Below are 57198 nucleotides of genomic sequence, written 5' to 3' on the forward strand. Positions count from 1 at the left end.
GGACGGGAGGCCGTCGAGTGGCTGCGCCGGAGCTGGGCCGAGGTGCACCCGTGGGGCACCGGCGGCGCCTACGCCAACTTCCCCGACCCCGCGCTCGCCGACTGGTTCGCCGCCTACTACGCGGACAACACCGGCCGGCTGCGCGAGGTCAAGGCCGCCTACGACCCGGAGGGCTTCTTCCGGTTCGCCCAGTCCGTGCCGGTGGCCTGACCGGCCTGGGTGAACAGGACCAGCGCGGCGCACACCAGCACCAGGTTCTTCAGCACGAACTCGCCGTTCCCGTTGAGCAGCAACGGGTTGCCGTCGCTGAGCACCATCGACGGCGCCTGCACGAACACGAGGAACGTGCCCACCAGGTGCGCCGCCACCGCGATCAGCGCCAGCTTCGCCGGACGCCCGACGAGCACCGCCACCCCGAGCACGATCTCGACCCAGCCGAGCGCGGGCACCAGGAAACCCTGGTCCACCCACGGCAGCGTGGCCTTGATCAGCTCGGCGACCGGCGAGTCGCCGACCACCTTCAGCACGCCGAACCACACGAACACCACGCCGAGGGAGATCCTCAGCGCGGGCCCCGTGGCGCGGCCCAGCAGCCGCTCGGCCCGGACCCGCAGGTCGGACCGCTCCGCCGTCGCCACCTCACTCGCCCAACGGGTTGAGCAGGTCGGCCTTGCCCTCGAAGGCGAACAGCAGCAGGTCGGTCATCCGGAACGTCGTCGAGTCCGGCCCCAGCGTCGGCCGCCACGACGGCGTGCGCACGATCGACGTGCGGCTGCCCTCCATGGCGCGGTGGAACACCTCGGCGGTGATCCGCCCGCCGACCGGTCCCAGCAGACCGCCGTTGAGCTCCGCCTCGCGCAGCACGTAGAACCACAGCGGCGTGGTGGTGGCGACCTCCTGCCGCTGCTCCTCGGTGAGCGAGTCGAGCGACGCGCCGCCGTCACCGACCAGGATCTGGTCGGTGGTCAGGGGTTCGACGCCCAGCAGGTCCGCCATCTGCTGGCCGCTGGCCAGCCGGACCATGCTCGCCCTGGTGAGGTTGCGGAACGCGAGGTTGCGCTGGATGTCCGGGAACGTGGTGCCCCGGCCGCCGAACGTGCCCGCGGGCAGCTGCTTCAACGGGTCGACGAGCAGCGAGTCGATCCGCTTGGTCACGTTGCCGCCGCCCGCCGGTGGCACGAGGTCCGGCCGGTCCGCCTCGGTGAAGTCGTACAGGCGGCGGAAGTCCGCGATCCAGTTGGTCGGCAGCGTGTCGACCGTGCCGGAGTTCGGGTCGTCCAGGTCCGGGATCTGCGACCCCGGCTGGAAGTTGCCCGACACACCGGTGAAGGTGAACAACGCCAGCAGGGTCGCGATCCCGCCCGGACCGCCGTTGGAGTTGAACACCCGGTTCCACTGGTACGCGCCCCGGATCATGCTGTGCCCCAACCGGTACGTCGCCACCGAGAACTCGATCGGCATCGTCGGGTGGTTGCCGTGGTGCGCGTGCCCGCGGCCAGGGGCCTCGAAGAACCTGCGCCCGTTGGTGAAGACGTCCTCCACGATCGCCGGGTCGACGACCCGCGGCAGGAAGTCCGTGCGCAGCAGCCACTGGTAGTGCCGCACCACGGTCTCGCGCGCCGCGGCGAACAGCCGCCGCCCGGTGAGCCCGGTGAGCGCCAGCTCCTCGACCACGCGGTTGTGGAAGCGGATGAACGCCAGGTGCGTCTGCGCCACCACGAGGTTCTCGTCGTTGCGCGCGTCCGGGATGAGCGGCAGCCGCCGGTCCGCGGCGGTGCCGCCGACGCCGCCCCGGCGCGGCAGGTCGAAGCCGTCCAGTTCGACGTTGACCCGCTCGTCCGGGAAGCTCGTCGGCGACGTCTTGCCCACCTTGAGCCTCACGCCGTCCTCGGCGTAGAAGTCCCGGTCGTGCTTGTCGTCCGGACCCCGCCCGTAGACGGAGTCCAGGTCCAGCGCCGGGGACCTGCCCTGGAGCAGCTCCCCGAGGGTGACGTCGTCGCCCAGCAGGGCGTCGGTGCGGTCCATCGTCAGGTCGTGGTCCACGAACTGGCCGAGGTAGGTGAAACCGGCCGGTACGGCCGAATCGGCCTGCGGGACCTCCGCCGTCACGGCCTCGGCCAGCGCGGTCCGGAGCGCCTCGTCCGTCCGCGTCCCCTTCGGCCCGAGGCGGGAGAAGCGGAACCGCCGCAACTCCTCGACCGTGGACGGCTGTCGTGTGGTCGGATCCCCGTGACCGTCGAACTCGAGCACCCCTTCGCCGACCACGAAGAAGCTGTCACGTGCGTGTTTCTTCATCTGGAAGACCCCCCGGTCCGTGCCGGACGTGAGACTCCGGCAGTGGCGGGCGCACCCCCTGTGCGCCGCCTACACCTGTCAGGAGGGGCGTGGGGTCCGAGTGGATACGCCGAACGTCGTAGTTTCGCCGATGGTGAAACTCCTCCGGGCGTGGGCGAGGAGTTCCCGCAGGGCCGGAGCGGCGCCGCCGCGCCACACCAGGCACAGCAGGGCGGGCTCGGCGACGTCGTGCAGCGGCACGGCGGTGAGGCGGTCGCGGTAGTGGGCGGCCATCGACTCGCTGAGGACGCCCACGCCGAGGCCGCGGGCGGCGAGGTCCGCGATGGCGTCCGCGGCGCTGGCCTGGAAGCCGATGGTCGGCCGGACGTCCCGCGCGGCGCAGGCCTGGTCGAACACCGTGCGCAGACCGGTGCCGGGTGGCATGCACACCAGCGGGTGGGCGCACAGGTCGCGCAGGCCGACGCGGCGGGGGACCGTCAACGGGTGGCCGGGCGGGACGACGGCCACCAGCGGCTCGCTGACGATCGTCCACGCCTCCAGCCCGTCCGGCACCGCCGCCGCGCCGATCAGCGCCAGGTCGGTGGTCCCGTCGCGCACCCCCTCGACGAGCCGGTCGGAGTTGTCCTCCAGCAGGGCGACCTCCACGCCGGGGTGCGCGCGGTGGAACGAGGCGAGCGCGTCGAACAGCGGCGTGACGGTGCAGCCGATCACCATGCCGACGGCGAGCCTGCCGCGGATCAGGTCGGTCACCTCGCCGACCGCCTGGCCCACGGCGGCCGCGGCCGCCAGCGCGGCGCGAGCGTGGTCGAGGGCGGCCTTGCCCGCGACCGTCAGCGTGGCGACGCGGGTCGAGCGGTCGAACAGCTCCGCGCCGAGTTCCCGTTCGAGCTGCCGGATCTGCGCGCTCACCCCGGACTGGCTGATGTGCACGCGCTCGGCCGCCCTGGTGAAGTTCTTCTCCTCGGCGACCGCGACGAAGTACTCCAGCTGCCTCAGGTCCATGACCGGAGATTCTAGCTTCCAGAAGAACCAGCTGTTGGACTTCTGATCCAGGCGGGACCAGGCTGGGGGCATGACCGAGAAAGCGCTGACACCCGAGGACATCACCAGGCTGTTCGTCGAACGGTCCAACGCGGGCGACGCGGCGGGCGTCGCCGCCCTCTACGAGGAGGACGCCGTCCTGGCCTACCCGGCCGGCAGCACGACCGTCGGCCGCGAGGCGATCCGCGAGCTGTGGGAGAAGGTGCTGGCCAACCGTCCGCACTTCGAGCACGAGGAACCGCTGCCCACGCTCGTGAGCGGCGACCTCGCGCTCACGTCGACCCCGCCCAAGGACGGGTCCGGCGCCCGCGCGCAGGTCGTCCGCCGTCAGCCCGACGGCAGTTGGCTGCGGGTGCTGGACCAGCCGGAGTTCAGGCCTCCGACGAAGTAGGGACCTTGTCGGCGGGCGCGCGCAGTTCGAGCCGCCACGCGCCGAACACGGCCGTCATCACCAGGACCCACGCCGCGCCGAGCGCGTACCCGGCGAGCACGTCGGACACGTAGTGCACCGACAGGGCCACCCGTGACAGGCCGATGCCCAGCACCAGGACGAACGACGCCGCCGCGGCGACCCACCGCCACACCGGGGCGAGCGCGGTCCAGAACAGCAGGAGCAGCACCGAGTACGACACCACGGCGGCCTGCGAGTGGCCGCTGGGGAAGCTGAGCCCGGAGGCGTGCGCGATCGGGTCGGCGACGACCGGGCGGGTGCGGTCCACGAGCGTCTTGACCAGCTCGTTCAGGACCGCCCCGCCGAGTTCGGTGACCGCGACGAACGCGGCCAGCCGACGTGACCCGGCGCGCGCCAGCCAGAGCGTGATCGCGGTGAACGCCACGACGTACACCGGCGCGGACCCGACGAAGCTCAACACCTTCATCGTCGCGGCGAACCCGCCGTGGTGGAGCGCGACGCGGTGCAGGGCGTCGCGAGCGCCGTCGTCCAGGCGTTGCAGGGGCGGCCACTGGTCCTGCACGAAGAACAGCAGCAGGCCGAACGGCACGGCCAGCAGCGCCAGCGCCACCAGGGCCAGCACCGACCGGACGCCGAACCTGGTGTCGGGGGGAGCGGGGTGCGTCACCGGCCCTGGATAGCCCGATCGGCCGTTCGGCACACCTGGTGGTCACCCGAACGGGGGTTATCGGAGAGGGAGGTCCGGTTCGCCCTCGGCTCGCGGGCCGAAGATGCGCCGCTCGGACTCCGCGATCACCACGTCGTTGATGCTCGCCTCGCGCCGAGTCATCAGGCCGTGCTCGTCGAACTCCCAGTTCTCGTTGCCGTAGCTGCGGTACCAGGTGCCCGCCGCGTCGCGGGACTCGTACTGGAAGCGCACGGCGATCCGGTTGCCCGCGAACGTCCACAGCGACTTGCGCAGCGCGTAGTCCAGTTCGCGCTCCCACTTCGCGGTCAGCAGCGCCACGATCTCCGCCCGGCCGCGCACGAACGTGTCGCGGTTGCGCCACACCGAGTCCTCGCTGTAGGCGAGCGAGACCTTCTCCGGGTCGCGGGTGTTCCACGCGTCCTCGGCGGCCCGCACCTTGCGCAGTGCGGTCTCCAGCGTGAACGGGGGCAGGGGTGGGCGGTCGCTCATGGCCGGCCTCTCGATTCGGAGAACGTGCGTTCTCCGGGTAGCGTAGAGAACGCACGTTCTCCGCCGCAACCCCTTGGACGTCCCATGCCACTCGACGCCGACACGGCTCGCACCCGGCTGCTCGACGCGGCCGAGGACCTCTTCTACGCCCGCGGCATCCAGGCCGTCGGGATGGACGACCTGCGCGGCGGCTCCGGCCTCTCGCTCAAGCGGCTCTACGCGCTGTACCCGGCGAAGGAGCAGCTCGTCGAGGCGTACCTGCGCAGGCGGGACGTCCGGTGGCGCGGCGCGCTCGCGGCGTTCGTGGAGGAGGTCGACGACCCGCGCGCCCGGCTCCTCGCGGTGTTCGACTGGCTCGGGGCCTGGTTCCGCGAACCGGGTTTCCGCGGCTGCGCGTGGATCAACGGCCACGGCGAGCTGGGAGCGACGTCGGAGGCCGTCGCACGGGCCGCGCGCGACCACAAGCAGGCGTTCGCGGCCTACCTCGCGGACCTGGTGGCGGCCGCCGGACTGCCGGAAACCCTGGCGCCGCAGCTGTTCCTGCTCGCCGAGGGCGCGATGGTCAGCGCCGGGATCCTCGGCGACCCGGCGCAGGCCGACCACGCCCGCGCGGCCGCCGCGGCGCTGGTGCACGGGGTGTGAAGCGTCCCGCCCCGAAATGTAGTATCCCTTCATTGTGAAGCACGTACATAAATCCGCGGAGAGCACGGTCAGCGATGACCAGGGCTTTCTCTACGATCCGGGCGTCAGGGCGGCGATGGGCGCGTTCGCGCTGGGCGGCGACACCCTGGCGCTGGAGACGGCGGCGGCCGTGCGCTCGGCCGCGCAGGCCGTGGACCGGCTGCGGGGGCACGGGGCGGGCGGCCGGGGTCTCAGCGCGGGCGCGCTCGACGTCCTCGTCCGGCTGAACACCGGCCCCGAGGAGGGCGTGAGCATCGGCGACCTCGCCCGCGCGGCGGGGGTGAGTTCCCGCAACGTCACCGGCCTCGTGGACACGCTGGCCCAGGACGAGCTGGTGGAGCGCGTCCAGGACCGGCGCGACCGCCGGTCGGTCCGGGTCTGCCTCACCGCCGCGGGCCGCGAGTGGCTGACCGCCTTCCGCGTGCCGACGAACCGCGCCATGGACGCGCTGTTCGCCGGGTTCACCCCGGACGACCTGTCCCGGTTCCGGCACCTGTGCCTGCGCCTCGCGGAGAACCAGCGCCGGATCGACCTCACCCAGGAGACGACATGACCACCAAGACCACGGTCAGGGCCTACCACGAAGCCCGATTCCGGGGCGACGTCGCGACGGCCGCCGCCCAGATCGGCGACGGGTTCCGGTTCCGCAGCCCGTTCATCACCTCCGACAGCGCGACCGGCCACCTCGACGGCCTGGACGGGCTGCTCTCCCTCGTCACCGGCGTCGACCTGATCAGCGAGCTGTACGGCGAGGAGGAGGCGACCCTGGTCTACGACGTGCGCACCGCCTCGCCCGTCGGCGTCCAGCGCACGGCCGAGCACTTCCGGTTGGAGGACGGCCGGATCACGTCGATCCTGCTCATCTTCGACGGCACGCCCTGGCAGAGCCTCATGGCCGCGGCGGGCCCTCCCGGCGCGGGAGCCCAGCCGTCCACTGTGGACTAGTCGCCGAGTTCCGCGCGCACCGCGGGAAGAACCTCGGTGCCCAGCAGTTCGATCGCCGTCATGATCGTGGCGTGCGGCACGCCCGCCCAGTCCATCTGCATCGCGTAGCGGTCCGCCCCGACGAGCCTGCCGACGGAGATCAGCCGCTCGGCGATCTCGTCCGGGCTGCCGGTGAACAGCGCCCGCGCGCCGCGGGTGTACTCGTCGTACTCGCCGCGGGTCGGCACGGCCCAGCCGCGGGCCTTCGCACCGTACTTCATCGTCTCCAGCCAGTACGGGTAGAAGGACTCCTTGGCGTCCTGGGAGTTCTTCGCCACGAGCCCGATGGCGCTCATCGTCACGTGCAGGTCCTCGGGCTTGTGCTCGCCCGCCGCGCCCGCACGGCGGTACAGGTCCACCAGCGGCGCGAACCGCTCCGGCTCGCCGCCGATGATCGCGTAGACCACCGGCAGGCCGAGCACGCCCGCGCGCGCCGACGACTGGGGGTTGCCGCCCGTGCCGACGGAGATCCGCAGCCGGTCGCCGTACGGCCGGGGCAGGACGTGCGCGTTCTCCAGCGGCGCGCGGAACCGGCCGGACCAGGTGATCGGGTCCTCGCGGTCCAGGCGCAGCAGCAGTTCCAGCTTCTCCTCGTACAGCTCGTCGTAGTCGCCGAGGTCCGCGCCGAACAGCGGGAACGACTCGGTGAACGACCCGCGCCCGGCCAGCAGCTCCGCGCGGCCCTCGCTGAGCTGGTCGAGCGTCGTGAACTGCTGGTACAGGCGGACCGGGTCCTCGGTGCTGAGCACGGTCACCGCGCTGCTCAACGTGATCCGCTCGGTCACGCTCGCCGCCGCCGCGAGCACGGTGCCGGGGTTGGAGCTGGCGTAGTTGTCCAGGTGGTGCTCGCCCACGCCGTAGAAGCCGATGCCCAACTCGTCCGCGAGCTTGATCCGCTCGACGGTGTTCCTCAGCGCACGGGACACGGAGATCTGCTCGCCGGTCACCGGGTCCGGGTGCCGGTCCGCGAAGCTGTAGATCCCGAGTTCCATGGTTCCTCCGTGCTCGTGCCGACTCGCCGCCGACCGTACGCCTCGAAGGTTGAAGCATCAACTCAACTGTGTCGAGCGTCGCGGCGGCCCCGCGCGGGGGCCGCCGCCGTGACCCCTACCGGGCCGCGAGCCACTCCGCGAACGTGGTCTCGGCCGTGAGCCCGCCGTCGCCCGTCACCAGGCTGCGCTCGGCCAGCTCGGTGCCGAAGTAGCGGGCGTGCGGGTCCGTGACGACCTCGCGGGCGTCGCCGCGCGCCGCCAGGCTGCGGCGGATCAGGTCGTCCATGCCGATCAGCTCGGGACCGCCGACCTCGACCACGCCGTTGACCGGCGCGCCGACCGCGACGCGGCCGACCGCCGAGGCGACGTCCTCGGCGGCGATGGGCTCCATCAGCGCCGACGGCGCGTGGACGACGCCGTCCACCGTGGCGGCGTCGCCGATGGCCTTGGCGAACTCGAAGAACTGCGTGGCCCGCACGATCGAGTACGGCAGGCCGGACTTCGTGATCAGCTGCTCCTGCGCCACCTTCGCGCGCAGGTACCCGCTGTCGGGCAGGCGGTCCGCGCCGACCACCGACAGCGCCACGTAGTGGCCCACGCCCGCCTCGGCCGCCGCCGCGAGCAGGGTCGTGGTGGCCGTCTCGAAGAACTCCAGCACGTCCGCGTCCGCGAACGACGGGGAGTTCGACACGTCCACGACCACGTCGGCCCCGGTCAGCACCTCCGCCACCCCCTCGCCGGTGAGGGTGTTCACGCCCGACGCGGGCGACGCGGGCACCGCCTCGTGGCCGTGGTCGCCGAGCTTCGCCACGAGCTTCGACCCGATGAGCCCGCTGCCCCCGATAACGACGATCTTCATGCCGCACCTTCCCCTGGTCCGCTTGCCGGTCACCAGTCATGACCGGGCGGCCCGCGGATCTGTGACAGGTCAGGTCGAGGAGATCCCGACGAGCTTCTCGGGGTTCATCACCCACAGCACCTGGTCGATGGTCTCCTCGCTCGCGCTCACCGCGACCAGCACGAACGGCACGCCGTCCCGCGAGGCGAGCACGGCGGGACGGCCGTTGGCCTCGACCCAGGTGACCGTGGCGCCGGTCCAGAAGCGGGACGCGAACGCCGCGACGTACTTCGCGACGGTCGCCCGGCCGAACACCGGGATCCGCGACGCGCGCACGACACCGCCGCCGTCGGAGTAGCTGACGACGTCCGCGGCGAGCAGCCCCTCCAGCGCGCCGAGGTCACCCGTCTGCGCGGCCAGCAGGAACGCGGCCAGCAGCCGCCGCTGCTCGGTCCGGTCCACCGGCGCGCGGCGCTCGTCGGCCACGTGCTTGCGGGCCCGGCTGACGAGTTGGCGGACGTTGGACCCCGTCGTGTCGAGGATCTCCGCGATCTGCGCGTACGGGTAGTCGAACGCCTCCCGCAGCACGTAGGCGGCGCGCTCGGTCGGCGTGAGCTTCTCCAGCAGCAGCAGGACCGCCATCTCCAACGCCTCGCCGCGTTCGGCTCCCAGCGCGGGATCGGCGCTGGTGTCGACGGGTTCGGGCAGCCAGGGGCCGACGTAGGTCTCGTGCCGCGAGCGGGCCGACTGCGCGGAGTTGATGGCGAGCCGGGTCGTCACGGTCGTGAGGAACGCCGCGGCGTCGCGGACCGTCTCGCGGTCGTAGGCCTGCCAGCGCAGCCAGGCGTCCTGGACGACGTCCTCGGCCTCCGCCGCGCTGCCGAGCATCCGGTACGCGATGCCGAACAGCCGGGAGCGCTGGTCGTCGAAGACCGATGCGGCGAGATCGAGGTCGGCGGACACGGAAGCACGGTATCGTCGTGGTGTTGTCAGGCGCTGCCTGACGGAAAGGTGGGGACCATGTGCTCCTTCTGCGGCAAGGCGGCCGTCGACGTGCGCAAGCTGATCGCGGGACCGGGGGTCTACATCTGCGACGGGTGCGTCGACCTGTGCGTTGGCATCCTGGCGACCGACGGCCCGGTGGAGGCGCGGGTGCCGGAGTGGTCGGGCATGACCGACGAGCAACTCCTGGACCACCTGCCGCGCGTGGCGTCGACGGCGGCGCAGGTGGAGACCGGGCTGCGCGAGCGCGTGCTCGACCTGCGCGCCCGCGACGTCACGTGGGTGCGGATCGGTGAGGCGCTGGGGATGACCCGGCAGTCCGCGTGGGAGAGGTTCCACGACTGAGCTCCCGGTCCGCCGTGGACGGACGCGCGGTCAGCCGAGCAGGGTCGAGCGGTCCACGTGCAGCGCCCCGTCCACCCACCGCAGCCCGCTGAGGTCGCGCACCACCAGGTCCGCCCCCGCGGTCACCGCCCGCTCGCCGACCCCGACCACCACGGCGACCCCGGCCGCCCGCCCCGCCGCGATGCCCGCGGCGCTGTCCTCCAGCACGACCGCCCGCCTGGGTTCGACCCCGAGTGCGGTCGCCGCGGCCAGGTACCCGTCCGGCGCGGGCTTCCCGTGCTCCACGTCGTCGGCGGCGACCAGCACCGGCGGCGTCGGCAACCCGGCCGCGGCCAGGCGTGCCGACGCCAGCGTCGTCACCCCGGACGTCACCACGGCCCACACCTCACGCGGCAACGACTCCACCAACGCCCGCGCCCCACCGATCGCCGTGGTGCCCGCGGCCTCCTCGACCTCCCACCGGGTGATGTCGGCCAACGCCCCCACCCGCCCCGACTCGGGCACCAGCAGCGCCACGGTGTCCACCGCCCGCCGCCCGTGCACCGCCTCGGTCACCTCGTCCACCGGCAACCCGAACGCCACGGCCCACCGGCTCCACGCCGCGTGCACCCCCGCGTCCGAATCCACCAGCACGCCGTCGTTGTCGAACAGCACGGCGTCGCACTCGGCAACCAGCACAGGTCTCCTCCAGGGGGTCTCGGTTCCCCAAGTCGAGCACACGCCCACCCCGCCGACCTGCCGAAAGTGGCCAACGCCTCGCTCGGACGAGCGCCGTGACCCGGTCGAAGGATGCTCGATCGGGGCCGTGCGTGACCCCCTACGGTCCGTCACGCCCGTGCCCGACCTCGGAGGTCTGCCGTCGTGACCGACACCCCGTCCGTGCTCACCCATCGGGCTCTCGCGGTGCGCGGCGCCGATCCCGCCGCCGCTCGCGCGCTGCTCGGGCGGGCCCTCGCGCTGAAGATCGACTACGAGCCCGCGTGGCGGTGGCTGGCCGAGGTGGTGGCCGACGACGCGGAGCGGCGGTTCTGCCTGGACCGGGCGTTCGCGATCGAGGCGGATCCGGCCACGGGGCAGGCGCGCAAGGCGCTCGACGTGGAGCCGCGGCCGCCCGCGGAGGTGGCGGACCTGGTGGAGCCACCCCGGCCGGAGGTGCCCGCCACAGCCCGGCGGCGGGGAGCGCGGACCTGGATCGCGGTCGGGGTGGTGGCGGTCGCGCTGCTGGCGGTGCTCGGCGTGTACACCGCGTCGGGCGGGCAGAGCGGTGAGCCGGTCTTCGTGGCGCTGGTCGCGGGGATGGACGGGGCGGGCGGGAAGGCGATGGAACGCGGGGTGCGGATGCACCTCGACACCGTGAACGCGGCTGGCGGGGTCGGCGGGCACCCGGTCGAGCTGCTCGTCTACGACGACGAGGATCGGGCCGACCGGGCGCGGGAGGTCGCCGAGCGGATCGTCCGGGAGGACAAGGTGCTGTTCGTCGTGGGCCACGGGTCCAGTGACGCGGCGCTCGCGGCCGCGCCGGTCTACCTGCGGGCGCACATCCCCGCGATCACGCCGTCGGCCGGGTCCTCGCGGATCACCGACGGCAGCGACTGGTACTTCCGCAGCATGTTCGGCAACCGCACGCAGTCGGACTTCCTCGCGGTCTACCTCGCCGACGTGCTCAAGGCGACGAAGGCCGTCGTCGTGCACGACGCCGACGAGGCCGGGCGGTCGGTGCGCGACGCGTTCGCCGAGTCGTTCCACGAGTTCGGCACGGTCGAGCGCGTGGTGGAGCTGGGCCCGGAAGCCCCGGACGACCTGGACCCCGCCACACCGATCGTGCTGGCCACCGAACGCGGTGTCGACGTGATCCGGAAGCTCCGCACCTCGGGCGTCACGGCTCCCATCCTCGGCACGGCTTCTCTGAGCACGCAACCGTTCCACGACGCCCTCCTCGCGGCCGAGCGCGAGCTGGACCGGCCGGGCCTGCTCACCTCGAACCTCTACGTCGGCACGCCGCTGGCCAACGACTCGCTGTCCGGTCCGGCGCTGGCGTGGGCGCGGGAGTTCGAGCAGCGCTACGGCGAGCGGCCGCTGTGGCAGGCGGCCACGGCGCGGCAGGCGGTCAACGTCGGCCTGCACGTGATGAAGGGCCTGAGCCTCGCCGACACCGACCGGGCGGCGGACCGGCGACGGCTGCGCGACGGCTGGGCGGCGTTGAAGGACCGGAAGAACTCGTTCCCGGCCCTGCTGGGCCCGCTCTACTTCTCGCCGACGGGGTCCGCGCAGATGTCGGTGTCCGTGGTGACCAGCGACGGGACCCGGTTCGTGTCGGCACCGGTGCAGCTGACGATCTTCGATCCGCCTACGCCGGAAGCCCTGCGCGAGGGGTTGGCGACCGGGTCGGTGATCGCGATCGGCGACCGGTACCTGACCCGCCGCCAGGTCGTGGCGACCGGCGTCAACCTCAACGAGGTGCGCGACCTCGACACCAGGGACGGCACGTACTTCGTCGACTTCTTCCTGTGGCTCAAGTACACCGGCGACCCGGTGGCGGCCGACGTGCAGTTCGTCAACGCCGTCAAGCCCGACATGAAGCTCGGAACGCCGCTGCGGGACGTCACCGAGAACGGCGCCACCTACCGGCTCTACCGGGTGGGGGAGCGGTTCAAGAGCGGCTTCGAGTTCCGCGGGTTCCCGTTCGACCACCAACGGCTGACCGTGACTCTCCAGAACCGGACGCGCACCGCCGACCAGGTGGTGTACGTGACGGACAAGGAGATCCTGGACCAGGACCCGAGGGCCTACCTGCGCAGCGGGGCCGACGCGAACGCCGACATCAACCAGATCCCCAACTGGGTGGCCACGTCCGCGCGGTTCTTCCAGCGCACGGTCGGCAGCAGCGACGCGCTGGGCGACAGCGAGGGCGCGGGGTCGGGCATCTACTACAGCCAGTACGCCGCCGAGGTGGAGATCGCCCGCGACACGGCCCCGTTCCTGGTGAAGAACCTGCTGCCGCTGATCCTGCTGATCTGCGTGACCTACCTGTCGCTGTTCTTCTCGGCGTCCGACGGCGGCGCGCCGGTGTCGATGGGCGTCACGGCGATCCTCAGCACCGCCGTGCTGCTGAACAACGTCACCTCGCAGCTCCCGTCGGTCAGCTACACGGTGGCGCTGGAGTGGGGCTACTACGCGTTCATCCTGCTCGCCGCGACGTGCGTGCTGATCGCCATGCTGCGCAAGCGCTTGGTGTCCACCCGGCGCGAGGGCGCGGAGCGGGTGCTGACCAGGGCGGCCCGCGTCGGCTACCCGCTGTACCTGCTGGGTGTGGTGCTGACGTACGTCGTGCTGTTCGGCTGACGCCCTCCACTGCCCGAAAAGGCGGAAAGCCTTGCGCCGCATGCGAAAAGTTGGCCCACCACAGCCTCGGTGCGCGCTGCCAGGATGAGGTGGTGCTGGTGACGGTCCTGGCTTTCGACGGTGTGACGGCGATCGACGTCGCCGGGCCCGTGGACGTGCTCCGCCACGCCAACCGCTTCGGCGCGGACTACCGGGTGCACGTCGTCTCGTCCGACGGCGTGGACGTCCGCACGGCCACCGGTGTCCGCGTGCGTGCCGACGGCGCCGCGCGCCACGCCCAGCCGGGCGGCACCCTGCTCGTCCCCGGCACGTACGGCGAGGTCGACGCGCACCTCGACCACGACCTGCTGGAGGCCGCCGGGCTGCTGGCCGTGGGGGCGGATCGGGTCACGTCGGTGTGCACGGGGTCGTTCCTGCTGGCCGAACTCGGGCTGCTCGACGGGCGCGCGGCCACCACGCACTGGCGCCAAGTGGCGTCGTTCGCCCAGCGCTACCCCCGCGTCGCCCTGCGGCCGGACGACCTCTGCGTGCGCGACGGCGAGTTCGTCACGGCGGCGGGCGTCAGTTCCGGCATCGACCTGGCGCTCGCGCTGGTGGAGGAGGACCACGGCCCCGAGGTCGCGGCCGAGGCGGCGCGGGCGATGGTCGTGTTCCTGAACCGTCCCGCCCGCCAGTCGCAGTTCGCCGTGCCGTCGCGGGCCCAGGTGCCGCGGCACAGCCCGTTGCGCGCGGTGCTCGACGCGGTCGCGGCCGATCCGGCGGCCGACCACGGCGTCGCCTCGCTGGCGGCGCGGGCGTCGGTGAGCGGCAGGCAGCTGTCCCGGCTGTTCCACGACGAGATCGGCACGACCCCGGCCCGGTACGTCGAACTGGTGCGGCTGGAGCACGCGCGGGAGCTCCTCCAACTGGGGCACACGGTCGCCGTGGCGGCGGCGCGCAGCGGGTTCGGCAGCGACGAGGGGCTGCGGCGGGTGTTCACCAGCAGACTGGGCCTGTCGCCGACCGCGTACCGCGAGCGGCACCGGAACTGAGGAAGGCCCGCCCATGTCGAACTACCCGCCGTCGATCGTGCCCGTGGACCACGTGGCGCCCGTCCCGCGGCACGTTCGCGGCGTGCTGGCGGGCGAGGTCGTCGTCGACAGCACCCGCGCCCTCTACGTGTGGGAGCACTCGCACTACCCGCAGTACTACTTCCCGCGCGCCGACGTGCGGGACGGGCTCCTGGTGGACGAGCACTCCACCCGCGAGACCAGCCGGGGCGTCGCGCGGCTCCAGCGGGTCGGGGACCGGCCGTCGAGCGCCCTGCACTACCCCGACTTCCACGACACCGTGCGGTTCGACTGGGCCGCCGTGGACCTGTGGTTCGAGGAGGACGAGCAGGTCTTCGTGCACCCGCGCGACCCGTACACGCGGGTGGACGCGCTGCGGTCGTCGCGCACGGTCCGGATCGAGCTCGACGGTGTGGTGGCCGCCGAGTCGTCGTCCCCGGTGCTGGTGTTCGAGACCGGCCTGCCGACCCGCCACTACCTGAGCCGGACCGACGTCGACTTCTCCGTGCTGACCCGCACCGCCACCGTGTCCTCCTGCCCGTACAAGGGGACGACCACCGACTACTGGTCGATCACCACCCCGCGCGGCGTCTTCCCGGACCTGGCGTGGAGCTATTCGTTCCCCACCAAGGACCTGCTGCCGATCGCGGGCCTGGTCGCGTTCTACGACGAGAAGGTCGACGTCTTCCTCGACGGCGTGCGGCAGGACCGGCCGGTGACCCACTTCTAGGGCAGCAGGCGCGGCAGGGCGGTGTTCAGGCGCAGCAGCAGGTGCAGGTCCAGCGCCCGGTCCGACTCCCGCCAGTTCTCGCCGAGCAGCCGGTCGATCACGGCGAGCCGCTGGTAGAGCGTGTTCACGTGGACGCCGAGTTCGGTCGCGGTCGCCGCGGGTCGCCTGCCGTGGTCCAGGAACGCGTGCAGGGTCCGCACCAGCGGCACCGACCGCTGCCGCTCCTCCGCCAGCACCGCGCCGAGTTCGCGCTCCACCATGCCGCGCACGTCCTGCCGCCCCTGCGTGCTGAGCAGGACCTGGTACACGCCAAGGCCTTCGGCGGTCGTGACCTGCCCGGTCCGGTCGAGCGCGACCAGCGTGTCCAACGCCCGTTCGGCGTCCCGGCGGCAGCGGACCAGGTCGCCCGCCCCGGCGGCGGGACCGGCCGCGCCCGCCGTGAGGTCGTCCGGCCAGTCGACGCCCAGCGCGTTCGGGTCGTCCACCGGCACGACCGCGAGCAGCCGTCCGCCCTCGGTGGCCAGCGCCGACCCGTCCGGCAATGCCGCGGTCAACCGGGTTCGCGCGGCAGGCGTGCTCGGCCGGGCCACCAGCACGCTGTACGTCCGCGCCGGGTCGAGCCCGGCCCCGCGCAACTGCCGCGCGGCGTCCACGACCGGCCGGGACAGCAGGTCGAGCAGGTGCGCGTCGCGGGTCAGCCGGGCCGCCCGCTCGACGGCCTCCTGCCCCACCAGGATCAGCGCCAGCGGGGGAGCCGCGCGTTCCAGCAGCAGCCGGTCGTCGGCGCTCGGCTCGGCGGGACCGGCCAGCACCAGCGCGCCCAGCACCCGTCCCCCCGCGATCACCGGCTGCACGAGCAGGCGGCCGTCCGGGCAGGTCAGGTCGGTCGCCGCGCCGGTCGCGTCGAGCGATTCGAGCACCGGGTCGAGCACGTCGGGGTGCAGGGGAGCGGGTTCGCCCGCGTAGGCGAACACGACCCGGTCGCCCGCCGCCGCCACGACCTCGCCGAGCAGGTCGTCCACCCCGCCGCCGTCGAGCACCACACGGGTGAGCCGCCGGTCCCAGTGCAACGTCCGTTCGAGCCGGTCCACGGTCGCGCGCGACTCCTGCGCCGACCGGGCGTTGTCGATCGCCACGGCCGCGTGCGCGGCGAGCGCCGACAGCAGCGCGATCTCGTCCTCGCCGAAGCTCCGCTCCTGCCGCTTGCCCGCCAGCAGCGCGCCGAGCACCCGCCCGTGCACGCTCAGCGGCACGCCCAGCAGCCCGCGCATGTTCTCCGCGGCGGCCGCCCGGTCCGCCTCGGCGTCGTGCCGCACGCCCGGCTCGGTGCGGTAGTCGGCCGTCCACACCGGCTCGCCGCGCGTGACCACGGCCGCCGCGATGCCGGTGTCGAGCGGGATGCTCAGCCCCAGCAGGTGCGGGGTCAGCGCGCCGTCGGCGACGTCGATGCGCAGGTGGTCGTCCTCGACCAGCGCCAGGTAGGTCAGGTCGACGCCCAGCAGCCGCCTTGCCTGGCCGACGACCTCGCGGACCAGGTCGTCCGGGTCGTGCAGCGTGGACAGGCCGCGGGCGATGTCGTTGAGCGCGGACAGCTCGGTGGCCCGCTGCCGCCGTTGCGCCAGCAGGGAGCTGAGCCGCAGCGCCGAGTGCGCGTCGCGGTCGACGTCCGGTCCGCCACCGGTCGCCCGCAGGGCGTCGTGGTGCCGGGCGAGCGCGTCGGCCGACGCGTCGTCGAGCAGCAGGTCCAGCCACGAGGTCACAGCGCCTCCTCGTCGATGGACGAAGGGTCCACTCGATCGGGTCAAGCATGGAGAGTACACACATTGCCGCCCTGGGAACCCGTGACTAGCGTCGAGGAATGGACCTGAGCGCGCTCCTCCCGCCCGGTCGGGTGCTCGACGACCCGGACGTGCTGCGGTCGTACAGCCACGACGAGGCGGAGTGGGCCCCGTGGGAGCTGCCCGCCGCCGTCGTCCGCCCGCGGACCGCCGCCGAGGTCCAGGCCGTCGTGCGGCACTGCGTGGAGCACCGGATCCCGGTGGTCGCGCGCGGCGCGGGCACCGGCCTGTCCGGCGGCGCCAACGCGACCGCGGGCTGCGTGGTGATCGCCCTCGACGGGATGCGGGCGATCAAGGAGATCAACCCCCTGGAGAAGCTCGCGGTGGTCGAGCCGGGCGTCGTCAACGACGACCTGCGGGCGGCGTGCGCCGAGCACGGCCTCTGGTACCCGCCGGATCCGGCGAGTTCGCCGTGGTCGACCATCGGCGGCAACGTGGCCACCAACGCGGGCGGCGTGTGCTGCGTGAAGTACGGCGTGACCGGCGACTACGTCCTCGGCCTCCAGGTCGTGACCGGCACCGGCGAGCTGGTCCGCCTCGGCCGCCGCACCGCGAAGGGCGTGGCGGGCTACGACCTGACGTCGCTGCTGGTCGGCTCCGAGGGCACGCTCGGCGTCATCACCGAGGTCACCGTCCGCTTGCGCCCCCGCCGTCCCGTCGAGCACACCGTCGCGGGCTACTTCTCCTCCGTCGTGGCGGCGGGCGTGGCCGTGGAGCGGATCGCGGCGGCAGGCCTGACTCCGTCGGCGCTGGAACTGGTCGACCGCCAGTGCCTCATCGCGGTCGACGAGTGGAAGAACATGGGCCTGTCCGCCGACGCGGACACCGTGCTGCTGGGCCGCACCGACGCTCCCGGCCAGGCGGGCGAGGCCGAGGCCGACGCCCTGCTCGCGTGCTTCGACGACGCGGGGGCGACGTGGAGCGCCCGTTCGACCAGCGCTCAGGAGGCCGACGCGCTGTTCGACGCCCGCAGGCTCGCCTACCCGGCCCTGGAACGCCTCGGGCCGGTGCTCACCGAGGACATCTGCGTGCCCGTCGGCCGGGTCGCGGAGATGCTGGGCCGCATCCAGGCCATCGGCCTGCGCCACGACACCCGCATCGCCAACATCGCCCACGCGGGCGACGGCAACCTGCACCCGCTGCTGCTCACAGCCGTGGGTGACGAGGACGGCAAGGTGCGCGCGCAGGCCGCGTTCGCCGACATCATCACCGAGGCGCTCGACCTCGGCGGCACGGTCACCGGCGAGCACGGCGTGGGCCTGCTCAAGCGCGACGGCCTGCGTCGCGAACTCGACCCGGCCGTCCTCGCCCTGCACCGCGCGGTGCGCTCGGCCCTCGACCCGCACCACGTCCTCAACCCCGGCAAGGTGTTCGAACAGGAGACGTCATGACCACGGAACCACTGGTGCGCCTGGGCGACGCCACCTTGCTCGGCACCCACGCCGACGGCGTGTTCTCGTTCAAGAACATCACGTACGCCCGCGCGGAGCGCTTCGGCCTGCCGGAACGCGTTGTGCTGCACGGAGAACGCGACGCCCGCTCGTCCGGCCCTACCGCCCCGCAGGCGAGCGCCCGGTTCCCCGGCGTCGACATGGAGGGCCTCGTCGGACCGGGGTGGATTCGCGGTGACGACTACCTGACGGCCAACGTGTGGACCCCGACGCTCGCCGACGAAGGCCTGCCGGTGATGGTGTTCGTGCACGGCGGCTCGTTCACCGCGGGCACCGGCAGCACCCTCGGCTACGACGGGACCGCGTTCGCCCGCGACGGCGTGGTGCTGGTGACGGTGAACTACCGCCTGGGCGTCCTCGGGTTCGGCTCGGTGCCGGGGAAGCCGGAGAACCGGGGCCTGCGCGACCAGATCGCGGCACTGGAGTGGGTGCGGGACAACGCCTCCGCGTTCGGCGGCGACCCCGGCGACATCACCGTGTTCGGCCAGTCCGCCGGGGCGATCAGCGTCTGCGACCTGCTGGCGGTGGCGCCGAAGGGGCTGGTCCGCCGGGCGATCAGCCAGAGCGGGGGAGGGTCGCACCTGCTGACCCCCGCGCAAGCCGCCGTGACCACCCACGCGGTGACCGAGGCGCTCGGCGGGCCGATCCTCGAAGCCGACGACCAAGCGTTGGTGGACGCGCTGACCCTGGTGGCCTCGCAGCGGCCCGATCTGGCGGTCGACGGCCTGCGGGACCCGTTGATGGGCCTGTCGCCCATCGGCCCCGTGCTCGACGGCGACCTGCTCCACGAGCAGCCGGTCGACGCCGTCGCGGCGGGGGCGAGCGCCGCCGTGGACCTGCTGGTGGGGCACAACTCCGACGAGATGAACCTCTACCTCGTCGGCCTCGGCGACGCCATGCCGCCGGTCACGCCGGAGGCGCTGGAGTTCGCCGTGGCCCGTCTGCACCCGGACCCCGCGCGGGTGGTCGACGCGTACCGCGCGGCCGGGAAGGGTGACACGCCAGGGGAACTGCTGGCGGCCATCGGCACCGACTACATGTTCGGCGTCCCCTCGGCACGGCTGGCAGACGCCCACGCCCCGCACGCCGCCGGGACGTGGCGCTACGAGTTCACCTGGCGCTCGCCCGCGTTCGACGGCCGCCTGGGCGCCTGCCACGGCGTCGAGCTGCCCTTCGTGTTCGAGACCCTCGACCGAGTCGACTTCGGCATCCTCGGCGTCACCGCCACGGACGAGACGCTCGCCTTCGCCCGCGAGGTCCACGACGTCTGGGTCCGCTTCGCGCGTGACGGCGACCCCGGTTGGCCCCGGCACACCCCGGAACGGCAGTCCCTGCGCCGCATCGGCGTGGAGTCGACCACCACCGACGAGCCCGACGGCGAGGAACGCGCAGTGTGGGAGGGTGTTCGCTGACCTCAGGCGCGGTGGCTCGGCGCGCGACCGTCCACAGTGGCCTCCCGCGCGCTGAGGCTGCCCAGCAGGGCCAAGGCGTCCGCCGTCGCCGCGGTCGCGGGGTGGAACACCTTGAGCGTCACCCCGGCGTCCGCGTTGACGGTGAAGGACTCGTAGTGCAGGGCCAGTTCGCCGACTTCGGGGTGCTGGATGGACATCGACCCGCGGGTCTTGATCCGCACCTGGGCCTTGCCCCACAGCCTGCGGAACTCGTCGTTGCGGAGTGACAGCTCCCCGACCAGCGCGATCAGCCGGGGGTCGTCCGGGTCCGCGCCACCCGCGGCGCGCAGCGACGCCACGGTGAGGGCGGCGACCTCGTCCCAGTCGCCGTAGAAGGACTTGGCCCCCTCGTTGAGGAAGATCAGCCGCGCCAGGCACGAGTTGTGCTCCTGCCCGGCGTACAGGGCCCGGCCCAGCTGGTTGGCCCCGACCACGGTCGTGAGGCTGTCCAGCGCGATCGCGGGCGTGGACGGCCACAGCTCCACCAGCGCCGACAGCCGCGGGTCCAGCCGGGACCGCGCGGGTTCGCGCTTGCGCTTGCGCGGGGCGTGGTCGGCGACCGACCGCAGGTACCGCAACGCCATGTCGTCGAACAACATCGCCGCGGCCAGCGCGTCCAGCACCGACCGGGACGGGTGCCGTTCCCGGCCCTGCTCCAGCCGCGTGTAGTAGTCGGTCGACAGGCCCGCGAGATCCGCCACCTCCTCGCGGCGCAGCCCGCTCACCCGCCGCCTGCCCTCGTCCGGCAGCCCCACGGCCGCCGGGCTCAGCTGGGTCCGCCGCGCCCGCAGGAACTCGCCGAGGTGGTTGTTCGCTCTCACCCCGCGAAGATAACCCGGCCGCGGCACGGTCGTCGTGGGTGCGCCGCACCCCCTCACGTCTATTCCGCCGGTGCGTGGGTGCGTCACACCCTTCTTGACCTTCCCCGGCTCGCCTAGCTTTTCGACCAGCGGCAGAGATTCGCCGCTGTCCCAACGAAAAGCGATGGAGAACCATGTCCAAGCGCGGCGCGCTCGCCACGGTGCTGGCACTGTCGGCCACCCTGGTGGCGACCCTCCCGGCGTCGGCCACCCACGACCCGTCCCTGTCCTCGCCGAAGGTCCTCGCCCGACTGGACCTCGCCGGTCGGCAGCAGGCGGAGAACATCACGCTCGAACCGGACGGGTCCGCGGACGTCACGTTCGCGAACATCCGCCAAGTCGCCCGGATCTCGCCGCGCGGCGAGATCCGGGTCCTCGCGACCCTCCCGGCGCCGCCCGAGGGCTCGAAGACCCCGGCGTTCACCGGGGAGCCGTTCCTCGGCGGCATCGTCCGCGACCACGACGGCACGCTGTACTTCAACTACGTGACGGGCACGGCGGAGCTGACGGGCATCTGGAAGCTCCGACCGGGCGGGACCCCGACCCGTGTCGTGGCGCTCCCGCCGACCGGCTTCGCCAACGGCCTCGACCTGGACGGCGGCTACCTCTACGCCGCCGACTCGATCCTCGGCACGATCTGGCGGGCGTCGGTCCACGGCGGCCGCGCGGTCGCCTGGAGCACCGCGCCCGAGCTGGCGATGACCTCGCTGGCGGGCGTGAACGGCCTGGCCGTGCACAACGGCGCGGTGTGGACGACCAACACCGACGCGGGCTCCGTCGTCCGCGTCCCGATCCGGTACGACCGGTCCGCCGGTCCGGCTCGGGTCGTGGCCTCCGGGCTCGGCCTGATCGACGACCTCGAGTTCACCGGGAACGGCGACAGCGTGCTCGTCGCCGGGTTCGCCGCGAACGAGGTGGTCCTGGTGCGCCCGGACGGCTCGCACACCGTCGTCCTGGCCAACACCGACGGCCTGCTCCAGAACCCGACCTCCCTGGCCCGCCGGGGCGACACGGTCTACGTCGCCAACGCGGCCTACTTCACCGGGGTCGACCCCGTGGTGTTCACGGCGCGCCTGCGCCGCTAGCCCCCTCGGACCTCACCACCCGCAGCAGCCGGTCGGCGTTGCGGGTGGTGAGGTCGCGCCACTGCGGCCCGGCCGCGTCGATCGACGCCAGCTGCCGTCCCACGGCCTCCGGCGGGGTGAAGCAGAAGTCGCTGCCGTAGAGCAGCCGCCCGGTGCCGACGACGCTCGCCAGCGCCGGGACCTGGGTCGGGAACGGCGTCCCGGCCAGGTCGAACCACAGACCCGCGAGCTGGTCGCGGGTCGACGCGCCCGAGCCGGGGGTGAACGTCGTGCGGAACAGCTCCACCCGGTCGGCCAGCAGCGCCAGCGCGCCACCGCAGTGCGGGATGACGAACCGGATGCCGTCGAAGCGCTCCAGCGCCCCGCTGAACAGCAGGTCCGCGACGGTCCTGGTGGTGTCGAACGGGAACTCCAGCATCGGCCGCGGCCGGTCCGGCGACACGGCCGCCCAGTTCGGGGGCGACGTCGGGTGCACGAACACCACGGCCTCCCTGCGGTGCAGCTCCTCCAGCAGCGGGAGGAACAGCGGGTCGCCGAGGTAGCGGCCGTCCACGTTGGACTCCAGTGCGACGCCCGAGGCCCCCAACTCGTCCAACGCCCGCGCCAGTTCCGCCAAGGCCGCGTCGACGTCCGGCAGCGGCAGCGACGCGAAGCCGCCGAACCGGTCGGGGTGCCGGTCGCGGACCGCGGCGGCGTGGTCGTTGACGTGCCGCGCCAGCGCGGCCGCCTCGGTGTCGGAGCCGAAGTGCACGCCGGGCGACGACACGGACAGCACCGACCGCGCGATGCCGTGCTCGTCCATCAGCCGCAGGTGCCGGTCCTCGCTCCACGACGGCCACGCGGGCATCCCGTCCGGCCGCACGTGCCCGGCGCGGGTGGCCTCGGCGACGTACCGGTCGGTGAGGAAGTGCGCGTGCACGTCCACCAGCCCCGCGGGGTTCTCGGTCACGCGATCATCCTGCCGCGCCTCCCGACGACCCGCGGGGCCGCCGGGAGGCGCGAGCGGGGTTACTTGGCCGAGGCCTCGTCGCGCTTGGACTTCACCAGGCTGGCGACCGTCGTGACCACGAGGATGCCGATGATCACCGGCAGGGAGACCTCGATGCCGATCGTCGGCACCGACAGCGGCTCACCGCTGTTGAGGAACGGCAGCGAGTTGGTGTGCAGCGCCTCGAGGATCAGCTTCACGCCGATGAACGCGAGGATCAGCGAGAGGCCGATCGACAGGTAGACCAGCTTGTTCAGCAGGCCGCCGAGCAGGAAGTACAGCTGCCGCAGGCCCATCAGGGCGAACGCGTTGGCCGTGAAGACGAGGAACGGCTCCTTGGTGAGGCCGAAGATCGCCGGGATCGAGTCGAGGGCGAACAGCAGGTCCGTCGTGCCGATCGCGACCATGACGATGAACATCGGGGTGACGAACCGCTTGCCGTCGATCCGGATGAACGACTTGGCGTCGTGGTAGCTGTCCGCCACCGGGAAGATCCGGCGGACGAACTTCAGCAGCGCGTTCTCCTTGAACTCCTCGTCCTCGTCGTGGCTCGTCCGCGCCAGCTTGTAGCCGGTGTAGATCAGGAACGCGCCGAAGAGGTAGAAGACCCAGCTGAACTGGGCGATCACCGCCGCGCCGACGGCGATGAAGATGCCGCGCATGACCAGCGCGATCAGGATGCCGATGAGCAGCACCCGGCCCTGGTGGATGGCGGGCACCTTGAACGTGTTCATGATGATCAGGAAGATGAACAGGTTGTCGATGCTCAGCGAGTACTCGGTGATGTACCCCGCGAAGAACTCGCCCGCGTGGACACCGCCCGAGAAGTACCAGATGCCGATCCCGAACAGGACGGCGACGCTGACGTAGAACGTCACCCACCGGCCCGCTTCGCCGAGCGAGACCTCGTGCGGCTTGCGGCCCACGAGTACCAGGTCCACGGCCAGCAGGAGCAGCAGACCCGCGATCGTCGCGAGCCACAACCACAGTGGAACAGACATCAGGACACCCTCCGGTTTTCGGCGCGCACACCTATGACCGGAGGTCTCCTCCGCCGGCTGCGACCGACCGGCGACACCGGGAGCCAAACGGAACTCCGTGCTGACGGCGTCGCCGCGTTGGGAGTACTCCCCTCCGCGAACCAGGACAGTGTCCCTTATGTCCCGTCCCCAGCGCCACACGGGGGCTCGGGCGCTCCCTGATCGTGTACTTCTCGCCCCGCGCATTTCGTGAGCTTCACGAAGAGTATTCGCCGGCGTGACGGACTAATCGGCGTGTCCGTCGGGTGTCCACGTCAACCGGCTTTGACGTGCGGCCTTGTCGACGTGGCCGCCGAGTGCCCGGCGAAAACGGCGGACGGGAAAGCAATTCGGGGATAACCGCGTTACCGCTGTTCCGGCCCTTGCGCGGAGTGCTCGGCTCGATACCGTCCGATATTAGGCCATTCGTGGTCAAGGTGAGTGATCGTCGGAAATCGTGCTACTCAGAGTTGATCGAAGGCTGCGGGAATCGACGGTTCTAGGGGTGCTCGGTGAATCGGTTCCGTTGCCCGTTCACCGTCGCTCGGTGCCCTGTCGGCTACCTGGGGTAGTCGAAATTGCCGGGATTATCTCGAATGGATTACGGCACCAGATGTTCGCTGGTGAATCGTCCGATAGGGGGTTACGAATTGAGACCTCGCCGCCGAGTGCCCGCCGATCGCGCGTCTCCCGCGCCGCGCACGCCGTCGGCGACTTCAGCCCGCCCCCAGTCCAAGGACCGGTGTTCTTTGTGAGCCACGATTCGATGCAGCACTTCTCCTCGGGGCTGTGGACCCCGCTGCTGGCGTACGCCATCTCGGTGATCGGGTCGTTGATCGGCCTGTCCTGCATGTCCAGGGCCAGGGCCGAGGTCGAACGCCGGTCCAAGCTCCTGTGGACGCTGTTCGGCGCGCTCGCCATCGGCGGCGTGGCGATCTGGCTGATGCACTTCATCGCCATGCTCGGCTTCGACGTCACCTCCGGCGTCGTCAAGTACTCCGCGCCGCTCACGGCCCTGTCCGCGCTGATCGCGGTGGTCGTGGTGGGCATCGGCCTCTCGATCGTGACCCTGTTCCGGGTGACCCCCGTGCGCCTCGTCGGCGCGGGCGTGCTCGCGGGCCTCGGCGTCGCGGGCATGCACTACATGGGCATGTCGGCGATCCGGTTCCAGGGCCAGTTGACCTACGACCTGGCGCTCGTCGGGGTGTCGTGCCTGATCGCCGTCGTCGCCGCCATCGCGGCCTTCTGGTTCACCCTCGTCGTCAAGACGACCCTCGCCCGCGTCGCCGCGGGCCTGGTGATGGGCGTCGCCGTGACCGGCATGCACTACACCGGCATGGCCGCCGTGAGCGTCGAGATGGACGCGACGATCCCCTCGCCGGTCGGCACCGACGTGTTCGACCTCGTGTTCCCGGTATTCGTGATCGGCGGACTCATCGTCGCGGTCCTGCTGTGGACGTTGTTCACCTCCGAGAACGACCCGCTCGGGGAAACCGCGGACAACGTCGGCTGAATCAGGATTCGAAACACCGGCGCGATTGCTCAATAGGCCAATCGCGCCGGGAACGACGTCAGACGAATTCGATTTCCTTCGTCCGGCGCGGCATCAGCAGAACGGCGAGAGTGCTGCACGCGGCGACCGCGACCATGGCGAGGAACACGTTGTGGGTCGCGTCGTCCAGCGCGCTCCGGACGAACGCCACGACCGGTGAGGCCGGATCGGCGTGGCCGCCCAGCACGATGCTCGTGGCGTCGACGCTGGGCGGCAGGTGGCCCGCCACGGCGGCGGGCGGCTCGGCGAACCGGTTCGCGAGGGTCGCGTTCGCGATCGCCCCGAACACCGCCACCCCGACGGCGCTGCCCAGCGAGCGGCTGAACATGTTCGTGGCGGTCACCACACCCCGCCGGTCCCAGCCGACGGTCGACTGCACGGCGATGACCGTGGGGCTCGACACGAGCCCGAGGCCGACGCCCATCACGAACGACCCGGCCGCGGCCTCCCACACGGCCGACTCCTGCGAGAGCAGGGCGATCAGGACCGCGCCGACGACCACGAAGCCGCTGCCGATCAGCGAGGTGTCCCGGAACCCGATCCGCATGTAGACCCGCCCGGACATCGCCGCCGAGATCGGCCACCCGAACGTCAGCGCGGCCAGCGCGAACCCCGCGACCAGCGCCCCCGTGCCGAGCACGCCCTCGACGAACGTCGGCAGGTACGAGGTCAGGCCCATCAGCAGCGCGCCGACCACCAGCGACGTCAGGTTGCCGCCGTTGAGCGTCCGGTGCGCGAACACCCACATCGGCAGGATCGGCTCGGCCACCCGGCGCTCCACCAGCACGAAAACCACCAGCACCGCGCCGCCCGCGCCGAACACCAGCAGGCTCTGCCACGACCCCCACGCCCACGCGACCCCGCCCTCGAGCAGACCGAGCAGCACCAGCGGCAGGCCGACGGTGAGCAGCGTGGCGCCGAGGTAGTCGACCTTGTGCACCTGCTTGACGACGTTCTCCTTGAACCGCAGCGCCAGGAACACCACCGCGATCGCGCCCAGCGGCACGTTGACGAAGAAGATCCACCGCCACGACAGGTAGTCGGAGAACACGCCGCCCAGCGCGGGCCCGATCAGCGACGCCACAGCCCACACGCTGGTCACGTAGCCCTGGACCTTCGCCCGCTCCTCCACGGTGTACAGGTCGCCGAGCATCGTGATGCTCATCGGCTGCACCGCGCCCGCGCCGATGCCCTGGAGGGCTCGGGCGGCGATCAGCACCGGCATGCTCCACGCCGCGCCGGACAGCACCGAGCCCAGGATGAACACGCCGATGCCGAAGAACATCACCGGCTTGCGGCCCACGATGTCCGCGAACTTCCCGTACAGCGGCACCGTGACGGCCTGGGTGAGCAGGTAGATCGAGAACAGCCACGGGAACTGCGAGAACCCGCCGAGGTCCTCCACGATGGACGGCACCGCCGTGGCGATGATCGTGCTGTCCAGCGCGACCAGCCCGGTGGTCAGCATCACCGCCAGCAGGACGGGACCGCGGTCCGAGCGGAGGCCCAGCTGCCTCCGGGTGAGCGGTGCCGTCATGCGCGTGTGCTCCCAACGTCCGGTGGGGGTGGCGGAAGCCACCCGGTAACTCCCAACACCGCCCTTCCCCCCGCCCATTCCGCCTCGGGGCGAACGTGGCGGAGGTCGCCGTGGTGCGCCGGACCGTCATTTGGCGATGTGATCGATAACATGAGCACGTGGACAAGGTGACGCGCGAGCCGGCGATGACCGACGTGGCACGCCTGGCGGGCGTGTCGCACCAGACCGTGTCGAGGGTGCTCAACGGGCACCCGAACGTGCGGGAGCAGACGCGCAACCGGGTGCGCGCGGCCATCTCCGAGCTGGGCTACCGGCCGAACCGGGCGGCGAAAGCCCTGGTCACAGGCCGGACGCAGGTGCTCGGCGTGGTGGCGCAGAACTCGACGCTCTACGGGCCCGCGTCGTTGCTGGTGGCGTTCGAGCACGCCGCCGCGGAGGCCGGGTTCACCGTGAGCGTGGGCAACGTCAGCGTGCTGGACCGGCACTCGATCGGCCGCGCGGTGGAGCAGCACCTGGACCAGCGGGTGGCCGGGATAGTGGTGATCGCGCCCGTGGCGTCGGCGAACGAGGCGCTCGACCACCTGCCCGCGGACGTGCCGCTGGTCACGATCGACGGCGATCCGGCCCGGCCGGCGGCGCTGGTCACGGTGGACCAGGCGGCGGGGGCGCGGGACGCGACGAGGTTCCTGCTCGAGGCCGGGCACTCGACGGTGTGGCACGTGTCCGGGCCGTCGGACTGGTTCGACGCCATCGGCCGCATCGAGGGCTGGCGGGCCGCGCTCGCCGAGGCGGGCGCGGAGGTGCCGCCGGTGATGGCGGCGGACTGGACCGCGGCCTCGGGGTACCGGGCGGGGCAGATGCTCGCGCGGATGCCCGACGTGACCGCCGTGTTCGCGGCGAACGACCACCTGGCGCTCGGCATCCTGCGCGCGATGAGCGAGCGCGGCAGGCGGGTGCCGGAGGACGTGAGCGTGGTCGGGTTCGACGACGTGCCGGAGGCGGCGTACTTCATCCCACCGCTGACCACGATCCGGCCGGACTTCGAGGCCGTGGCCAGGGCGACGCTCGGGATGCTGCTCGGGCAGATCGAGTCCGGCACGCCGACGACGACGCGGCACACGATCGCGCCGGAGCTGGTGGTGCGCGACAGCGTCGCGGCTCCCGGCGACCGTTGAGAACGCTCATCCCGCGCGGTCGCTGACCGGAACCCCTTCGCCGGCAACGTGTCCGGCGAGTTACCGAAACGTTGCTCCGTTCTGTTGACGGGCGGAATGTTAGCGATAACACTGCGTCGGACACGCTGTCGGACGAAGGTGTCTCACCATGGCGATCGATCCCCAGGACGCACTCGTGGTCGGAGTCGACTTCGGCACGCTGTCCGGCCGAGCCGTCGTGGTCCGGGTCCACGACGGGGCCGAGCTCGGCAGCGCGGTGCACGAGTACCGGCACGGCGTCGTCGACCGCGCCCTGCCGTCCACCGGCCGGGCGCTGCCGCCCGAGTGGGCGTTGCAGGTGCCGTCCGACTACGTCGACGTGCTGCGCGAGGCGATCCCCGGCGCGCTGGCCGCCGCGGGCGTCGACCCGGCCCACGTCGTCGGGGTCGGCACCGACTTCACCGCGTGCACGATGGTGCCCACCACGGCCGACGGCACGCCGCTCTCGGAGCTGCCGGAGTTCGCCGGGAGCCCGCACGCCTACGTGAAGCTGTGGAAGCACCACGCCGCGCAGGGCCAGGCGGACCGGATCAACGAGCTGGCCCGCGAGCGCAAGGAGCCGTGGCTGCCGCGCTACGGCGGCCTGATCTCCTCGGAGTGGGAGTTCGCCAAGGGCCTGCAACTCCTGGAGGAGGCCCCCGAGGTCTACGCGGCGATGGACCGCTGGGTCGAGGCCGCCGACTGGATCGTCTGGCGGCTCACCGGGACCTACGTCCGCAACGCGTGTTCGGCCGGCTACAAGGGGATCCGCCAGGACGGCGCGTACCCGACGCCGGAGTTCCTGCGCGAGCTGCACCCCGGCTTCGAGGGGTTCGTCACCGACAAGCTGGACCACGAGATCGGCGCGCTCGGCGACCGCGCGGGCGGGCTGTCCGCCGAGGCCGCCGCGTGGACCGGCCTCCCCGAGGGGATCGCGGTCGCCGTCGGCAACGTCGACGCGCACGTCACCGCTCCCGCCGCGAACGCCGTCGAGCCCGGTCGGATGGTCGCGATCATGGGCACCTCCACCTGCCACGTGCTGTCCGGCGCGGAGCTGCGCGAGGTGCCGGGGATGTGCGGCGTCGTGGACGGCGGGATCGTGCCGGGCCTGTGGGGCTACGAGGCCGGGCAGTCCGGCGTCGGCGACATCTTCGCCTGGTTCGTCGACCACAACGTGCCCGCCGAGTACCGGGACCGCGCGGCCGAGCGCGGCATCTCGGTGCACGACCTGCTCACGGAACTGGCCGCGCGGCAGGAGATCGGCGAGCACGGCCTGATCGCCCTGGACTGGCACAGCGGCAACCGCTCGGTGCTGGTCGACCACGAGCTGAGCGGCTTGGTCGTCGGGCAGACGCTCGCCACCCGCGCCGAGGACACCTACCGCGCCCTGTTCGAGGCGACCGCCTTCGGCACCAAGGCGATCGTGGACGCGTTCGTCGCGTCCGGGGTCCCGGTGACCGAGCTGATCGTCGCGGGCGGCCTGCTGCGCAACGAACTCCTCATGCGGATCTACGCCGACGTCACGGGCCTGCCGCTGTCGGTGATCGGCTCCGAGCAGGGGCCCGCGCTGGGGTCGGCGATCCACGCCGCCGTGGCCGCGGGCGCGTACCCGGACATCCGCGCGGCCGCCGCCGCCATGGGCTCCGTCCGCCGGGGCGTCTACCAGCCGATCCCGGCGAACGTCGAGGCCTACCAGGCGCTCTACGCCGACTACGTCGAGCTGCACGACCACTTCGGTCGCGGCCGCAACGACGTCATGCACCGGCTGAAGGCGCGCAAGCGCGCCGCGACCGAGGGGAAGAGCTGATGTCGGTTCGACAGGCCGTCGAGGACCTGCGCCGGACGGTCGCCGACCTGCACGGGGAGCTCACCAGGTACGGCCTGGTGATGTGGACCGCTGGCAACGTGTCGGCGCGGGTGCCCGGCGAGGACCTGATGGTGATCAAGCCGTCGGGCGTGTCCTACGACGAGCTGACGGCGGCGGCGATCGTCGTCACCGACCTGCACGGCGAACTGGTGGAGGGCGACTTCGCGCCCTCGTCGGACACCGCGGCCCACGGGTACGTGTACCGGCACCTGCCCGAGGTCGGCGGCGTCGTGCACACGCACTCGCCCTACGCCACGGCGTGGGCCGCGCGCGGCGAGCCGATCCCGTGCGTGCTGACGATGATGGCCGACGAGTTCGGCGGCGAGATCCCGGTCGGGCCGTTCGCGATGATCGGCGACGACTCCATCGGCCGCGGCATCGTGGACACGTTGCGGGACAGCCGATCCCCGGCCGTGCTGATGCGCAACCACGGCCCGTTCACCGTCGGCGTCGACGCCCGCGCCGCGGTGAAGGCCGCCGTGATGGTCGAGGACGTCGCCCGCACCGTCCACCTCGCCCACCAGCTCGGGAAGCCGGGCGACCTGGCGCAGGACGACATCGACCGCCTGCACGTCCGCTACCAGACCGTCTACGGCCAGGCCTGAGCCCGTGGAGCCACGAGGAGAACGCCCGATGTCGAAACCCCAGCTGTGGTTCCTCACCGGCAGCCAGCACCTGTACGGGCCCGAGACGCTCGACCAGGTGGCGAGCCAGTCGCAGCAGATCCAGCGCACGCTGACCGCGTCGGGGCGGATCTCCGCGGAGATCGTCTGGAAGCCGGTGCTCACCGACTCGACCGCCATCCGCGACGTCATGCTGGCGGCCAACGCGGACCCGTCCTGCGTCGGCGTGCTGGCCTGGATGCACACGTTCTCGCCCGCCAAGATGTGGATCACCGGGCTGGACGTGCTGCGCAAACCCCTGCTGCACCTGCACACCCAGCTCAACTCGGCGCTGCCGTGGCAGTCCATCGACATGGACTTCATGAACCTCAACCAGGCCGCGCACGGCGACCGCGAGTTCGGGTTCATCCAGACCCGGCTCGGGGTGGCGCGCAAGACCGTGGCCGGGCACGCGTCCGATCCCGCGCTGGCGGAGCGGATCGACGGCTGGGCGCGGGCCGCGACCGGCCAGAACCACCTGCGGGGCCTCAAGCTGGCGCGGTTCGGCGACAACATGCGGGACGTCGCCGTGACCGAGGGCGACAAGGTCGAGGCCGAGCTGCGGTTCGGCGTCTCGGTGAACACCTACGGCGTCAACGACCTGGTGGCCGTGGTCGACGAGGTGTCGGACGAGGCGGTCTCCGTGCTGGTCGCGGAGTACGCCGACGCCTACGACCTCGCGCCGGAACTGGCCAGGGGAGCGGAGCGGCACGAGTCGCTGCGCTACGCCGCCCGCATCGAGCTGGGGATGCGGCAGTTCCTCACCGACGGCGGGTTCGGCGCGTTCACCACGAACTTCGAGGACCTCGGCGGCCTGCGCCAGCTGCCGGGACTGGCCGTGCAGCGGCTGATGGCCGACGGCTACGGCTTCGGCGGCGAGGGCGACTGGAAGACCTCGGCGCTGCTGGCCGCGGTGAAGGCGATGGGCGCGGGCACCGGCCGCGGCACGTCGTTCATGGAGGACTACACCTACCACTTCGGCCCCGGCGAGCCGAAGATCCTCGGCGCGCACATGCTCGAGGTGTGCCCGAGCATCGCGGCCGACCGGCCGTCGTGCGAGATCCACCCGCTCGGCATCGGCGGCCGCGAGGACCCCGTCCGCCTGGTGTTCGACGCGACGCCCGGCGACGGCGTCGTGGTCGGCCTGTCCGACCTGGGCGACCGGTTCCGCCTGGTGGCCAACGAGATCGAGGTCGTGCCGCCGGACGAGCCGCTGCCCAACCTGCCCGTGGCGCGCGCCGTGTGGAAGCCCGCGCCCGCGCTGTCCACCTCGGCCGAGTCGTGGCTCACGGCGGGCGGCCCGCACCACACCGTGCTGACCCAGGCCGTCGGCGCGGAGGTGCTGCGGGACTTCGCGCACATGGCGCACACCGAGCTCGTGGTCATCGACGGGGCGACCACGACGGCGGACTTCGGGGACCGCCTCCGCTGGAACCAGGCCTACTACCGACTCGCCCAGGGCTTGCCCGGCTGGCGATAGCACGTTCCGAACCCGACAGGAGAGAACGATGAAGTTCACCCGTTTCGTCGCGGTGGGAGGCGCCTTCGCGCTCGCCGCCGCACTGAGCGCCTGCGGCTCGTCGACCAAGACGGTCGACCAGCAGGCGGAGGCCGGGTCCGGTGCGGGCTCGCTGGTCGGCGTGACCATGCCGACCAAGTCGTCCGAGCGCTGGATCCACGACGGCGACAACATCAAGGCGGCGCTGGAGAAGCAGGGCTACCAGGTCGACCTGCAGTACGCGGAGAACGACATCCCGACGCAGGTCAACCAGATCGAGAACCAGATCACCAAGGGCGCCAAGGCGTTGATCGTCGCCTCCATCGACGGCACGGCCATCACCACGCAACTCCAGGAGGCCGCGGACAAGAAGATCCCGGTCATCGCCTACGACCGGCTGATCCGCAACAGCCCCAACGTCGACTACTACGCCACGTTCGACAACGCCAAGGTCGGCGTCGAGCAGGCGACGTCGCTGCTGGTCGGGCTGGGCCTGAAGAAGGCCGACGGCTCCGAGGGCGACGCCAAGGGCCCGTTCAACATCGAGCTGTTCGCCGGCTCCCCGGACGACAACAACGCCACGTTCTTCTTCAACGGCGCGATGTCCGTCCTCCAGCCGTACCTGGACAAGGGCACGCTGGTCGTGAAGAGCAACCAGAAGGACTTCAAGACCGTCGCGATCCTGCGCTGGGACCCGGCCACCGCGCAGAAGCGGATGGAGGACGTCCTCACGTCCAGCTACGGCGGCGGCGCGCTCGTGCAAGGCGTGCTCTCGCCGTACGACGGCCTGTCCATCGGCATCCTGTCGGCGTTGAAGAGCAACGGCTACGGCAGCGGCACCCAGCCCTACCCGATCGTCACCGGGCAGGACGCCGAGGTCGCCTCGGTGAAGTCGATCATCGCCGGTGAGCAGTACTCCACGGTCTACAAGGACACCCGCGAACTGGCCGCCGTGACGGTGAAGATGGCCGACGCGCTGCTCAAGGGCGGCAAGCCGGAGGTCAACAACACCAAGGACTACGACAACGGCAAGAAGGTCGTGCCGTCGTTCCTGCTCCAGCCGGTCACCGTCGACAAGGCCAACTACCAGAAGGTCCTCATCGACTCCGGCTACTACACCGCAGACCAGATCAAGTAGTCGTCACGCCGGGCTCCCCCGCGGGGGAGCCCGGCCCGTGGAGGGACCGATGGCAGACGACATCCTGCTCATGCGGGGGATCACGAAGACCTTTCCCGGCGTCAAGGCGCTCCAGGACGTCGCGCTGTCCGTGCGGCGCGGGGAGATCCACGCGATCTGCGGGGAGAACGGCGCGGGCAAGTCGACGCTGATGAAGGTGCTGTCCGGGGTGTACCCGCACGGGTCCTACGACGGCGAGATCACCTTCGACGGCGAGCCGTGCGCGTTCTCCGGCATCCACGACAGCGAGCGCCGCGGGATCGTGATCATCCACCAGGAGCTGGCGCTGTGCGCGCAGCTCTCGATCGCGGAGAACCTGTTCCTGGGCAACGAGCTGTCCCACCGCGGCCTGATCGACTGGAACCGCACCAACCACGCGGCGGCCGCGCTGCTGGAGCGGGTCGGCCTGCGGGAGAACCCGACCACGCCGGTGCTCGACCTCGGCGTGGGCAAGCAGCAGCTCGTGGAGATCGCGAAGGCGCTGTCCAAGGAGGTGCGGCTGCTGATCCTGGACGAGCCGACCGCGGCGCTGAACGACGAGGACTCCGCGCACCTGCTCGACCTGCTGCGCGGCCTGCGCGAGCAGGGCATCACCTGCGTGATCATCTCGCACAAGCTCAACGAGATCGCCGCCATCGCCGACTCCACCACGATCCTGCGCGACGGCAGGACGATCGAGACGCTGGACATGGCGGCCGACGACGTGACCGAGGCGCGGATCATCTCCGGCATGGTCGGCCGCGACCTGTCCGACCGCTTCCCGCCGCACGAGCCGAACATCGGCGACGAGGTGCTGCGGATCGAGGACTGGACCGTGCACAGCCCCACGCAGCGCGGCCGGGTCGTGGTGAAGGACGCGAACCTCGTGCTGCGGCGCGGGGAGATCGTCGGACTGGCCGGGCTGATGGGCGCGGGCCGCACGGAGCTGGCCATGAGCGTGTTCGGCCGGTCCTACGGCGTCGACATCTCCGGCCGGGTCGTCAAGGACGGTAAGGAGATCGACGTCCGCACGGTCCGCGACGCCATCCGCAACGGCATCGCCTACGTGACCGAGGACCGCAAGCGCTACGGCCTCAACCTCATCGAGGACGTCAAGCGCAACATCTCCGCCGTGGGGCTCGCGAAGCTCGCCAAGCGCGGGTGGGTGCACGAGAACGAGGAGCAGCGCGTCGCCGAGGAGTTCCGGCGGAGCATGAACATCAAGGCCCCCAGCGTGGCCACGACGACGGGCACGCTCAGCGGCGGCAACCAGCAGAAGGTCGTCCTGTCGAAGTGGATCTTCACCGACCCGGACGTGCTGATCCTGGACGAGCCGACGCGCGGCATCGACGTCGGCGCCAAGTACGAGATCTACACGATCATCAACAAGCTCGCGGACGAGGGCAAGGCGGTGCTGGTGATCTCCTCGGAGCTGCCCGAGCTGCTCGGCCTGTGCGACCGCGTCTACGCCCTGTCGGCCGGGCGGATCACCGGCGAGGTCGACCGCGCCGACGCGACCCAGGAACGCCTCATGCACTTCATGACCAAGGGACAGGAGTAGCGCCATGACCAGCACCGCGCCCACGGACGCCGAAGTCCCGGTCGAGGTCTACCGGGGACCGGCGCGGCGCCGGTTCTCGATCAACCCCCGGCAGAGCGGCATCTACGTCGCGTTCGGGCTGATCGTCGTGCTGTTCACCATCCTCACGGACGGCGCGCTGCTCCAGCCGCAGAACATCTCCAACATCATCGTGCAGAACTCGTACGTGCTGATACTGGCCATCGGGATGATCCTGATCATCATCGCGGGCCACATCGACCTGTCCGCCGGGTCCGTGGTGGCGCTGACCGGCGCGATCTGCGCGGTGCTGACGGTGAACATGGGCGTCCCGTGGCCGCTCGCCGTGCTGATCACGCTGGTCGCGGGCGGCGTGATCGGGGCGTGGCAGGGCTACTGGGTCGCCTACTTCGGCATCCCGGCGTTCATCGTCACGCTGGCCGGGATGCTGGTGTTCCGCGCGCTGACGCTGACGGTGCTGGGCAACCAGGGCATCGGCCCGTTCCCGGACCAGATCCGGACGCTGTCCAACGGGTTCGTCGACGGCGTGCTCGGCAACGTCGGCCTCGGGCCGCTGGGCGGCGCGGACCTGCTGACCCTGCTGGTCGGGGTGCTCGTCGTCGCGGGGATCGCGTTCACCCAGTGGCGCTCGCGGCAGGGCCGGATCGGCTACGGCCAGACCGTGGACCCGTTCCCGGTGTTCGTGGCCCGGATCGTCGCCGCCGCGCTGGTCGTGCTCGCCGTCGTCGTGCAGCTCGCCCGGTTCAAGAACCTGCCGTGGGTGCTGGTGCTGCTGGCCCTGCTGGTCCTGGGCTACTCGCTGCTGGCCAACCGGGCGGTGTTCGGCCGCCGCATCTACGCCGTCGGCGGCAACCTCCAGGCGGCCACGCTGTCCGGCGTGAAGGTCAAGTCCGTCACGTTCTGGATCTTCGTCAACATGGGCGTGCTGGCCGCGCTCGCGGGCGTGATCTTCGCGGGCAGGCTCAACCAGGCCGGTCCCACCGCGGGCAACGCGTTCGAGCTGGACGCCATCGCGGCGGCGTTCATCGGCGGCGCGGCCGTGCAGGGCGGTGTCGGCAAGGTCGTCGGGGCCATCACCGGCGGCCTGATCATGGCGGTCATCAACAACGGGATGTCGCTGATCGGCGCGCCCAGCGAACGGGTGATGCTGGTCAAGGGTCTCGTGCTGCTCGCGGCCGTGGCCTACGACGTCTGGACGAAGCGGCGGTCCGGGGCGCGCTAGCCGTCGTGCGGGACGGCGGGCGCGCGCTTACGGTCGGGTGATGACCGATTTGTCGGCTCGACGCACGCACCCGATCGCCGGGCTCGCCGTCTTCGTGGTGGCCGTCGCCGCGGTCGCGGTGATCGGCTCGCTGTCGGCGGTCTCGGCCGCCTCGGACTACGCGGCGCTCCAACGGCCGTCGTGGGCCCCGCCCTCCTGGCTGTTCGGTCCGGTGTGGACGGTCCTCTACGTGATGATCGCCTTCGCGGGCTGGCTGGCGTGGCGGGCGGGGGCGCGGCGGTCGTTGGCGCTGTTCGGCCTCCAGCTCGTGCTGAACGCCCTCTGGACGCCGCTGTTCTTCGCCGGTGGGCGGTTCGGGCTCGCGCTGGTGGACATCGTGCTGCTGCTGGCGAGCATCGTCGCGCTCGTCGTCGTGTTCGCCCGCCGCAGCGGGCTCGCGGCCGGACTGCTCGTGCCGTACCTGCTGTGGGTCGGGTTCGCGACCGCCCTCAACGCGAGCATCTGGGCGGCGAACGGCTAGTACGGCAGGAGCTGCCCGTCCGCGTCGTAGGCGTTCAGCCGGAACGAGTCCTGCGCGCCGGGGACGAACTCGCCGGGGCCGAACCAGAAGATCGTGATGTTGCCGTCCGCGCTCCACTTCTCGGTCCGGGCGGCGACGATCTCCCGGTCGTTCAGCTCCAGCAGGATCTTCCGCACCGGTCCCTCGTAGTACCCGTAGAGCTGGACCGGGCCCTCGTCGCGGGTCGTCACCGAGTGGAAGCCCTCCCAGTGGCCCGCCGCCCCGGTGGTCTGCAACGGCGTGACCTGGCCCAGCCCCCTGGTGCCCAGCGTCAGGCCGTAGCCGGTGCCGTCGACCGTGACCTTCCGGTCCTTCGGGGCGACGGTGGCGTCCGCCCTCGAGGGGTAGACCGGCTGGCGGTAGCCCGCGACGAAGTAGAGGACCTGGTTGTCGTACCCGGTCATCACGACGCCGCCCGCCGGGACCGACGTCGGGTCCGGCTCGCTCGCCGCCGTGATGGTGATGGACGGCTGCTCCGGGACGGCCGCCGGGGCCAGCACCTGGGGGAGCACGAACACCGCGACCAGCAGGGCCGCCGTGCCGGTGACCACGCCGCCGCCGGTCAGGACCCTGCGCCGGGTGCGGATCCTCCGGCCGGAGGCCATCACCGCCGCGATGTCGATCGAGCCCGGCTCCCGCTCCGGGGACCCGTGCAGGGCCGAGCGCAACGCGTCCAGGTCTCTCATCGGTCCTCCCCGGTGATCAGCGCCGCGGGCGCCATGCTGATCCTCAGCTTGGCCAGCGCGCGCGAGTTCGTGCTCTTCACGGTGCCCAGCGACACCTTCAGCTCCGCCGCCACCTCGGCCTCCGGCAGGTCGAGGTAGTGGCGCAGGACGATGATCGCGCGTTCCCGCGCGGTCAGCCGACCCAGCACCTCCATCAGCCACTCCTGCTGCGCGTGGTCGTCGGTGAAGTCGCCGACCGCCGGGCGGTCCGGGAAGACCTCCTGCACGTGCTCCTTGATGGGGCGGCGCCAGCGGTCGATGGTGAGGTTCGTCATGACCCGCCGGGTGTAGGCGTACGCGTCCTGCCCGCGCACCCGCGACCACGACGCGTAGGTCCGCGCCAGCGCCGTCTGCACGGCGTCCTCCGCCTGGTGCCGATCGCCGGTCAGCAGGTGCGCGGCGCGCAGCAGCCTGGCGGAATTCGCCTCCACGAACTCGACGAACTGGCGGTCGCCCCTGCTCACATGCCTCCTCCACGCGTTCCCCACCGGCTACTACGAGTGCGGGCGGGGAAAGGTTGAGAGCCGGGGTCGCCAACTTTTCGATGGTCTCCCTCGTCATGTCCCAGTGCAAGCCGAACACGAGGAGGCACGGTGTCGCACCGGAAGATGTCGACGGTCCTGGTCGCGGGGGCGCTGGGGCTCCTGGCCGCGTGCGGCTCGCCGCAGGCGGCCCCTCCCGCCGGGGGCGGCGCGCCCACCGCCACGTCCGGCGGTCCGGCCGCGGAGGCCCCGGCCGACGGCAGCCAGGAGAGCAAGGCGTCGGCCGACTCGGTGAAGGTGGAGAACCTGATCGCCGACTGCATGAAGGCCAAGGGCTTCACCTACGTGCCGAGGCCGCTCACGTTCGAGAAGCCCTCGGACAACCAGCTGGGCAAGGACCCGTCGCTGGTGCCCTACGACGCGCTGAAGAAGTTCCGCTCGAAGTACGGGTTCGGGCACTTCGCCGCCGACGTGTACCCGAACGACCGGAACGTGGCGCCCGAGCCGCTCAAGCCGAACCCCAACAACGCGATCCGCGACGCCCTCGACGAGGCGGGGAAGAAGGCCTACGACGAGGCGTTCGACGGCGGGTACGCCGCCATGAAGCAGAGCGGCTCGTTCGACCGGACCAAGCAGGAGGGCAGCTGCTCGGTCAAGGCGTCGCTGGAGGTCTACGGCCCGGAGAAGCCCGTCGACCCGGCCGCGGCGGCCAAGGCGGCCCAGGTCCAGCAGGAGTACCAGACGGACCCGGACCTGCTCCAGGCCGCGCAGGGCTACGCGAACTGCCTGCGCGGGCTCGGGTACGCGGTGGGGGCGGTGAAGCCCGGCGTCATCGACTGGACCGTCGAGCAGGCCGCGCTCGACCTGTACTCCGCGGCGCAGGGCGCCAACCTCCAGCAGGGCCTCGACCACGAGATCAAGATGGCGCTGGACGACCTGGAGTGCGGCAAGGACTACCGGGTCGTCGCCGCGCCCAAGGTCGCGAAGGTGCTGGCCGAGGGCGGGGTCGGCTGACGTGGTGTCCCCACGCCGAGTGCTCGCGGTCGTGGTCGGTGTCGCGGTGGCCGCGGGCGTGGCGGGCTGGTGGGTCGGCCTGAGCGTCAAGTCACCCGCCGACGCGGCCGCCGGGCACCAGCCGCCACCACCGTCGTTGATCACGGTCCCGGTGGAGAAGAAGGCCCTGACCAGCACGTCCGTCGCGCAGGGCAGCGTGGTGTACACCGGCGAGTCGACGATCACCCTGACCGGCCTCGTCGCCGCGACGGGGGCGACGCAGCTCGTCACCAAGGCGCCCGTGGCGGGCACGACGCTGAACCCCGGCGACGTGCTGATGGAGGTGAGCGGCCGCCCGGTGTTCGTGCTGGCGGGCCCGGTGCCGATGTACCGGACGCTGGAGCTGACGGCCAAGGGCGACGACGTGAAGCAGCTCCAGGCCGGGCTGACGGCGATGCGGCCCGGCGTCCGGCTGGCGAGCGGGCTGTTCGACGCGCCCACGGCCACCGCGGTCAAGGCGTGGTACGACCGCGCCGGCTATCAGGTCGCGCCCGGCGACGACGTCTCGATCCCGTCCGGCGAGATCCTCTTCCTGCCCGCGCTGCCCGCGCGGTTGGACACCGTGAGCCTGAAGGCGGGCGACCCGGCGACCGGCAAGGTCGGCACGGTCACCGACCCGACCGTGGTCGTCCGGGCGACCATGCCGTCCGCGGACGCGCAGCTCGTGCACACCGGGCTCCCGGCGTCGCTGAAGATGCCGGACGGCACGGCGCTGCCCGCGACCGTCGACGCCCTGGGCAAGGACGCCGCCCCGCCCGTGACCACGGCTCCGCCGTCGGCGGAGAACGCCGCCCCGCCCACGTCGAACTCCACGAACCTCCGGCTGGTGGCGCAGGACCCGGCGGCGCTGGCCGGGTACGCGGGCCAGCCGGTGAAGATCGAGATCGAGGTCGGGTCCAGCGGTGGAGAGGTGCTCGTGGTGCCCGTCGCCGCCGTCACGACCAAGGCCGATGGCAAGGCCCGCGTGCAGGTCCAGGCGGCCGACGGCGCGCTGCGGGAGGTGCCCGTGGCGCTCGGGCTGACCGTGCTCGGGCTGGTCAAGGTCGACCCGGCCGACGGCGGTCGGCTCCAGGCGGGCGACCGGGTCGTGGTGGGCACGTCGTGACCGTCATCCACCTCGACGGCGTCGGCCGCACGTTCCCCGCCGACCCGCCGGTCCACGCGCTGCGCGACGTCCACCTGCGCGTGGAGCAGGGCGACTACCTGTCGATCGTCGGCGCGTCCGGGTCCGGCAAGTCCACGCTGCTCAACACGCTGGGGCTGCTCGACCGGCCGAACACCGGCAGGTACGTGCTCGACGGCGTCGAGACCACGTCGTTGAACGACCGCGGCCGCACGGCGTTGCGCGGCAGCCGGATCGGGTTCGTCTTCCAGGCGTTCCACCTGCTGCCGCACCGCAGCACCGTCGACAACGTGGCGCTGGCCGAGGTCTACCGCCGCACCGACCGCAAGCAGCGGGTCCGGCGCGCCGAGGCCGCGCTGGAGCGGGTCGGGCTCGCGCACCGGTCCGCGTTCCGGCCGGACAAGCTGTCCGGCGGCGAACGCCAGCGCGTCGCCATCGCGCGGGCGCTGCTCGGCGATCCGGCGCTGCTGCTGTGCGACGAGCCGACCGGCAACCTGGACCGGGCGAACACCACCGCCGTGCTGGACCTGTTCGACGAGTTGAGGGAGCAGGGCGTGACGCTGGTCGTGATCACCCACGACGAGGAGGTCAGCGCCCGCGCCGCCCGCCGCGTGCGGATCGACGACGGCAGGCTCACCGAGGAGCGCCGGTGACCGTCGGACGACCCCGGATGGGTCTGCGCGACCTGGCGGACGAGGCCGTCGCGGGCATCGCCGCCCGGCCTGTGCGGACCGCGTTGACGATGCTGGGCACGGTCATCGGCATCACGACCCTGGTGATCACCCTGGGCGTCGCGGCGACCGCGGCCAACCAGATCGCGGGCCGGTTCGACGCGGTCACGTCCACCGAGGTCACCGTGGACATCCCCGCGCAGCGGGACCCGACGTCGCCGAGCCTGGTGGCGTGGACCGCGCTGCCGGACCTGGCGCGGCTCAACGGCGTCCGCGCCACCGCGGCGCTGGCCCGCCCGGACAGCGCGAGCAGCGCCCAGGTCCGGACCAACGACCTGCACGACCCCACGTCCGTCACCGACCGCACCCTGCCGGTGGTCGGCACGACCACCGGCGTCCCGGAGGTGCTGGGCGCGCCGATGGCGTCGGGCCGCTACTTCGACGAGGGCCACCTGGCCAGGCACGACCGCGTGGCCGTCCTCGGCGCGGCCGCCGCGAAGCTGCTCGGCGTCACGAGCGTCGCCGACAGCCCTGCGGTCTTCGTCAACGGCCAGGCGTTCACCGTCATCGGCGTCCTCGGCGGCCACGGCAGCGGCTTGGACCGCGGCCTCAGCGCGGCAGTCCTGCTGCCGCACACGGCCGCCGACGACCGCCTGCACCTAGGCCCGCCGACCACCGTCCTGATCCGCACCGACCTCGGCGCGGCCCCGCTCATCGCGAGGCAGGCCCCGATCGCCCTGAGCCCCAACGACCACGCGGCGCTGCGCGTCATCGCCCCACCGGACCCGGCGACCCTGCGCGGCGGCGTCCAGCACGACGTCAACGGCCTGTTCGTGGTGCTGGGCCTCGTGTCGCTGGTCGTCGGCGCCATCGGCATCGCCAACGTCACCCTGGTGACCGTCATGGAGCGCACCGGCGAGATCGGCCTGCGCCGAGCACTCGGCGCGGCGAGACGCCACGTGGCGGCCCAGTTCCTCGCCGAGTCCGTCGCGGTAGGCCTCATCGGCGGGGTCCTGGGCGCGAGCATCGGCGTGGTGTCCGTCGTGACGATCTCGGTCAGCCGCCAGTGGACCCCGGTGCTCGACCTGCCGATCGTCGCGGGCGCCCCCGTGGCAGGCGCCCTGGTCGGCCTGATCGCCGGCCTGTACCCCGCACTTCGAGCGGCGAGGATGCAGCCGGTCGACGCTTTGCGCTCGGGTACCTGACGGTTTCTGCTGTTATGGGTCCTTCCGGCAGAGGGGGGCTGTTGTGGTGGAGATCGTGCCGCTGGACCCGCACCACGCCGAGGAAGCCGACCTGGTGGCGTTCCACGCGGTGGTGCTCGCCGCCCAGGGGGTCGACCAGGTCGACGAGGACCCGATCTCCTACGAGAGCCTGGTGACGAGGTTGCGCAACCCCTTCGCGGGGTTCGGCGACCTCCGGCACTGGCTGGCGCGGCGCGACGGCGAGGTCGTGGGCACCGTGACGTTGATGCTGTTCGACGACGAGAACAGCGACCTCGTGATGGCCGAGATCACCGTGCACCCGAAGCTCCGCAGGCAGGGGATCGGCACGGCCGTGCTGCGCGCCCTGCTGCCGGAGATGGTGGGTCGTGCGGTGCTGGAGGGGGCCAAGGTCACCGCGGGCGGCGCGGGGGAGGCGTGGGCCGTCGCGCTGGGGTTCCGGAAGGCCAACGCGACGATCCTGCAACGCCTCCGCTTCGCCGACGTCGACCCCGCGCTCTGGGCCGTGCCCGCCCCCGACGGCTACCGGGTGGAGCGGTGGGCCGGGTCCGCGCCGGACGACCTCGTCGAGTCCTACGCCGAGGCCAGGTCCGCCATCCACGACGCCCCGCGCGGTGACGCCGAGTTCCGCCAGCCGGACTGGACCGTCGACCGGGTGCGCGCCACCGAGGCCGAGAACCAGGCGCGGGGCGTCGACGAACGGGTCGTGGTGGCCGTGCACGAGGCGTCCGGCACGGTCGTCGGCCTGACCCTGCTGGAGCTGAACCCCCGCAGGCCGGGCTGGGGCTACCAACGCGACACCGCCGTCCTGGCCGCACACCGCGGCCACGGCCTGGGCCGGGTGATCAAGGCGGAGATGCTGCGGTGGCTGACGCCGTTGGACCTCGACCTGGTCTACACCGGCACCAACGCCGACAACGTCCACATGGCCCGCGTGAACCACTCGCTGGGCTTCACCACGGTCCGTTCCATGCTCGAGGTGAACCAGCCCGTGGAGGCACTGCGGGAGGCGCTCGACCGACGGAGGGGGAAGTAGTGGACGTCGTGCTGGAGCCCTTGGACGAGGCCGGGTTCCGGAGCTTCCACGAGGTGGCCGTCGCCTCGGGCAGCACCGCGACCTACGAGAACCTGGTGGCCAGGCTGCGCTTCCCGTTCGCGGGGTTCGGCGACGTGCGGCACTGGCTCGCCCGCCACGACGGCGAGGTCGTGGCCACCGCGACCCTGATGTTCCTGGCGGAGGAGGAGAACAGCCACCTCGTGCTGGCCGAGGTCGTCGTTCCCCCGGAGCGGCGCAGGCAGGGCATCGGCACCGCCGTGCTGCGCGCCCTGCTCCCCGAGATGGCCGGTCGCGAGGTCGTCGAGGGCTTCCAGGTCGAGGCGGGCGGCGCGGGCGAGGCGTGGGCCGTCGCGCTGGGGTTTCGGAAGGCGAACGCGACCGTCATACAACGCCTCCGCTTCGCCGACGTCGACCCGGCGCTCTGGGACGTGCCGATCCCCGACGGCTACCGGGCCGAGCAGTGGACCGGACCGGCCCCGGAGGAGTTCGTCGCGTCCTACGCCGAAGCGCGAACGGCCATCCGCGACGCGCCGAGGGGCGAGACGGCCCTCCGCCAACCCGAGTGGACGGTCGACCGCGTGCGCGCGGCCGAGGCGGACAACCTGGGGCGCGACATCGAGGAACGGGTGGTGGTCGCCGTCCACGAGGAGACGGGCACGGTCGTCGCCCTGACCCAACTGGAACTGGACCCGCACAGGCCGACCTGGGGCCGCCAACGCGACACGGCCGTCCTGGCGGCCCACCGCGGCCACGGCCTCGGCGTGGCGATCAAGGCGCACCTGCTGCGCCGGCTGGTCGCGGACCGGCCGGACCTGCGTGACGTCTACACCAGCACCAACGCCGACAACGTCCACATGATCGCCGTCAACCACGCCTTGGGCTTCACCACGGTCCGGTCCGTGGTCCAGGTGAACCGCCCGGTGGCGGGTGACGTCGTGGTGGAGCCCCTGGACCCGCACTCGGCCGGGGAGGCCGACCTCCGCGGCTTCCACGCGGTGGTGCTCGCCGCGCAGCCCGTGGACCAGCCGGACGAGGACCCGGAGTCCTACGAGGACCTGGTCGCCCGGCTGCGCAACCCGTTCCCCGGTTTCGGCGAGATGGTGCGCCGGGTGGGGCGGCGGGACGGTGAGGTCGTGGCTGCCGTGACGCTGAGCTTCCCCGAGGAGGAGAACGCGCACTTGGCGGTCGTCGACATCACCGTGCACCCCGAACGACGCCGACAGGGGATCGGTACCGCGGTGTTGCGGGCCCTGCTGCCCGAGGTGGTGGCCCGCGGCCGTGAGGTGGTGCAGGGCGAGCAGATCACCGCGGGCGGCGCGGGGGAGAAGTGGGCCGCGGCGTTGGGGTTCCGGGTCTCCAACGAGGTCGTCCTGCAACGCCTCCGGTTCGCCGACGTCGACCCGGCGTCCTGGGATCGGCCCGCGCCCGCCGGGTACCGCCTGCGGCGGTGGGTCGGGGCCGCGCCGGACGACCTCGTCGCCTCCTACGCGGTGGCGCGGGGCGCGATCCACGACGCCCCGAGGGGCGACTCCGAGGTGCGCAGTCCGGAGTGGACGGTCGACCGCGTGCGCGCCGACGAGTCCGACGCCCTGGCCGAGGACATCGAGGAACGGGTCGTCGTCGCCGTGCACGAGGAGACCGGCGAGGTCGTCGGCCTGACCCAGCTGCAACTGCACCCCCGCCGTCCGGGCTGGGGCTACCAGCGCGACACGGTCGTGGTCGCGGCCCACCGCGGTCGCGCGCTGGGCGTGGCGATGAAGGCGGAGATGCTGCGGTGGCTGACGCCGCTGTACCTCGACCTGGTCTACACCGGCACCAACGCCGACAACGTCCACATGATCGCCGTCAATTACGCCTTGGGTTTCACCACGGTCCGGTCCCTGGTCGAGGTGGACCGGACCGCAGCGGGGCTCCTACAGGCGCTCGGGGGCGTCGATGCCGAGCAGCGACAGGCCGAGCACCAGCACCCGTGACGTGAGCTGGGCCAGCACCAGCCTGGAGGCGCGGGCCTCCGGGCTGGTGGTGTCCTTGAGGATCGGGCACGTGTCGTAGAACGTCGTGAACGTGCTCGCCGTCTCGAACAGGTAGTTGCTCAGCTTGTGCGGGGCGTACGCGTCGATCGCCGCGTCCACGGCCGCCGGGAACCCGAGCAGCTTCACCACGAGCGCGCGTTCGGCGGGCTCGGTCAACGTCACGGGCGCGCCTGCGGCAGGCACTTCGCCCGCCTTCGCCAGGATCGAGCGGATGCGGGCGTTGGCGTACTGGAGGTACACCGAGGTGTTGCCCTCCTTGGCCAGCATCTTCTCCCACGTGAACACGTAGTCGCGTTCGCGGTCGTTGGACAGGTCCGCGTACTTCACCGCGCCGATGCCCACGACCTTCGCCAGCCTGGCCTGCTCGGCCGCGTCGAAGTCGGTGCGCTCGGCGATCACCGCAGCGGCGTGGTCGACGGCCTCGGTCAGCAGGTCGACCAGCTTGAGCGTGCCGCCCGCGCGCGACCGGATCGTCTTGCCGTCCTCGCCCAGGATCGAGCCGAACCCGACGTGCTCCGCGTGCTGGTCGGTCAGCCACCCGGCCTGCCGCGCGGCGGCGAACACCATCGTGAAGTGCTGCGACTGCGGCGTTCCGACGACGTAGAGCAGGTCGGTCACCTCGCGGTCGCGGATCCAGTACCGGATCGTCGCGAGGTCCGTGCTGGCGTAGTTGTAGCCGCCGTCGGTCTTGCGGATGATCAGCGGCAGCCGGTCGCCCTCGCGGTTGCTGAAGCCGGGCGGGAACACGCACAGCGCGCCGTCGCTGACCTCGGTCAGCCCCTTGGCCTCCAGTTCCGCGACGGTGTCGGCGAGGAACGGGTTGTAGAAGCTCTCGCCGTAGACGTCCTCCGACGTGAGCCCGATGCCGAGCAGCTCGTACACCTTCTCGAAGTGCCGCGTGGACTCCTCGACGAGCCCGCGCCACAGCGCCAGCGTCTCCTCGTCGCCGCCCTGCAACGCCACCACGCGCAGCCGGGCGCGTTCCACGAAGTCCGGGTCGGCGTCGAACTTCTTGCGCGCCGCCACGTAGAACCCGTTGAGGTCGCTGATCGAGTGTGCCTCCGAGCCCGCCTTCCAGCCCTCGTCGACCAGGTGCTCGATGAGCATCCCGAACGGCGTTCCCCAGTCGCCGAGGTGGTTGTGGGGGATCACCTCGTGGCCCGCGAACCGCAGCAGCCGCATGATCGCGTCGCCGATGATCGACGACCGCAGGTGTCCGACGTGCATCTCCTTGGCCACGTTCGGGCTGGACAGGTCGATCGCGACCCGGCGCGGGCTCTCGGTCGTGGCCACCCCGAGCCGGTCGTCACCCAGCAGCCCGGCCGCCTGCTCCTCCAGCCACTCGCGCCGCAGCACGAGGTTCACGAAGCCCGGCCCGGCGATCTCCGGGTCCTCCACCAAGTCCGCCGAGTCGAGGTGCTCGACCACGGCCTGCGCCACCTCGCGCGGCGCCTTCTTCAGCGTCTTCGCCAAGCTCATGGCCACGTTGCACTGGTAGTCCACACCCTCGCGGGTGGAGGGTCGCACGAGCGCCTCGGCCGGGGTGATCTCCACACCCAGGGCCGTGCGCAGCGCTACCGCCACTCGCCGACCCAGTTCCACTCCGACGTCACCCTGCAACACCGCTAGACCTCCAGGCTCGTACTTCCTTGAGCCCAGTATCCCGCCGGGTGGAAATCGGCTTCGTCAGCCCGCGACGCGGCGGATCGTGGCGACCGGACCGATGGCGTCGATCGGCGACACCTTGACGGTCTCGCCGGAGGTCGGGGCGTGCACGGCGTAGGTGCTGTCGATCGCCATGGCCACGTGGCCGAGGTCGGCGCGGTACAGGATCAGGTCGCCCGCCTTGACCTGGTCGCGCGGCACGGGCGTGCCGATCAGCGCCTGCTGGTAGGTGACGCGGGGGATCGTCACGCCCGCCGCGCGGTACGCGGTCTGCATGAGCCCGGAGCAGTCGTAGGTGTCCGGCCCGACCGCGCCCCACACGTACGGCTTGCCCAGTTCCTTGAGCGCGAACTTCAGCGCGTCGCCCGCGGCGCCCGCCGGGATGTTCGGGTTGATCGACGGCCCGGTGCCGGACAGCCGGGCCAGGTCGGCCGCGGTCAGCGCGCCGAACGCCTGCTTGACCTCGCCCGCCTTGCCCTCCAGACCCGCCTTGCGCTGGTCGGCGAGCGTCACGGCCGCGACCGCCTCGTCGGCGAGCTTCTGGGCGGTGACCCGGTCCTCTTCGGCCTTCTTGCTCGTGGCCTCGACCGCGACGCGGGCGTCCTCGGCCTTCTTCTGCGCGGCGGTGGCGTCGTCCGCGGCCTTCTGCGCCGTGGCCACCATCTCGCCGTGCTGCTGGGCGTAGACGTCCATGATCATCGCCGCGTCGAGGTACTCCTCGGGCGTGTCACTGCTGAACACGGCCGCGAGCCCGTTGAGGCGCAGGCCCTTGAACGAGATCTCCACCAGGTGGTCGACCTCGGCCTGCAACGTCGTGGCCAGCGCCTTCGACTCCTGCTGGATCGTCTTCGCCTTGCCCTCGGCGACCACGGCGTCGTCGGCGGCTTTCTTGGACTTGGCCGCCTCGTCGGTCGCCTTCTGCGCGGCGGCGCGCTTGTCGACCAGGTCCTGCTGCGCGAGGAGCGCGTCCTGGTTGGCGACGGCGGCGGCCTGGCTGAGGTCGAGGTACTTGGTCATCTCCGCCGAGTTCGGCACGGCGGGCGCGGTCGGCGTGGTGCCGGGCGCGGTCGGCGTGGCGGAGGACGACGAGGACGACGGCGGCGGGGTCGAGGTGGTCGTGCCCCCGGTGGTCGTCGTCGTCGTGGTGGTGGTCGTCGTGGTCGTGACAGGCGGCTTCGGCGTCGTGGTGGTGGTCGCCGGAGGCGGTGTCGTGGTGGTCGTCGTGACCGGTGGAGGCGTCGTCGTGGTGGTCGTGGGCGCGCTCGACGACGGGTCGGGTTGGGCGATGGACGCCGGGGCTCCGCTCGTGAGCACCACGCCGACCACTGCCACGACCACAAGACCACGCATGTACGCCACCCCTCCTAGCACACCGCGAACCGCCTCCACTGTGTCACGGTGAGTGGTCAATTCGGTGTAAGGCCGACCGATCTGTCCACAGCGAAGTGCGGAAACAGGCGACGGACCGACCAGTTCGCGTCACAGGAAGCAACGGTGTCACCCGTTTGGTGGTGGTGCGTGCGGCCTAATACCACCGCGACCACGGACAGTCGGCCCACTAGCCTCGCGCGCATGACGCTCCTGCCGACCGACCCGCTGTCCCAGCGGGTGCTGGCCTTCGCCCGCGAGCACGAGGCCCCCTCCGTGCTCAACCACAGCGTGCGCACCTTCCTGCACGCCGCCGCCATCGCCGAGCGCGACGGGATCGAGCACGACCGGGTGATCTTGTTCCAGGCGTGCGCGCTGCACGACATCGGCACCGCCGACGCCTTCGACGGCCCGGTCCGGTTCGAGGTGGAGGGGGCCGACGCGGCGGCCGCGTTCCTCACCGCGGAGGGCGTGCCCGCGGCGGCCGTGGACCAGGTGTGGGAGGCCATCGCGCTGCACACCTCGGCCCAGATCGCCGAACGCCGTGGCCCTATCACGCTGCTGACCCGCCTCGGCGTGCTCGCCGACTTCGGCGAGGGCAGCGCGGAGTTCGAGGAGTCGTACCCGCGACTGGGCATCGAGGCCGAGTTGAAGCGGCTGGTGGTCGAGCAGGCTCGCCGCAACCCCGCCAAGGCCCCCAAGTCGTCCTGGGCCGGCTACCTCAGCAGGACCGCGATCAGCCCCGACGACTTCTAGATCGTTCTACAGAACCTTGACGATCGGGAGGTGACGTGTAGACACTGAGGGCGAACCCCACGACGAGGAGGGCGTTCGCCATGGAGGTCGACTTCGATCGGCACCCGGACTCCTACCGGCACTGGACGCTGCGGGTCGACGGACCCGTGGCGTGGCTGGAGATGGACGTCGACGAGCAGGGCGGCCTGGTCCCCGGCTACGAGCTGAAGCTCAACTCCTACGACCTCGGCGTGGACATCGAGCTGCACGACGCGGTCCAGCGGCTGCGGTTCGAGCACCCCGGCGTCCGCACCGTCGTGCTGACCAGCGCGAAGTCCGGCGTGTTCTGCGCGGGGGCGAACATCCGGATGCTCGCCGCGTCGTCGCACCCGTGGAAGGTGAACTTCTGCAAGTTCACCAACGAGACCCGCAACGGCATGGAGGACGCCACCGAGCACTCCGGCCAGACCTACCTGGCCGCGGTGAACGGGACCTGCGCGGGCGGCGGGTACGAGCTGGTGCTGGCGTGCGACCGGATCGTCCTGATCGACGACAACTCCTCCGCCGTGGCGCTGCCGGAGGTGCCGCTGCTGGGCGTCCTGCCCGGCACCGGCGGCCTGACCCGGCTGGTGGACAAGCGGAAGGTGCGCAAGGACCGCGCCGACGTGTTCGCCACCCGCCCCGACGGGCTCAAGGGCAAGACCGCCGTCGAGTGGCGGCTGGTCGACGAACTGGCTCCACGCCGGGGTTTCACCGAGGCCGTCACGGCGCGGGCGCTCCAATTGGCCGAGGCGAGCACACGGCCGCGCGACGCCGTGGGGATCGAGCTGACCCCGTTGCGGCGCGAGGTCACCGAGGACCGCCTCGAGTACCCGAACGTCACGGCGGTGCTGGACCGGGACGCGGGCACGGTGGAGATCACCGTCCGCGGTCCCCGTGACGCCGCTCCGACGTCCGTCACCGCGTCGAACTGGCTGCTGGCCGTGTCGCGGGAGCTGGACGACCTGATCCTCCGCCTGCGGCACAACGAGACCGAGCTGGGGACGTGGCTGATCCGCACGTCCGGCGACCCCGCGCTGGTGCTCGCGCACGAGCGGGTCGTCCTGGAGGGCACGGACTGGCTGGCCAACGAGATCCGGCACTTCTACAAGCGCGTGCTGAAACGGCTGGACGTGACCAGTCGCAGCCTCGTCGCGTTGATCGAACCGGGTTCCTGCTTCGCCGGCGTGCTCCTCGAACTCGCCCTCGCCGCGGACCGGCAGTACGTGCTGGACGGTCCGCCGGTCGACGACGAGACCAGCGACGAGCGAGCCGCGATCACGCTGTCGCGGGCCAACTTCGGCCCGTTCCCGATGGGCAACGGCCTGACCCGCCTGCGCTCCCGCTTCTACGGCGACGACGAGCACGTCGACCGGCTGGCGGCGGAGGTCGACCGGCCGCTGTCGGCGGCGGAGGCCGACGGGCTCGGCCTGGTGACCGAGGCGCCGGACGACCTCGACTGGGACGACGAGATCCGCATCGTCGTCGAGGGCCGGGCAGCGCTGAGCCCGGACTCGCTGACCGGGATGGAGGCGAACCACCGGTTCGTCGGCCCGGAAACCGTGGAGACGAAGATCTTCGGCAGGCTCGCGGCCTGGCAGAACTGGATCTTCACCCGCCCCAACGCCTCCGGTCCGGACGGCGCGCTGCGCCGCTACGGCACCGGGCGGAAGGCCGTCTTCGACAGGAACCGGGTGTAGCGCGATGCCGGAGAAGATCGACTACGACGACAAGATCCCCAACAACGTCAACCTCGCGGGCGACCGCAGGCTCCAGCGCGCGCTGGAGGGCTGGCAGCCCAAGTTCCTCGACTGGTGGGGCGAGATGGGCCCCACGCTGCGCACGCGGGGCGTGTACCTGCGCACCGCCGTGGCGGTCGGCCGCGACGGGTGGGCGCACTTCGACCACGTGAACGTGCCCGACTACCGGTGGGGGATCTTCCTCGCCGAACGCGACGCCGACCGGCGCATCGGCTTCGGCGAGCACGCCGGGGAACCCGTGTGGCAGCAGGTTCCGGGGGAGTACCGGGCCGACCTGCAACGGCTGATCGTGATCCAGGGCGACACCGAACCCGCGTCCGTCGAGCAGCAGAAGCTGCTGGGGCTCACCGCGCCCAGCCTCTACGACCTGCGGAACCTGTTCCAGGTCAACGTGGAGGAGGGGCGGCACCTGTGGGCGATGGTGTACCTGCTGCACGCGTACTTCGGCAAGGAGGGCCGCGACGAGGCGGAAGGCCTGCTGCTGCGCAACTCCGGCAGCCCGGACACCCCGCGCATCCTCGGCGCGTTCAACGAGGAGACCGCGGACTGGCTGGCGTTCTACATGTTCACCTACTTCACCGACCGGGACGGCAAGTACCAGCTCGGCACGTTGAAGGAGAGCGCGTTCGACCCGCTGTCGCGGACCTGCGAGTTCATGCTCAAGGAGGAAGCGCACCACATGTTCGTCGGCACCACCGGCGTCGACCGCGTGGTGACCCGCAGCGCCCAGCTGATCCGCGAGCACGACACGACGGACATCGGTGCGTGCGGCGGGATCCCGTTGGAGATCATCCAGAAGTACCTGAACTTCCACTTCACCGTGTCGCTCGACCTGTTCGGCGGCGAGACCTCCACGAACGCGGCGAACTACTACACCGCCGGGCTCAAGGGCCGGTGGCAGGAAGGGCGTCGCAAGGACGACCACAAGCTCACCGAGGGCGGCACGACCCTCGACCGGCCGACGGCCGACGGCACGTGGAGCACCGAGGAGGTGCAAACGCTGCTGGCGCTCAACCTGGACCTGCGCGGCGAGTACATCGCCGACTGCCGCACGGGCGTGAAGCGGTGGAACAAGATCCTGGAGGAGCACGGCATCGGCTTCCGGTTCCTGCTGCCCCACCCCGGTTTCAACCGCAACGTCGGCCTCAACGCCGGCTTCCACATCACGCCCGAGGGCACGATCGTGGACGAGGCCACGTGGGCCGCGAACCGCCGCAAGTGGCTGCCCACGACCGAGGACCTCGCGTTCGTCCGGTCGCTCATGCACCCGGTGTACGAGCGGGGCAAGATCGCCAGCTGGGTCGCGCCGCCGACGAACGGCATCAACGACAAACCGTTCGACTACGAGTACGTCTACCTCCCCTGAGGCGGATGCCATGCCGACTGCCGCGCCCACCACGTTCAACGCCGCCGACCACCTCGTCGCCCGCCACCTCCGCAACGGCGACGGCGACCGCACGGCCGTCGTCACGCCCACCCGAAACCTGACCTACCAGCAGGTGCACGACGAGGTCGTGCGCGTCGCGGCCGGTCTGCGCGCCCTCGGCGTGCGGCCCGAGGAGCGCGTGCTGATGTGCATGGTCGACGAGGTGGAGCTGTTCACCGCCATCCTCGCCGCGATGCACGTCGGCGCGGTGGCCGTGCCGTGCTCCACCATGCTGACCGCTCCGGAACTCCGCGCCCTCGTCGTGGACTCGCGCGCCCGCGTGGTGATCGGCTCGTCCGACTACGCGCACACCGTGCGGGCAGCGGTCCAGAACGCGCCGGACGTCCGCCACGTCGTCGCCGACCCCGGTCCGTTGCCCGCGGGCGTGGACGGCGTGACCTGGGCGGACCTGCTGCGCGACGGCCCGTCCGAGCCGTACCCGACGTGGCCGGACTCGCCCGCGCTGTGGCTCTACACCTCCGGCACGACCGGCGTCCCGAAAGCGGCCATGCACCGCCACGCCAACATCCTGTTCGTGGCGGAGAACTACGCCGGGGGAGTCCTCGGCATCACCCGCGACGACCGCTGCCTGTCCGTCGCGAAGCTCTTCTTCGCCTACGGCATCGGCAACTCCCTGTTCTTCCCGCTCTCGGTCGGCGCGACGGCCCTGCTCGAACCCGGCAGACCCACCCCGGCCCTCTTCGCCGCCCGCGCTCGTCAGGACCGGGCCACGCTCCTGTTCGGCACCCCCAGCTTCTGGGGCCCGCTCCTGGCCTCGGACGTCCCGCCGGACGCGTTCGCCACGGTCCGCCAAGGCGTGTCGGCGGGCGAGGCGTTGCCCGCGCGGATGTACGAGGGCATGCGGTCCCGCTTCGACGTGGAGGTCCTGGACGGCATCGGCTCCACGGAGATGCTGCACATCTTCATGTCCAACAGACCGGGCCAGGTCCGCCCGAAGTCCTCCGGCGTCCCGGTCCCCGGCTACGACGTGGACCTGCGCGATACCGATGGCACCCCCGTCACGGCCGTCGGCGAACCGGGGGAGCTGCACGTCCGTGGCCCGTCGACCGCCACGGGCTACTGGTGCCGCACCGACACGTCCCGCAGCGTGTTCCTGGGCCAGTGGATGCGCACCGGCGATACCTACGTCCGCAACGACGACGGCACCTACACCTGCCTGGGCCGCCTGAACGACATGCTGAAAGCGGGCGGCATCTGGGTGACGCCGAGCGAGGTCGAGGAACGCCTCCTGGAACACCCGGACATCGCCGAAGCCGTCGTCGTGGGCATCCCCGACGCCGACGACCTCGACAAACCGGTCGCCTGCGTAGTCGCCCGCCCAGGCCACACCGTCGACCCGGACGAGATCATCCGCTGGTGCCGTGAGGGCCTGGCCGCCTTCAAACGCCCCAGGGCGGTCACGATCCTCGCCGAACTACCGAAAACCGCCACGGGCAAGATCCGCCGCAACGTCCTCCGCGACCAGCTCCGCGCCACCTCGCTCACCCGGTGACCGGCGCACACCTTCAACCGGTTTTTCTGCCACGCCTGCGGTTTCGGTTGCCCTCAGCCGTTCAGCGGCTTGGTCCGGCAGCTAGGCCATGACCTGTTCCCAGTGCCCCTGCGCGGCGGCCCGCCAGTCGTCGTGCTTGCCGTGGAACAGTTCCGCGGCCTTGGCCCCGCTCCAGTTCTCCGGCAGCAGCGCCGCAGGCAACCCCGGATCGAGGAAGGGGAACCGCCGCCACTCGTGCACCAGCAGGGTTTGCGCGTGCAGCGCGTGCTGCCCGCTGACCGGCCGGATCCCGCTGAACTCGTCGATGAAGTCCTCGTACCGCTCCTCCAGGTCGCTCAGGTCCCACGCCCGCGTCACCAGGTCGCCGACCTCGCCGATCGCCCCGAACTCGGCCACGAACGACAGCACCGGCGCTTCCACCCCGAGGTCGGCGATGATCGTCGCCGCTTCGGCCTGCCTGCGCGTGTTCGGGCTGACCCACACCCCCGGCTGCGGCGACCCGAAGCCCGCCCACGCGAGCCGCGTCCGCACCCGGTGCCGCAGGTCGCGCTTGGTCTCGGGCACCGACACGAACAGCATCAGCTACCGCCCGTCCCACCCGCTCGGCACGCGCCCGAACTCGTAGATGCGGTGCGCGCCCTCGGTCAGCAGCCGACGACCGGACGCCGTCAGCGACCACCGCACCCGCCGCCCGACCCGCTCCGACCGCAGCCACCCCTCGGCCGCCGTCCGCGACAGCGCCTGCCGCGCGGACTTCTCCTCGATCCCGAACAACCGCAGCACGTCCACCAGCGTCGACGTCCAGACCGGGGTCTCGCGCGGCAGCACGAACTCGCCCAACACGGTCGTCAGCACCGACCGCGCGCTCGCGTGGCTGACCTCGCGCCGTCTCGACACTCTCGGATGTGCGACGTCCGCCATCAGCTCCACCCAGCCTCGTGAGGACGCCCATTGTGATACAGCTCCACGGACGCGCACAAGGTCGATGTAGAACGTCCACTCAGGACTCGGGCCGCAGCTTCCCCACCAGGTGCTCCAGCACCGTGGCGAACAGCTCCGCCTCCAACGGCGTCCACTCGGCCACGATCCCGTCCAGCCGGTCGACCAGCTTCCGCCGCGCCGAATCGCTGGCCACCCGCCCCGCGTCCGTCAGCAGCAGCAACGTCGACCGCGCGTCCCCCGGATCGGGTTCACGGGTCACCAGCCCGGCCTTCTCCAACCGGGCCGCGTACCGCGTGGTCGCCGTCCGGTCGATCCCGATCTCGTCGGAGAGCCGGGTGGAACTCACCGGCTCCAACCGCGCGATCCCGCTCAGCACGGGGTAGGTCGTCTCGTCGACCCCTTGGACATCGGTCACGAGGTCGTCGTACAGGTGGGCCCTGGTGCTGCGCCGGAGCAGCAGCCCCAGCGCGGCCTCGACACGAGCGGCGGCGGAGTGCACCCGATCAGTGTACGTGCCAGCGGCACGCATCAGGTGTACAGTCCAAGATGCGTGCAAGCGGCACGCACTCTGCTACTGACTTCGGAGCCACCTCATGCCCACCTACACCACCACTGGCCGCACGATCCGGAAGGGCAGCTCGGCCCACACCGTCTTCCCCCAGGTCCGCCGCGAGATCCCCCACCGCTCGGCGACCCGCTCCACCAACATCAGCCCACGCCCGCGGTACTTCCCCAACCGCGAGGTGCCGAGCACGGGAAGCAGGTCGGCTTCCCCGTCATCGACCTCCACCCGCACCCCGAGGTGCTCGGGAAGCTCGGACACCCTCACCCGACAGGGTGGCGTCGCATGGTCGTACACGTTCGACACGAGCTCGTTGACCAGCAGGACGGTGTCATCGACACAGTCCTCGGACACGCCAACCAGCACTTCCGTGACCCAAAGCCGCACGGTCGACAGCGGCGGGTGCGGGAACCGGCTCAGGTCAAGCGCGGCAGGCAACTGCAACAACGGTTTCACGAGCCTCCCCAATGAACACAGGGCCCCCAACCACCAAATGGCGGAGCCGGACCCCACACGGGTACCCCCAACCACGCCACCCCACACGACAACCACCCCAAACATCCCACCCCCACCTGCGACCCCCACCACTCCACCCACCCACCGCCCCCACCACCCCACCCACCTCACGCCCAGCCACGAGCCCCGCTACCCACCACCTTCGGGCCCCCTGCTCCAACCGCGCTCCCACCTCACGCCCAGGCACGAGTCCTGCTGACCACCGTTCTCGGGACCCGCTACTCCTGCCGCGCTCCCACCCACCGTTCTCGGGACCCGCTAATCCCGCTGCGCTGCCACCTCATACCCAGCCGCGAGTCCAGCTGCCCGTCGCTCTCGCGAGCTGCTGCTCTTACCGCGTTCCCGCCTCATGCCCAGGCACGAGCCTCGCTGCCCATCGCTCTCTGGACTCGCTGCTCCCGCCGCACCCCACCTCATGCTCACGCACGAGCGCCGCCATTCATCGCCCTCGAGATCCGCTGCTCCCGCCGCGTTCTCACCTCGTGTCCAGGCGCGAGCGCCGCTATCCATCGCTCTCGAGATTCGCTGCTCCTGCCGCGTTTCCATCTCGTGTCCAGGCGCGAGCACCGCTGTCCACCGCTCTCGGGATCCGCTGGTCCTGCTGCCTTCCCGCCTCATGCCCAGGCGCGAGCGCAGCTGTCCATCGCTCTCGGGGTCCGCTGGTCCTGGCGCGTTTCCATCTCGTGTCCAGGCGCGAGCACCGCTACCCGCCGCTTTCGGGATCCGCTGCTCCCGCCGTGCCCCACCTCATGCCCAGGCGCGAGCCCCGCTGCTCACCGCCTTGGCGACCGCTACTCCCGCCGCCCTCCCAGTTCAAGCCCGCAGGGGAACCCCGTTGCCCACCACTTCGCCGCCCAGGCCCACCCGCCCCAGTCCGCCCCTATCAGCCTCGCTGAACCGCGCTCTCCGGCTCTCGCGACCCGTCGTCCCATGCCGCGCCCCGCCTCAGACCGACCACCTGCCAGCCACGCCGAACCGCGCTCCCGCGCCTCCCCAAGCTCCGCCACTTCCCACCGCCGCCCCGGACACCCCCAACCCATCCCGCGCGCACGGCCCCACCCCGCTCCGACGACGAAAGGCCCTCCGCCTTCCCCCAACCCCGTCGATTCGAGCTCGAGTCGGCGTCCGCTGCACGTCCGGCTCGACCGGCCCTCGCCATCGCCGTGTCCCCTGAAGTGGCCTGCTGTCTTCTCCACCTTCGCCGGTTCGGGCATGGCTCACCCACCTGATCGACAGCAGGAGGTTTCACACGATCCCCAAGCCTTTGCCGCGCTCCACGGCTCAAGCGATTTCATCGCCGCGTTCCCGGAACCGGCTCGCCCGACGGCGAGGCCCTCCCCGCCCTCAGTCAAGGACGCCTCAACCGGCGACATCACCCAGAGGTGTCCTTGACCTGCACCATCTCCGGCCTACCACCGCCATCGAGATCAGGCGGCCCAGCCTCCGAACCCACATCCCAGGTCGCGGCAGTTCTTCACGCGACCCCACCCAACGACCGATCACCCCCCGACAGGAGGCTCCTCGGCTTCTTCCCGCAACCGCCGCTCGCGCTTCCCCCGAGCCAACTCCGTCCCCAACGCGTCCAACCGCTGCCCCCAGAACTGCCGGAAGCGGTCCAGCCACGCGTCGACCTCTTCCAGCGGTCCTGACTCCACCGAGTACAACCGCCGCGTCCCCATCGCGCGAACGCTGGCGAAGCCGTTCTCGCGGAGCACCCTCAGGTGTTGGGACACGGCGGGCTGGGAGATGCCGAATTCCTGCTGGATCACGGTCACCACCGCGCCGGAGGTCTGCTCGCCGGTGGCGAGCAGTTCCAGGATGCGGCGGCGGACGGGGTCGCCGAGGACGTCGAACGCGTGCACAGGGCGACTATCCCATTCCGCACTTATATTGAGCAATG

General features: G+C 71.7%; 53 protein-coding genes and 1 pseudogene. 32 read left to right on the plus strand and 22 right to left on the minus strand.

Features of this window, described 5'->3' with window-relative positions:
- On the plus strand, window positions 1-210 hold a 210-nt coding region (locus ACFWW9_RS19920; RefSeq protein ID WP_390379565.1), incomplete at its 5' end, for a BBE domain-containing protein.
- Here the strand turns inward: ACFWW9_RS19920 and ACFWW9_RS19925 are convergent.
- The 3 genes from ACFWW9_RS19925 to ACFWW9_RS19935 all read right to left on the minus strand — a co-directional run bounded on the left by ACFWW9_RS19925 (window position 159) and on the right by ACFWW9_RS19935 (window position 3297).
- Window positions 159-638, minus strand: a complete 480-nt coding sequence (locus ACFWW9_RS19925) for a DoxX family protein (RefSeq protein WP_390379568.1) — start codon at window positions 636-638, stop codon at window positions 159-161. The two genes, ACFWW9_RS19920 and ACFWW9_RS19925, sit on opposite strands and share 52 nt — an antisense overlap.
- Window position 639: 1 nt before the next feature.
- Window positions 640-2295, minus strand: coding sequence for a heme peroxidase family protein (locus ACFWW9_RS19930; protein WP_390379571.1), 1656 nt, complete (start codon window positions 2293-2295; stop codon window positions 640-642).
- Window positions 2296-2373: 78 nt separating this feature from the next.
- On the minus strand, window positions 2374-3297 hold the full coding sequence (locus ACFWW9_RS19935; RefSeq protein ID WP_390379575.1) for a LysR family transcriptional regulator: 924 nt from the start codon (window positions 3295-3297) through the stop codon (window positions 2374-2376).
- 70 nt (window positions 3298-3367) lie between these two features.
- On the opposite strand from ACFWW9_RS19935, the gene ACFWW9_RS19940 reads away from it, so the two are divergent.
- Window positions 3368-3727 carry a YybH family protein gene (locus ACFWW9_RS19940; protein ID WP_390379578.1) on the plus strand — a complete coding sequence of 120 codons (360 nt, stop codon included), beginning with the start codon at window positions 3368-3370 and terminating at the stop codon, window positions 3725-3727.
- On the opposite strand, the gene ACFWW9_RS19945 is transcribed toward ACFWW9_RS19940, so the two are convergent.
- Together ACFWW9_RS19945 and ACFWW9_RS19950 are read right to left on the minus strand one after the other, a co-directional pair.
- Window positions 3708-4415: a phosphatase PAP2 family protein gene (locus tag ACFWW9_RS19945; protein WP_390379581.1), complete on the minus strand. Its 708-nt coding sequence runs from the start codon at window positions 4413-4415 to the stop codon at window positions 3708-3710. The two genes, ACFWW9_RS19940 and ACFWW9_RS19945, sit on opposite strands and share 20 nt — an antisense overlap.
- A gap of 57 nt (window positions 4416-4472) precedes the next feature.
- Window positions 4473-4925 carry a DUF1348 family protein gene (locus ACFWW9_RS19950; protein ID WP_390379584.1) on the minus strand — a complete coding sequence of 151 codons (453 nt, stop codon included), beginning with the start codon at window positions 4923-4925 and terminating at the stop codon, window positions 4473-4475.
- Window positions 4926-5009: 84 nt separating this feature from the next.
- Between ACFWW9_RS19950 and ACFWW9_RS19955 the strand changes: the two genes are divergently transcribed.
- The 3 genes from ACFWW9_RS19955 to ACFWW9_RS19965 are packed head-to-tail and all read left to right on the plus strand — an operon-like array spanning window position 5010 to window position 6551.
- Window positions 5010-5567, plus strand: a complete 558-nt coding sequence (locus ACFWW9_RS19955) for a TetR/AcrR family transcriptional regulator (RefSeq protein ID WP_390379587.1) — start codon at window positions 5010-5012, stop codon at window positions 5565-5567.
- A 34-nt stretch (window positions 5568-5601) separates the two neighbouring features.
- On the plus strand, window positions 5602-6159 hold the full coding sequence (locus tag ACFWW9_RS19960) for a MarR family winged helix-turn-helix transcriptional regulator (protein WP_390379590.1): 558 nt from the start codon (window positions 5602-5604) through the stop codon (window positions 6157-6159).
- Window positions 6156-6551 (plus strand): hypothetical protein, encoded by a 396-nt coding sequence (locus tag ACFWW9_RS19965; protein WP_390379593.1) that lies wholly within the window; start codon window positions 6156-6158, stop codon window positions 6549-6551. Before ACFWW9_RS19960 ends, ACFWW9_RS19965 begins: the two co-directional genes overlap by 4 nt.
- Here the strand turns inward: ACFWW9_RS19965 and ACFWW9_RS19970 are convergent.
- The 3 genes from ACFWW9_RS19970 to ACFWW9_RS19980 all read right to left on the minus strand — a co-directional run bounded on the left by ACFWW9_RS19970 (window position 6548) and on the right by ACFWW9_RS19980 (window position 9383).
- Entirely contained in the window at window positions 6548-7582 is a 1035-nt protein-coding gene (locus ACFWW9_RS19970) for an LLM class flavin-dependent oxidoreductase (RefSeq protein WP_390379596.1), read from the minus strand. The two genes, ACFWW9_RS19965 and ACFWW9_RS19970, sit on opposite strands and share 4 nt — an antisense overlap.
- A 115-nt stretch (window positions 7583-7697) precedes the next feature.
- Window positions 7698-8441, minus strand: coding sequence for an SDR family oxidoreductase (locus ACFWW9_RS19975; protein WP_390379598.1), 744 nt, complete (start codon window positions 8439-8441; stop codon window positions 7698-7700).
- Between the two features lie 69 nt (window positions 8442-8510).
- Window positions 8511-9383 carry an RNA polymerase sigma-70 factor gene (locus ACFWW9_RS19980; protein WP_390379601.1) on the minus strand — a complete coding sequence of 291 codons (873 nt, stop codon included), beginning with the start codon at window positions 9381-9383 and terminating at the stop codon, window positions 8511-8513.
- A 57-nt stretch (window positions 9384-9440) separates the two neighbouring features.
- Between ACFWW9_RS19980 and ACFWW9_RS19985 the strand changes: the two genes are divergently transcribed.
- Entirely contained in the window at window positions 9441-9767 is a 327-nt protein-coding gene (locus ACFWW9_RS19985) for a ClpX C4-type zinc finger protein (RefSeq protein WP_390379604.1), read from the plus strand.
- Window positions 9768-9797: 30 nt separating this feature from the next.
- Here ACFWW9_RS19985 and ACFWW9_RS19990 read toward each other — a convergent pair whose 3' ends face one another.
- A complete protein-coding gene (locus ACFWW9_RS19990) occupies window positions 9798-10445 on the minus strand; it encodes an HAD-IA family hydrolase (protein ID WP_390379607.1) in 648 nt (215 codons plus the stop codon).
- Window positions 10446-10628: 183 nt separating this feature from the next.
- On the opposite strand from ACFWW9_RS19990, the gene ACFWW9_RS19995 reads away from it, so the two are divergent.
- From ACFWW9_RS19995 to ACFWW9_RS20005, 3 genes are all read left to right on the plus strand, one after another.
- Window positions 10629-13109, plus strand: a complete 2481-nt coding sequence (locus tag ACFWW9_RS19995) for an ABC transporter substrate-binding protein (protein WP_390379610.1) — start codon at window positions 10629-10631, stop codon at window positions 13107-13109.
- A gap of 98 nt (window positions 13110-13207) precedes the next feature.
- Complete coding sequence (locus tag ACFWW9_RS20000) at window positions 13208-14140, plus strand: GlxA family transcriptional regulator (RefSeq protein WP_390379613.1); 933 nt, start codon at window positions 13208-13210, stop codon at window positions 14138-14140.
- Between the two features lie 13 nt (window positions 14141-14153).
- Window positions 14154-14888: a DUF427 domain-containing protein gene (locus ACFWW9_RS20005; protein WP_390379616.1), complete on the plus strand. Its 735-nt coding sequence runs from the start codon at window positions 14154-14156 to the stop codon at window positions 14886-14888.
- Here the strand turns inward: ACFWW9_RS20005 and ACFWW9_RS20010 are convergent.
- Complete coding sequence (locus ACFWW9_RS20010; RefSeq protein ID WP_390379618.1) at window positions 14885-16648, minus strand: GAF domain-containing protein; 1764 nt, start codon at window positions 16646-16648, stop codon at window positions 14885-14887. The genes ACFWW9_RS20005 and ACFWW9_RS20010 overlap by 4 nt on opposite strands.
- 98 nt (window positions 16649-16746) lie before the next feature.
- On the opposite strand from ACFWW9_RS20010, the gene ACFWW9_RS20015 reads away from it, so the two are divergent.
- On the plus strand, window positions 16747-18117 hold the full coding sequence (locus ACFWW9_RS20015; protein WP_390379621.1) for an FAD-binding oxidoreductase: 1371 nt from the start codon (window positions 16747-16749) through the stop codon (window positions 18115-18117).
- A complete protein-coding gene (locus tag ACFWW9_RS20020; protein WP_390379624.1) occupies window positions 18114-19589 on the plus strand; it encodes a carboxylesterase/lipase family protein in 1476 nt (491 codons plus the stop codon). The genes ACFWW9_RS20015 and ACFWW9_RS20020 overlap by 4 nt, the downstream gene beginning before the upstream one ends.
- Window positions 19590-19591: 2 nt before the next feature.
- Here ACFWW9_RS20020 and ACFWW9_RS20025 read toward each other — a convergent pair whose 3' ends face one another.
- A complete protein-coding gene (locus ACFWW9_RS20025) occupies window positions 19592-20449 on the minus strand; it encodes a helix-turn-helix domain-containing protein (RefSeq protein WP_390379627.1) in 858 nt (285 codons plus the stop codon).
- 173 nt (window positions 20450-20622) lie between these two features.
- Here ACFWW9_RS20025 and ACFWW9_RS20030 point away from each other — a divergent pair, with 173 nt between their 5' ends.
- On the plus strand, window positions 20623-21573 hold the full coding sequence (locus ACFWW9_RS20030) for a hypothetical protein (RefSeq protein WP_390379629.1): 951 nt from the start codon (window positions 20623-20625) through the stop codon (window positions 21571-21573).
- Here ACFWW9_RS20030 and ACFWW9_RS20035 read toward each other — a convergent pair.
- Window positions 21551-22522 (minus strand): amidohydrolase family protein, encoded by a 972-nt coding sequence (locus ACFWW9_RS20035; RefSeq protein ID WP_390379632.1) that lies wholly within the window; start codon window positions 22520-22522, stop codon window positions 21551-21553. The two genes, ACFWW9_RS20030 and ACFWW9_RS20035, sit on opposite strands and share 23 nt — an antisense overlap.
- Window positions 22523-22581: 59 nt before the next feature.
- Entirely contained in the window at window positions 22582-23562 is a 981-nt protein-coding gene (locus tag ACFWW9_RS20040) for a TerC family protein (RefSeq protein WP_390379635.1), read from the minus strand.
- 769 nt (window positions 23563-24331) lie between these two features.
- Here ACFWW9_RS20040 and ACFWW9_RS20045 point away from each other — a divergent pair.
- A complete protein-coding gene (locus ACFWW9_RS20045; RefSeq protein ID WP_390379638.1) occupies window positions 24332-25093 on the plus strand; it encodes an MHYT domain-containing protein in 762 nt (253 codons plus the stop codon).
- Window positions 25094-25151: 58 nt separating this feature from the next.
- Here the strand turns inward: ACFWW9_RS20045 and ACFWW9_RS20050 are convergent, their stop codons facing one another.
- Entirely contained in the window at window positions 25152-26669 is a 1518-nt protein-coding gene (locus ACFWW9_RS20050) for an MDR family MFS transporter (RefSeq protein WP_390379641.1), read from the minus strand.
- A 185-nt stretch (window positions 26670-26854) separates the two neighbouring features.
- On the opposite strand from ACFWW9_RS20050, the gene ACFWW9_RS20055 reads away from it, so the two are divergent.
- The 8 genes from ACFWW9_RS20055 to ACFWW9_RS20090 all read left to right on the plus strand — a co-directional run bounded on the left by ACFWW9_RS20055 (window position 26855) and on the right by ACFWW9_RS20090 (window position 36366).
- Entirely contained in the window at window positions 26855-27844 is a 990-nt protein-coding gene (locus ACFWW9_RS20055) for a LacI family DNA-binding transcriptional regulator (RefSeq protein ID WP_390379771.1), read from the plus strand.
- Window positions 27845-27992: 148 nt separating this feature from the next.
- Window positions 27993-29669 (plus strand): ribulokinase, encoded by a 1677-nt coding sequence (gene araB, locus ACFWW9_RS20060; protein WP_390379644.1) that lies wholly within the window; start codon window positions 27993-27995, stop codon window positions 29667-29669.
- On the plus strand, window positions 29669-30334 hold the full coding sequence (locus tag ACFWW9_RS20065; protein WP_390379647.1) for an L-ribulose-5-phosphate 4-epimerase: 666 nt from the start codon (window positions 29669-29671) through the stop codon (window positions 30332-30334). The genes araB and ACFWW9_RS20065 overlap by 1 nt, the downstream gene beginning before the upstream one ends.
- Window positions 30335-30362: 28 nt before the next feature.
- Window positions 30363-31871 carry an L-arabinose isomerase gene (gene araA / locus ACFWW9_RS20070; RefSeq protein WP_390379650.1) on the plus strand — a complete coding sequence of 503 codons (1509 nt, stop codon included), beginning with the start codon at window positions 30363-30365 and terminating at the stop codon, window positions 31869-31871.
- 28 nt (window positions 31872-31899) lie between these two features.
- Window positions 31900-33027: a multiple monosaccharide ABC transporter substrate-binding protein gene (chvE, locus tag ACFWW9_RS20075; protein WP_390379653.1), complete on the plus strand. Its 1128-nt coding sequence runs from the start codon at window positions 31900-31902 to the stop codon at window positions 33025-33027.
- Between the two features lie 49 nt (window positions 33028-33076).
- Window positions 33077-34606 carry a multiple monosaccharide ABC transporter ATP-binding protein gene (gene mmsA, locus ACFWW9_RS20080; protein WP_390379656.1) on the plus strand — a complete coding sequence of 510 codons (1530 nt, stop codon included), beginning with the start codon at window positions 33077-33079 and terminating at the stop codon, window positions 34604-34606.
- A gap of 4 nt (window positions 34607-34610) precedes the next feature.
- On the plus strand, window positions 34611-35846 hold the full coding sequence (mmsB, locus tag ACFWW9_RS20085; protein ID WP_390379659.1) for a multiple monosaccharide ABC transporter permease: 1236 nt from the start codon (window positions 34611-34613) through the stop codon (window positions 35844-35846).
- A gap of 40 nt (window positions 35847-35886) precedes the next feature.
- Complete coding sequence (locus tag ACFWW9_RS20090; protein ID WP_390379661.1) at window positions 35887-36366, plus strand: TspO/MBR family protein; 480 nt, start codon at window positions 35887-35889, stop codon at window positions 36364-36366.
- On the opposite strand, the gene ACFWW9_RS20095 is transcribed toward ACFWW9_RS20090, so the two are convergent.
- Window positions 36363-37091 (minus strand): hypothetical protein, encoded by a 729-nt coding sequence (locus ACFWW9_RS20095; protein ID WP_390379664.1) that lies wholly within the window; start codon window positions 37089-37091, stop codon window positions 36363-36365. The two genes, ACFWW9_RS20090 and ACFWW9_RS20095, sit on opposite strands and share 4 nt — an antisense overlap.
- The gene (locus ACFWW9_RS20100; protein ID WP_390379667.1) at window positions 37088-37594 is read right to left on the minus strand and encodes a SigE family RNA polymerase sigma factor; all 507 of its coding nucleotides are present in this window, start codon (window positions 37592-37594) and stop codon (window positions 37088-37090) included. Before ACFWW9_RS20100 ends, ACFWW9_RS20095 begins: the two co-directional genes overlap by 4 nt.
- A 129-nt stretch (window positions 37595-37723) precedes the next feature.
- Between ACFWW9_RS20100 and ACFWW9_RS20105 the strand changes: the two genes are divergently transcribed.
- Genes ACFWW9_RS20105 through ACFWW9_RS20130 form a run of 6 tightly spaced genes read left to right on the plus strand, consistent with a single transcriptional unit; the run spans window position 37724 to window position 44712 of the window.
- Window positions 37724-38626, plus strand: a complete 903-nt coding sequence (locus tag ACFWW9_RS20105) for a hypothetical protein (RefSeq protein WP_390379670.1) — start codon at window positions 37724-37726, stop codon at window positions 38624-38626.
- Between the two features lie 4 nt (window positions 38627-38630).
- Window positions 38631-39770, plus strand: coding sequence for a hypothetical protein (locus ACFWW9_RS20110; RefSeq protein WP_390379673.1), 1140 nt, complete (start codon window positions 38631-38633; stop codon window positions 39768-39770).
- Entirely contained in the window at window positions 39767-40441 is a 675-nt protein-coding gene (locus ACFWW9_RS20115) for an ABC transporter ATP-binding protein (RefSeq protein ID WP_390379676.1), read from the plus strand. The genes ACFWW9_RS20110 and ACFWW9_RS20115 overlap by 4 nt, the downstream gene beginning before the upstream one ends.
- Window positions 40438-41664: an ABC transporter permease gene (locus ACFWW9_RS20120; protein WP_390379679.1), complete on the plus strand. Its 1227-nt coding sequence runs from the start codon at window positions 40438-40440 to the stop codon at window positions 41662-41664. The genes ACFWW9_RS20115 and ACFWW9_RS20120 overlap by 4 nt, the downstream gene beginning before the upstream one ends.
- A 43-nt stretch (window positions 41665-41707) precedes the next feature.
- Window positions 41708-42718 carry a GNAT family N-acetyltransferase gene (locus tag ACFWW9_RS20125; RefSeq protein ID WP_390379682.1) on the plus strand — a complete coding sequence of 337 codons (1011 nt, stop codon included), beginning with the start codon at window positions 41708-41710 and terminating at the stop codon, window positions 42716-42718.
- Window positions 42718-44712 carry a GNAT family N-acetyltransferase gene (locus tag ACFWW9_RS20130; RefSeq protein ID WP_390379685.1) on the plus strand — a complete coding sequence of 665 codons (1995 nt, stop codon included), beginning with the start codon at window positions 42718-42720 and terminating at the stop codon, window positions 44710-44712. Before ACFWW9_RS20125 ends, ACFWW9_RS20130 begins: the two co-directional genes overlap by 1 nt.
- On the opposite strand, the gene argS is transcribed toward ACFWW9_RS20130, so the two are convergent.
- Window positions 44653-46395, minus strand: coding sequence for an arginine--tRNA ligase (gene argS / locus ACFWW9_RS20135; protein ID WP_390379688.1), 1743 nt, complete (start codon window positions 46393-46395; stop codon window positions 44653-44655). The genes ACFWW9_RS20130 and argS overlap by 60 nt on opposite strands.
- A gap of 63 nt (window positions 46396-46458) precedes the next feature.
- Complete coding sequence (locus tag ACFWW9_RS20140) at window positions 46459-47454, minus strand: NlpC/P60 family protein (RefSeq protein ID WP_390379691.1); 996 nt, start codon at window positions 47452-47454, stop codon at window positions 46459-46461.
- Between ACFWW9_RS20140 and ACFWW9_RS20145 the strand changes: the two genes are divergently transcribed.
- The 5 genes from ACFWW9_RS20145 (at window position 47447) to ACFWW9_RS20165 (ending at window position 53278) form a co-directional block, all read left to right on the plus strand.
- Complete coding sequence (locus ACFWW9_RS20145) at window positions 47447-47839, plus strand: hypothetical protein (RefSeq protein ID WP_390379694.1); 393 nt, start codon at window positions 47447-47449, stop codon at window positions 47837-47839. The two genes, ACFWW9_RS20140 and ACFWW9_RS20145, sit on opposite strands and share 8 nt — an antisense overlap.
- Window positions 47840-48009: 170 nt before the next feature.
- Window positions 48010-48561, plus strand: a complete 552-nt coding sequence (locus ACFWW9_RS20150) for an HD domain-containing protein (protein ID WP_390379697.1) — start codon at window positions 48010-48012, stop codon at window positions 48559-48561.
- An 80-nt stretch (window positions 48562-48641) separates the two neighbouring features.
- Window positions 48642-50279: a 2,3-epoxybenzoyl-CoA dihydrolase gene (gene boxC, locus ACFWW9_RS20155; RefSeq protein ID WP_390379700.1), complete on the plus strand. Its 1638-nt coding sequence runs from the start codon at window positions 48642-48644 to the stop codon at window positions 50277-50279.
- Window positions 50280-50283: 4 nt separating this feature from the next.
- Window positions 50284-51705 carry a benzoyl-CoA 2,3-epoxidase subunit BoxB gene (boxB, locus tag ACFWW9_RS20160; protein ID WP_390379702.1) on the plus strand — a complete coding sequence of 474 codons (1422 nt, stop codon included), beginning with the start codon at window positions 50284-50286 and terminating at the stop codon, window positions 51703-51705.
- Between the two features lie 10 nt (window positions 51706-51715).
- Window positions 51716-53278, plus strand: a complete 1563-nt coding sequence (locus tag ACFWW9_RS20165; protein WP_390379705.1) for a benzoate-CoA ligase family protein — start codon at window positions 51716-51718, stop codon at window positions 53276-53278.
- A gap of 81 nt (window positions 53279-53359) precedes the next feature.
- Here ACFWW9_RS20165 and ACFWW9_RS20170 read toward each other — a convergent pair.
- From ACFWW9_RS20170 to ACFWW9_RS20185, 4 genes and pseudogenes are all read right to left on the minus strand, one after another.
- Window positions 53360-54199, minus strand: a pseudogene (locus tag ACFWW9_RS20170) (PaaX family transcriptional regulator C-terminal domain-containing protein).
- Between the two features lie 79 nt (window positions 54200-54278).
- The gene (locus tag ACFWW9_RS20175; RefSeq protein ID WP_390379708.1) at window positions 54279-54719 is read right to left on the minus strand and encodes a MarR family winged helix-turn-helix transcriptional regulator; all 441 of its coding nucleotides are present in this window, start codon (window positions 54717-54719) and stop codon (window positions 54279-54281) included.
- 102 nt (window positions 54720-54821) lie between these two features.
- Window positions 54822-55226, minus strand: a complete 405-nt coding sequence (locus ACFWW9_RS20180; RefSeq protein WP_390379711.1) for an ATP-binding protein — start codon at window positions 55224-55226, stop codon at window positions 54822-54824.
- Between the two features lie 1571 nt (window positions 55227-56797).
- Entirely contained in the window at window positions 56798-57160 is a 363-nt protein-coding gene (locus ACFWW9_RS20185) for an ArsR/SmtB family transcription factor (RefSeq protein WP_390379713.1), read from the minus strand.
- Window positions 57161-57198 lie beyond the last annotated feature (38 nt).

Origin of the sequence: Umezawaea sp. NPDC059074, assembly GCF_042738955.1 — a bacterium.
GTDB lineage: Bacteria > Actinomycetota > Actinomycetes > Mycobacteriales > Pseudonocardiaceae > Umezawaea.

Bases quoted from the DNA above. Each gene is read 5' to 3' on its own strand.
- ACFWW9_RS20040 (WP_390379635.1), bottom strand. From the start codon at position 23,562: ATGTCTGTTCCACTGTGGTTGTGGCTCGCGACGATCGCGGGTCTGCTG.
- chvE (WP_390379653.1), top strand. From the start codon at position 31,900: ATGAAGTTCACCCGTTTCGTCGCGGTGGGAGGCGCCTTCGCGCTCGCC.
- ACFWW9_RS19935 (WP_390379575.1), bottom strand. From the start codon at position 3,297: ATGGACCTGAGGCAGCTGGAGTACTTCGTCGCGGTCGCCGAGGAGAAG.
- mmsA (WP_390379656.1), top strand. From the start codon at position 33,077: ATGGCAGACGACATCCTGCTCATGCGGGGGATCACGAAGACCTTTCCC.
- ACFWW9_RS19965 (WP_390379593.1), top strand. From the start codon at position 6,156: ATGACCACCAAGACCACGGTCAGGGCCTACCACGAAGCCCGATTCCGG.
- ACFWW9_RS20150 (WP_390379697.1), top strand. From the start codon at position 48,010: ATGACGCTCCTGCCGACCGACCCGCTGTCCCAGCGGGTGCTGGCCTTC.
- ACFWW9_RS20020 (WP_390379624.1), top strand. From the start codon at position 18,114: ATGACCACGGAACCACTGGTGCGCCTGGGCGACGCCACCTTGCTCGGC.
- ACFWW9_RS19970 (WP_390379596.1), bottom strand. From the start codon at position 7,582: ATGGAACTCGGGATCTACAGCTTCGCGGACCGGCACCCGGACCCGGTG.
- ACFWW9_RS19940 (WP_390379578.1), top strand. From the start codon at position 3,368: ATGACCGAGAAAGCGCTGACACCCGAGGACATCACCAGGCTGTTCGTC.
- araB (WP_390379644.1), top strand. From the start codon at position 27,993: ATGGCGATCGATCCCCAGGACGCACTCGTGGTCGGAGTCGACTTCGGC.
- ACFWW9_RS20165 (WP_390379705.1), top strand. From the start codon at position 51,716: ATGCCGACTGCCGCGCCCACCACGTTCAACGCCGCCGACCACCTCGTC.
- ACFWW9_RS20055 (WP_390379771.1), top strand. From the start codon at position 26,855: ATGACCGACGTGGCACGCCTGGCGGGCGTGTCGCACCAGACCGTGTCG.
- ACFWW9_RS20005 (WP_390379616.1), top strand. From the start codon at position 14,154: ATGTCGAACTACCCGCCGTCGATCGTGCCCGTGGACCACGTGGCGCCC.
- ACFWW9_RS19955 (WP_390379587.1), top strand. From the start codon at position 5,010: ATGCCACTCGACGCCGACACGGCTCGCACCCGGCTGCTCGACGCGGCC.
- ACFWW9_RS20050 (WP_390379641.1), bottom strand. From the start codon at position 26,669: ATGACGGCACCGCTCACCCGGAGGCAGCTGGGCCTCCGCTCGGACCGC.
- ACFWW9_RS19975 (WP_390379598.1), bottom strand. From the start codon at position 8,441: ATGAAGATCGTCGTTATCGGGGGCAGCGGGCTCATCGGGTCGAAGCTC.
- ACFWW9_RS19930 (WP_390379571.1), bottom strand. From the start codon at position 2,295: ATGAAGAAACACGCACGTGACAGCTTCTTCGTGGTCGGCGAAGGGGTG.
- ACFWW9_RS20030 (WP_390379629.1), top strand. From the start codon at position 20,623: ATGTCCAAGCGCGGCGCGCTCGCCACGGTGCTGGCACTGTCGGCCACC.
- ACFWW9_RS19950 (WP_390379584.1), bottom strand. From the start codon at position 4,925: ATGAGCGACCGCCCACCCCTGCCCCCGTTCACGCTGGAGACCGCACTG.
- ACFWW9_RS19985 (WP_390379604.1), top strand. From the start codon at position 9,441: ATGTGCTCCTTCTGCGGCAAGGCGGCCGTCGACGTGCGCAAGCTGATC.
- boxC (WP_390379700.1), top strand. From the start codon at position 48,642: ATGGAGGTCGACTTCGATCGGCACCCGGACTCCTACCGGCACTGGACG.
- ACFWW9_RS20140 (WP_390379691.1), bottom strand. From the start codon at position 47,454: ATGACCAAGTACCTCGACCTCAGCCAGGCCGCCGCCGTCGCCAACCAG.
- ACFWW9_RS20015 (WP_390379621.1), top strand. From the start codon at position 16,747: ATGGACCTGAGCGCGCTCCTCCCGCCCGGTCGGGTGCTCGACGACCCG.
- ACFWW9_RS20090 (WP_390379661.1), top strand. From the start codon at position 35,887: ATGACCGATTTGTCGGCTCGACGCACGCACCCGATCGCCGGGCTCGCC.
- ACFWW9_RS20065 (WP_390379647.1), top strand. From the start codon at position 29,669: ATGTCGGTTCGACAGGCCGTCGAGGACCTGCGCCGGACGGTCGCCGAC.
- mmsB (WP_390379659.1), top strand. From the start codon at position 34,611: ATGACCAGCACCGCGCCCACGGACGCCGAAGTCCCGGTCGAGGTCTAC.
- araA (WP_390379650.1), top strand. From the start codon at position 30,363: ATGTCGAAACCCCAGCTGTGGTTCCTCACCGGCAGCCAGCACCTGTAC.
- ACFWW9_RS20095 (WP_390379664.1), bottom strand. From the start codon at position 37,091: ATGAGAGACCTGGACGCGTTGCGCTCGGCCCTGCACGGGTCCCCGGAG.
- boxB (WP_390379702.1), top strand. From the start codon at position 50,284: ATGCCGGAGAAGATCGACTACGACGACAAGATCCCCAACAACGTCAAC.